Genomic DNA, 56,520 nt, shown 5'->3' on the forward strand with positions numbered 1-56,520 from the left:
GCCATAGCGGAGGGGAAACGCCCGGCTCCATTCCGAACCCGGAAGCTAAGCCCTCCAGCGCCGATGGTACTGCACTCGCGAGGGTGTGGGAGAGTAGGACACCGCCGGACTAAAATTAGATACAGGATGAAGGCCCTTGGGGATCGTGTCGAACACTTCGCAGTGTTCCACCTCCCCAGGGGCCTTCGTCATGTCCAAGTACAGTAATAGCGTGGGTCGCCTCGGAGGCGACGGAAAGCGGGTGCAACGTGGCGGCTGAGTCGAACGGCGACCGCCGGCAGCGTGCGGGGTTCACCAATCCCGCCGACCGGACCGAGCGCAGCAGCGGTGGAGATTCGTCACGTGGCGCAAGCCGGGGTGCGGATCGCGGTGCCGGACGTTCCGACGACCGGCGCGGTGGTGGCGATCGCTCCGGCGGCGGCCAGCGCGGCGGCTACCAGGGACGCACCGGCGGCGACCGACGCTCCGAGGGAGGCCGCGGCGAGCGCCGCGACTTCGGCGGCAATCGCGGCGGGGACTCCCGTGGCGGAGACCGTCGGGACAGCCGTGGCGGGGACTCCCGCGGTGGAGACCGTCGGGACAGCCGTGGCGGGGACTTCCGCGGCGGTGACCGTCGCGACAATCGCGGCGGGGACTTCCGTGGCGGGGACCGTCGGGACAACCGTGGCGGAGATTCCCGTGGTGGCGATCGGCGCGAGTTCGGTGGCCGCCCGTCGGGCGATCGTCGCCCCTCCGGTTCCGGCGATCGTCGGTCCTCCGGCCCGGGCGAGCGCCGCGACTTCGGCGGCAGGCCCTCGGGTGACCGTCGCTCCGGTGGCGGTTCCGCGGACCGTCGGGGCGCAGGTCCCGGCGGCGACCGCCGTTCCGGTGGTGGCTCCTACGGCTCCCGCAACGGCTCGGGTTCGCGTCCCGGTGGCCAGGGCGGACGCTCCGGCGGCTTCCAGCGGGACGAGCGCTCGGACCGCCCGCGGACCCGTGCCGGCGAACCGTCGATCCCGAAGGACGTCGATCCCAAGGAACTCGATCCGGCGATCCGGCGCGATCTGCTGAGCCTCGACAAGAACAACGCCGAGCTCGTCTCCTCGCACCTCGTGCTGGCGGGGCGCCTGCTCGACTCCGATCCCGCCGCGGCGCTGGCCCATGCGCGGGCCGCGCGCGAACGCGCCGGGCGCATCGCCGCGGTGCGCGAGGCGTGCGGTATCGCCGCGTACATGAACGGCGAGTGGTCCGAGGCGCTCAGCGAGCTGCGCGCCGCGAAGCGGATGGGCGGCACCGTCAACCTGCTCCCCATGATCGCCGACAGCGAGCGCGGCCTCGGCCGGCCCGAGAAGGCCATCGAGACCGCCCGCGGCGACGAGGCCGCTCAGCTCACCGGCGACGATCGCACCGAGCTGCGCATGGTCGAGGCCGGCGCCCGCATGGACCTGGGGGAGTACGACAAGGCCGTCGTGACCCTGCAGGCCGAGGACCTCGACCCCGCGCGCCGCGGCTTCCATGCCGCCCGCCTGTTCTACGTCTACGCCGAGGCGCTGCTCGGGGCCGAGCGTCGCGACGACGCGCTGACCTGGTTCCTCAACGCGGCCGCCGCGGACGAGGACGAGGCCACGGACGCCGAGGAGCGTGTCGCCGAGCTGTCCGCGGACGACTCGGCCGAATGACGGCCCCGCTCGCGGCGGCGTACGACCGGCTGCTGGTCGACCTCGACGGGACCGCCTACGCGGGCGCCGTCGCGATCCCCGGCGCCGCCGAGGCGCTCGACGGGCTCCCCGTCACCTACGTCACGAACAACGCCAGCCGCCTACCCGGCGACGTGGCGCAACACCTGCGCGACCTCGGCTTCGCGGCGCCCGACGACACCGTCGTCACCAGCGCCCAGGCCGGCGCCGGACTGCTCGCGTCCCTCGTGCCCGCCGGTACCCCGGTCCTCGTGGTCGGCGCCCCTGCGCTGCGCGCGGAGGTCGAGGCCCGCGGACTGACCCTGGTGGAGAAGGCCGAGGACGCTCGCGCCGTCATCCAGGGGCACAGTCCGGAGACCGGCTGGGCGCGACTGTCCGAGGCCGCTCTCGCGATCCGCGCCGGCGCCGTATGGGTCGCCACCAACACCGACGCGACACTCCCCACCGAGCGCGGGCTGCTCGTCGGCAACGGCTCGATGGTCGCCGCCGTGCGCAACGCCACGGAGCGGGAGCCCCAGGTCGCCGGTAAGCCCTACACTCCGATCTTCGTCGACGCGATGCGCGCGGCCGGGGCCACCACGGCCCTCGTCGTGGGGGACCGCCTCGATACCGACATCGAGGGCGGCAACGCCTTCGGGTCGGACACCTACCTCGTGCTCACCGGCGTCAACGACGTGCAGGACGTCGTCGTCGCGCCGGACCTGCACCAGCCCACGTACGTCGCCGACACGCTCGCGGGCCTACGCCTGCCCCGCGCGGCGACGGTGCCGGGGCCTCGGGACGGGTGGACCGTCACCGTCGACGGCGATGACCTGACCGTGACCGGCGCCTCCGGCGCGGACCCCGCCGACGCGAAGTACGCGGCCATCGCCGCCGCCCGCGAACTCTCCGAGGAGCGCCGGTCGGGCCTGCGGCTGACCATCCGATAGCGTGGACACCGTGGAGCCAGCAGTGTTTCGATCCGGCGATCCCGCCGACGTGCGCACGGCCGTCGAGGACCTGATGCACCGCGTCGACGAGCTCGACGCGGCGCCCGTCGTCGACCCCGGTTCCGTGGCGGGTGTCGGTGAGCTGGCGACGCTCGGACGGCAGGCGGCCCTGTTCGAGCAGGCCCACCAGCTGCTGGTCGGCGCCCTCGACACGGTGGATCGCGCCTGATGGCTCGGAGGGTACGGCTCGACGCCGAGCTGGTCCGCCGCGGCATGGCCCGGTCCCGCGAACACGCCCGGGAGCTCATCGAGGCCGGGCGGGTCACCGTCAACAAGCAGGTCGCGCGCAAGGCCGCCAACCAGATCGACCCGGCGGACCCGGTGCACGTCACGGCCGTCGCGGGCGAGATCGAATGGGCCTCCCGCGGCGCGCACAAGCTGATCGGGGCGCTCGACGCCTTCCCCGACGTCGCGGTCGAGGGCCGACGGTGCCTCGACGCCGGCGCGTCGACGGGCGGCTTCACCGACGTGCTGCTGCACCGCGGCGCCGAGCGCGTGTACGCCGTCGACGTCGGCTACGGCGAACTCATCTGGCGGCTCCGCGACGACGACCGCGTGACGGTCCTCGACCGCACCAACGTGCGCTTCCTCGAGCCGGACGCCGTCGACGGCCCCGTCGACCTCGTCGTCGGCGACCTGTCCTTCATCTCGCTGGGCCTCGTTCTGCCCGCGCTCGCGCGGTGCGCGGCGCCCGGCGCGGACCTGCTGCCCATGGTCAAGCCCCAGTTCGAGGTCGGGAAGGACCGCCTCGGTTCCGGTGGCGTGGTCCGCGAGTCCGCGCTGCGCGCGAGCGCCGTCCGCGGCGTCGCCGAGGCCGCCGCCGCGGTGGGCCTGACGACGCGCGGCGTCACCTTCAGCCCGTTGCCCGGCCCGTCGGGCAACGTCGAGTACTTCCTGTGGCTGCGCAGGGAATCCGACGGGGACGGCCCCGTCGCGCTCCCCGACGAGGTGGACGACATGATCGACACGGCAGTGACGGAGGGACCGCAGTGACCGCACCGCACGACCGCACGTTCCTGGTGGTGGTCCACACGCTCCGCAGCGACGTGGACCGCACCGTCGAGGACATCCGCCGCCGGCTGGACGCCGCGGGCGTCCGGATGAAGCTGCAGAGCGACGTCCGCGAGGCTCCCGACGACGCCGCGGTCGGCTGCGAGGTGGTCGTCGTGCTCGGCGGCGATGGCGGCTTCCTCCGCGGCGCCGAACTCGCTCGCCGCGCCGACGTCCCCATCATCGGCATCAACCTCGGGCACGTCGGCTTCCTCGCCGAGTCCGAGGTCGACACGGTGCCCGACACCATCGACGATCTCGTGCACCGCCGGTACACCGTGCACCCGCGGATGACGCTGGACATCGAGATCCACGACGGCGACAGCCTGGTCTCCCAGGGCTGGGCGCTCAACGAGGTCTCCGTCGAGAACCGTTCCCGCCAGGGCCTTCTCGAGCTGGTCACCGAGGTCGACGGCCGCCCCGTCTCACGGTTCGCCTGCGACGGGCTGCTCGTCGCGACCCCCACCGGCTCCACCGCCTACGCCTTCTCCGCGGGCGGGCCCGTCATGTGGCCCGACCTCGAGGCCCTGCTCATCGTGCCCAGCAACGCCCACGCGCTGTTCGCGCGACCCATGGTCACCAGCCCCCGGTCGGTGATCGCGATCGAGGTCGAGGGCAGCCGACACGAGGCGATCGCCTTCTGCGACGGACGTCGCACGCTGGAGGTGCCCGAGCGCGGGCGCATCGAGATCCGGCGCGGTGAGGAACCGGTGCGGTTCATCAAGCTGGGCGCCGGTCCCTTCACGGATCGCCTGGTCACGAAGTTCCAACTGCCCATCAGCGGCTGGCGCGGCCGCCGCGACGGCGACGGCGTCGCCGACATCAGCACGGGAATCGGGGGATAACGAAGTGCTCGAAGAGATCCACATCTCGTCGCTCGGCGTCATCGAGCAGGCCGCCGCGGAGTTCGCGCCCGGCCTCACGGTCCTCACCGGCGAGACCGGCGCGGGCAAGACGATGGTCGTCACGAGCCTGCACCTGCTCGCGGGCGCGCGCGCCGATCCGGGCCGCATCCGCGCCGGCGCGGACAAGGCCGTGGTCGAGGGGCGGTTCTCGCTGGCAGGCGCCAGCTCGGCGGACCTGGTCCGCGCGACGGTCGACGACGCCGGCGGCGAGCTCGACGAGGACGCCGTGATCGCGGTGCGCAGCGTGGCCGGCGACGGCCGCTCGCGCGCCTACCTCGGCGGGCGCAGCGTGCCCGTCGGGACCCTCTCCGAGTTCGCCGGGCCGCTGCTGACCGTGCACGGGCAGAACGACCAGCTGCGGCTGCTGCGGCCCGAGCGGCAGCGCGACCTGCTCGACGCCTTCGCCGGCTCCCCGGCGACCAAGGCGCTGCGCGCCTACCAGGGCGTCCGCGAGGAGTGGCTCGCCGCGCGGGCCGAGCTCGCCGACCGCACCACCCGCTCCCGCGAGCTCGCCCTCGAACAGGACCATCTGACCGCGTCGCTCGCCGAGATCGACGGCGTCGATCCGGTGTCCGGCGAGGACGTCGACACCGTCGAGAAGATCAAACGACTCTCCGACCTGGACAGCCTGCGCGAGGCCGCGGACACCTCCTACGCCGCGCTCACCGGTGCCGGCTACGGCAGCGACGGGGAGGGCGCCGGCTCCGTGCTGGACCTGCTCGGCACCGTCCGGGCGTCGCTGTCCGGCTCCGACGACGCCGCGCTGCGCGCGCTCGCCGAGCGGATCGAGGAGGCGGCCACCGTCGCGGGCGACGTGGCGACCGAGCTGGGCGCGTATCTCACCGACCTTCCGAGCGATCCGTCGGAGCTGGAGTCGCTGCTCCTGCGCCAGTCCGAGCTCAAGACCCTCACCCGCAAGTACGCGCCCGACATCGACGGCGTCATCGCGTGGGCCGACGAGGCGCGCGCCCGGCTCGAGGGCATCGACACCTCCGCCGAGGGGCTCGCCGCGCTGCAGGCCCGCGTCACGGAGCTGGAAACCGCGCTCGGCGCCGCGGCGTCCGCGCTCACGGCCGCGCGCGTGAAGGCGGCGGGCTCCCTGGGCAAGAAGGTCACCGGCGAGCTGCGCAAGCTCGCGATGGGCGGCGCGTCGATCACGGTCGACGTGGCGCCGGACGCCGTCGCGCCCGACACCGACGGCGTCGCGGTCGACGGTGGGCCGCGCCGCGCGGGCGCGCACGGCACCGACGTGGTCGAGTTCCGGCTCGTCGCGCACGACGGCGCGAACCCGCTGCCCATCGGCAAGTCCGCCTCGGGCGGCGAGCTCTCCCGCGTGATGCTCGCGCTCGAGGTGGTCCTGGCGGCCACCGAGCAGGGACTGACCATGGTCTTCGACGAGGTGGACGCCGGCGTCGGCGGCAAGGCGGCCGTCGAGATCGGCCGGCGGCTCGCGGCGCTCGCGCAGCGGCACCAGGTGATCGTCGTGACGCACCTGCCGCAGGTCGCCGCGTTCGCGGACACGCATCTGACGGTGGGGAAGCAGACCGGCAAGGGCTCGGTCACGTCGACGTTGACCGCACTGTCGCGCGAGGAGCGGATCGCCGAGCTGGCGCGCATGCTCGCCGGCCTGGGCGATTCCGACACCGGCCGCGCGCACGCCGAGGAGCTGCTCGAGGCGGCCGACTCCGACAAGGTCGCGCAGTCGGGAGTGCACGCGAGCAAGTAACCGCTGCGGCCGAAGTAGATCAAAGTTTCCAGTGTTGTCGGCGCGCCTCCCGTGACTTGTGTGACTCACGGGGCAGTATGTGCGGCATGAAGCTCACTGGCCTGCTGTCCCGCAACACGTCGAACCTGCCCGGCGTCACCGGCACCGCCCGGGTCGACAAGGACACCACGCGTCTGCTCGGCCGGATCGGCCGCGGCGACATCGTGGTGTGCGACGAGCTGGACCTCGACCGCACCACCGCCGACCTCATGGTCGAGGCGGGGGTCGCGGCGGTGGTCAACGCGTCGCCGTTCATCTCCGGCCGCTACCCCAACCTCGGACCCGAGGTGCTGGCGGCCGCCGGGATCGAGCTCGTCGACGACGCGGGCAAGGAGGTCTTCTCCCGCGTCAAGGACGGCGCGAAGATCCGCGTCCACGAGGGCGTCGTCTACACCGGCGAGCGCGAGCTGGCCCAGGGCGAGCAGCTCACCGATACCGACGTGACCTCCCGCATGCTGGCCGCGCGCTCCGGCGTCGTCGACCACCTGGAGGCCTTCGCCGGCAACACCGTCGAGTTCATCCGCGTCGAGTCGCCGCTGCTCATCGACGGCGTCGGCATCCCGGACGTCGAGGTCAACCTCAACGACCGGCACGTGCTCGTCGTCTCCGACGGCGCCGACCACGTCGAGGACCTCAAGCGCCTCAAGCCCTTCATCAAGGAGTACGCGCCGGTCCTCATCGGCGTGAACCGCGGCGCCGACGCGCTCGTCAAGGCCGGCTACCGCCCCGACCTCATCGTCGGCGACCCGGAGATGATCACGACCAACACGCTGCGCTCGGGCGCGCAGGTCGTGCTGCCCGCCGCCCCCGACGGCCACGCCCCGGGCCTGGAGCGCATCCAGGACCTCGGCATCGGCGCGATGACCTTCCCGGCCACCGGCTCGGCCGCCGACCTCGCGCTGATCATCGCCGACCACCACGGCGCCTCGCTGATCGTCTCCGTCGGCCACTCCGCCTCGCTGGAGGAGTTCTTCGACGCGGGCCGGCGCGAGTCGAACCCGTCGACCTTCCTCACCCGCCTCAAGGTGGGCACGAAGCTGGTCGACGGCAAGGCCGTCGCCACCCTCTACCGCAGTCGCGGCCACGGCGGCGCGATCGCGCTGTTCATCCTCGCCGCGCTGGTCGCCGTCGTCGCGGCGGTGCTGGTCTCCAACCAGGGCCACGACCTGCTGCAGTGGGTCATCGACCAGTGGAACCGCTTCGCGCTCTGGGTCCAGGGCCAGTTCCGGGCACTCTAGGTGCCCGGCCCGTCGCGCCGCCTCCGCTCGTCCGGCGCCCGGCGGCCCGCGCTGGTCTGGGCAGCCGTGCTGCTGGCCTTCGCCGTCGGCGTCGCGCTGGGCGGGGGAGTCCTCGCCCGGTTCACGACCGACGGTGACCTCAAGGACCTGCGCGCGCAGGTCGAGCGGCTCGAGGGTGCCAATGCCGCACTGACCGACCGCTCCCGCGCTGCGGACGCCTTCGCCGACGCGGCGGCACCGTCGACGCTGGGCCGGAGCCTGGCGGGCATCCCCGTCCTGATGGTCGTCGCGCCGTCGGCCGACCGCGGCGACGCCGGGCAGATCGGCCGCCGGGTCACGCAGGGCGGCGGCACCGTCGCCGGCACGCTGACGCTGACCGACGACCTCTACGCCGAGGACAAGGCCGAGCGCCTGCGCGGCGTCGTCGACAACGCCGTCCCGAACGGCGTCACCCTCGACGCCTCGCTCGTCGACCCCCGCGCCCGTGCCGGCGACCTGCTCGGCGCGGTCCTCCTCTCCGAGGGCGCGGTGAAGCCACCGTCGAACGGCCGGACCGATGCCCTGGCCGCCCTGAAGCAGGCCGGCTTCGTCGATTTCTCCGGCCCGACGGTGCCCGGCGCGCGCGCCGCGGTCATCGTGACGGGCGGAACAGTTCCGGGCGAGCGCGCGGGCGAGGGGCAGGGGATCGGCCGCCTCGCGGCGGCGCTGTCGCGGCACGGCGACGGTTCCGTTCTCGCCGGCCGCACGGGATCGTCGCAGGGTGCGGGCCCGATCGTGGTCGTCCGGCAGGACAAGGGGCTCGCCCCGGGCCTCGCCACCGTCGACGACGCCGACACCGTCGTGGGGCAGGTCTCGGCCGCGCTGGCGCTCGCGCAGGCGACGCGCGGCGACGTCCGCGCGTACGGATCCGGTATCCGCTGACGACTGGTGATAGGCTGAAGTCCCGTAGTAGAAGCAGGTTTGTCCGCTCGAATACGGGAGTCTCGTTGCCCTCTCCTCGCGTTGGCGCGCGTGTCGCCACGAAGCACATCTTCGTCTCCGGAGGCGTTGCATCCTCCCTGGGTAAGGGCCTGACGGCCTCCAGTCTGGGACAGCTCCTCACGGCCCGCGGTCTCCGCGTGACGATGCAGAAGCTCGATCCGTACCTCAACGTGGATCCGGGCACTATGAACCCGTTCCAGCACGGTGAGGTGTTCGTCACCGAGGACGGTGCCGAGACGGACCTCGACGTCGGCCACTACGAGCGGTTCCTCGATCGGGATCTCTCGGGGATCGCCAACGTCACCACCGGCCAGGTGTACTCGACCGTCATCGCCAAGGAACGGCGCGGCGAGTACCTCGGCGACACCGTCCAGGTCATCCCGCACATCACCGACGAGATCAAGGCGCGCATCCTCGCGATGCAGGCGCCCGATTCCGAGGGCATCGTCCCGGACGTCGTGATCACCGAGATCGGCGGCACCGTCGGCGATATCGAGTCGCAGCCCTTCCTCGAGGCCGCCCGCCAGGTGCGCCACGACGTGGGCCGCGACAACGTCTTCTTCCTGCACGTCTCGCTGGTCCCGTACCTCGCCGCGTCCGGTGAGCTCAAGACCAAGCCCACGCAGCACTCCGTCGCCGCGCTGCGCAGCATCGGCATCACGCCCGACGCGCTCATCCTGCGCTGCGACCGCGACGTGCCCGAGGGGCAGCGCAACAAGATCGCGCTCATGTGCGACGTCGACATCGACGGCGTCATCTCCTGCCCCGACGCCGGTTCGATCTACGACGTGCCGAAGGTGCTGCATCGCAACCAGCTCGACGCCTACGTCGTGCGCAAGCTGGGCCTGCCGTTCCGCGACGTCGACTGGTCCGTGTGGGGCGACCTGCTCAAGCGGGTCCACGAGCCCCGCGAGACCGTGAACATCGCGCTGGTCGGCAAGTACATCGACCTGCCCGACGCCTACCTGTCGGTCACCGAGGCGCTGCGCGCCGGTGGCTTCGCCAACTGGGCCAAGGTGCAGATCTCCTGGGTTCCGTCGGACGACTGCGAGACCGAGGCCGGCGCGTCCGCCGCCCTGCGCGACATGGACGGCATCCTGATCCCCGGCGGCTTCGGCATCCGCGGCATCGAGGGCAAGCTCGGCGCCATCCGGTACGCCCGCAAGCGCGGCGTGCCGCTGCTCGGCCTGTGCCTGGGCCTGCAGTGCATCGTCATCGAGGCCGCCCGGTCCGTCGGGCTCGAGGGCGCCAGCTCCACCGAGTTCGACGACGACACGCAGTACCCCGTGATCTCGACCATGGCGGATCAGGAGCAGGCAGTCGCCGGCGAGGCCGACCTGGGCGGCACCATGCGCCTCGGCGCCTACCCGGCCGCGCTGGAGCGCGGCTCGATCGTGGCGAACGCCTACGGCGCGACCGAGGTCTCCGAGCGCCACCGGCACCGCTTCGAGGTCAACAACGCCTACCGCGACAAGATCGCCGAGTCGGGCCTGAAGTTCTCGGGCGTCTCGCCCGACGGCCACCTCGTCGAGTTCGTCGAGTACCCGAAGGAGGCGCACCCGTTCCTCGTCGGCACGCAGGCGCATCCCGAGCTCAAGTCGCGTCCCACGCGCCCGCACCCGCTGTTCGCCGCGTTCGTCGGCGCGGCCCTGAAGTACCGGGCCGAGCTCGAACTCCCGGTCGGCGTCCGCACCGCCGTGGAAGAGGTACCGTCGGAGGATGACCACGCAGATGACTGAGCAGCTCGAATCGCTCGGTTCCGTGCAGACGCACGACTTCCAGGCACTCAGCAGTGAGACGGTGTACGAGGGCCCGATCTTCGCGGTCCGGCGCGACGAGGTGACGATGCCGGGCGGCGGGACCGCCGTCCGGGACGTCGTCGAGCACGACGGTGCCGTGGCCGTGGTCGCGATGAACGCCGACGGTGCCATCGCCATGGTGAACCAGTACCGCCACCCCATGGGCCGGCGGATGCTGGAGATCCCCGCGGGGCTGCTCGACCACACCGGCGAGGAGGAGCCCGTGTGCGCCGCGCAGCGCGAGCTCGCGGAGGAGACGGGGCTCGGCGCGCGCGACTGGCACGTGCTGGTGGACCTCGCCCCGTCGCCCGGCTTCACCGACGAGATGGTGCGCGTCTTCCTCGCCACCGACCTGCGCTACTGCGAGATGGCCGAGCAGGAGGACGAGGAGCTCGACATGACCGTCGAGTGGATCGCCATGCCGGACGCCGTCCGCATGGTGCTCTCCGGCGAGATCGTGAACTCGACCTCGGTCAGCGCCATCCTCGCCGCCACGATGGTCACCGACGACGACACCCCGCTGCGCTGTTCCGACGCGCCGTGGCCGGGCCGCCCGACGGCCCTCGCCGCCCGCAAGGGCCGGCCCGTGGAGGACGGGCGGTAACTGTGTCGGTCGGGGTGGCACTCGACGATCAGCTGCGCGCGTACGTCGACCACCTCACCGTCGAGCGGGGCGCCGCGGCGAACACGCTGAGCAGTTACCGGCGCGATCTCGGCCGGTACCGCGAGTACCTGGCTGCGCTCGGCGTGGGCGATCTCGCCGACGTCACGCAGAACCAGGTCAGCGGCTTCCTCGTCGCCCTGCGCGAGGGCGGTGACGATCATCCGCCGCTCGCGGCGAGTTCCGCGGCGCGGTCGTTGATCGCCGTGCGCGGGCTGCACCGGTTCGCCGCCGCGGAGGGCGTGACCGACGTCGACGTGGCCCGCGAGGTGCGCCCGCCCGCGCCCGCGAAGCGCCTGCCCAAGGCGCTGCCCGTCGAGCAGGTCATCGCGCTGCTCGAGGCGGCCGGGGGAGACTCGGACGCCGACACCCCCTCGCGCCTGCGCGACCGCGCGATGCTCGAGCTCCTGTACTCGTGCGGCGCCCGCATCTCCGAGGTCACGGCGCTCGACGTCGACGACATCGACGCGGAGTCGCGCTCGGTGGTGTTGCTCGGCAAGGGCGGCAAGCAGCGGGTGGTGCCGATCGGCCGGCCCGCGCTCGCGGCCCTGGACGCGTACCTGGTGCGCGGGCGCCCCGCGCTGGTGAAGCGCTCGAATCCGGCGCTGTTCCTCAACGTCCGCGGCGGCCGGCTCTCCCGGCAGTCCGCGTGGCAGGTGCTCGCGGCGGCGGCGGAGCGCGCCGGGATCGACACCGCGACCACGCACGTCTCGCCGCACACCCTGCGGCACTCCTTCGCCACCCACCTGCTCGAGGGCGGCGCCGACGTGCGCGTGGTGCAGGAACTGCTCGGCCACGCCTCCGTCACCACGACGCAGGTGTACACGCTCGTGACGGTGAGCGCGCTGCGCGAGGTGTACGCGCAGGCCCATCCGCGCGCGCTCGGCTGAGTGCGGCGCCGGCCCGGTCCGTAGAATCGGCGGGTCGTGCGTGCCGCTGCGGCGGCACGCGCGTCGCGCGCATTAGGGTGGGTGGGGACTTATCTGGAGGTGGACATTGGCGGCAGCGCCGGACGCGGAGAACCCGGGCCTGGACCTGGGTGAGCTCGCGCACCACCCCGCAGCGCGGGACCCGCACGACGACTCGCTGGACGCCACCGGCCGGCCCCGCGTCGAGTTCCCCGAGCCGACGCCCAAGACCACGCACGGCCCGGCCCGCGTGATCGCGGTGTGCAACCAGAAGGGCGGCGTCGGCAAGACGACGACCACCATCAACCTGGGCGCCTCGCTCGCCTCCTACGGGCGGCGCGTGCTGCTCGTCGACCTGGACCCGCAGGGCGCGCTCTCCGCCGGCCTCGGCGTCGCGCACCACGAGCTCGAGCTCACGGTGCACAACCTGCTCATGGAGTCCCGCATCTCCGCGGACGACGTGCTGCTGCGCACCCGAGTGGACGGCCTGGACCTGCTGCCGTCGAACATCGACCTCTCCGCCGCGGAGATCCAGCTGGTCAACGAGGTGGGCCGCGAGCAGACGCTCGGCCGCGCGCTGTACCCGGTGCTGGATCGCTACGACTACATCCTCATCGACTGCCAGCCCTCCCTGGGCCTGCTGACGGTGAACGCGCTGGCGTGCGCGGATCAGGTGCTGATCCCCATGGAGTGCGAGTACTTCGCGCTGCGCGGCCTGGCCCTGCTGACGGACACCGTCGACAAGGTCAAGGACCGCCTGAACCCCCGGCTGGGCATGGCCGGCATCGTGGTCACGATGTTCGACTCGCGGACGCTGCACTCGCGCGACGTGATGGCCCGCGTGGTCGAGGTCTTCGGCGACGCCGTGTACCACTCGGTGATCTCCCGCACCGTGCGTTTCCCGGAGACCTCCGTCGCGGGCGAGCCGATCACCTCGTGGGCCCCGAAGTCGTCCGGCGCCACCGCCTATCGCGCCCTCGCGCGCGAGGTCATCGCGCAGGAGAAGTGACCGACACCGCAGCGGCCCCCGAGCCGATCGAAGCCGAGGTCCCGCTCGACCCCGCCCCCGAGGCACCGTCGGACGCGGACGCCCCGCAGCCCGGCTTCACGGTCAAGCTCGCCAACTTCGAGGGCCCCTTCGACCTGCTCCTGCAGCTGATCGGCGGCAGGCGTCTCGACGTCACCGAGGTGGCGCTGCACGTGGTGACCGACGAGTTCATCGCCTACACCAAGCAGCTCGGCGCCGAGGCCGACCTCGACCAGACCACCGAATTCCTCGTCGTCGCCGCGACGCTGCTCGACCTCAAGGCCGCGCGGCTCCTGCCCGCGGGCGAGGTAGAGGACGCCGAGGACCTCGCACTGCTCGAGGCCCGCGACCTGCTGTTCGCCCGCCTGCTCCAGTACCGCGCGTACAAGCAGGTGGCCGAGCTGATGGCCCAGCTGGAGGCGAAGGCGAACCGTCGGTACCCCCGGGCGGTGGGCCTGGAGCCCCGGTTCGAGGAGCTCGTCCCCCCGGTCCAGCTGGGCGTCACGCCCGAGCAGTTCGCGCTCGTCGCCGCGTCCGCGTTCACGCCGAAGCCCAAGCCGACGGTCGGCCTCGGGCACCTGCACGTGCCCAAGGTCTCGGTGCCGGAACAGGCCCGGCTCATCGCGGCGCGGCTGCGGGAGCGGCCCGACCACTGGTCCGGGTTCTCCGAGCTCGTCGCCGACTGCGACTCCGGCATCGCCGTGATCGCCCGCTTCCTCGCGCTGCTCGAGCTGTACCGCGAGCGGGCCGTGCTGTTCGACCAGCCCGAGGCGCTCGGCGACCTCAAGGTGCGTTGGTCGGGGGAGAACGAGAACCTGGTCGTGGGCGGCACCCGCGACGAGTACGACGAGACACCCGAGGAGGAATCGTGAGCGAGCAGGCCGAGGACTTCGCCCTCGTCGAGGGGATGGAACCCGACGAGCTGCGGTCGGCGCTGGAGGCGCTGCTGCTGGTGGTGGACGCGCCCGCGACCGCGGAGCAGCTGGGCACCGCCCTGGAGGAGCCGGAGGAGCGGATCACCGCCGACCTGCGCGCCTGGGCCGGGGAGCTCGCCGAGCGGCGGTCGGGCATGGAACTCCGCGAATCCGCGGAGGGCTGGCGGCTCTACAGCCGCGCCGAGTACGCGCCCTACGTCGAACGGCTGCTCCTCGACGGGGTGCGGTCCAAGCTGACCCGCGCCGCGCTCGAGACCCTCGCGGTGATCGCCTACAAGCAGCCGGTGAGCCGGTCCCAGGTCGGGGCGGTGCGCGGCGTCAACGTCGACGGGGTGATGCGCACGCTCGCGGCCCGTGGCCTGATCGCCGAGGCGGGCACCGACGCCGGCGCCACGACCTACGCGACCACCGAGCTCTTCCTCGAGCGGCTCGGCCTGAGCTCGCTCGACGAGCTGCCGCCGCTCGCGCCCCTGCTGCCCGAGATCGACGTCATCGAGGACCTCAGCTCCCACCTCGACGAGGAGCCGCGCTTCGCCAAGCTCGGCCGCAAGAGCGCCGACGTGATCGGATTCGATCCCGATGCCTGACCTCTCCGCCGTCCTCCGCGAGGCCTTCCCGCTCGGCGCCGCCGGCCCGACGGTCCGCCGCTGGTGGCCGCTCGTCCTCACCGGGGCCGTCGCCGCGCTGACCGGGTGGGCCGCGACCGCCACCTGGTTCGGGCTGACCATCGGCCGGGTCGGGGTGCCGTTCGGGTTCACGGGTACGGGACGGATGGTGCTCACCGGCCCTGAGGCGGACGCGGTGGTGACCGGCGGGTTCGGGAGTCCGGACGTGCTGGCCGACGGGGTGCTCCCGTGGGGCTACGCCACCGCCGGCCTCGCGATCGTCGCCCTGATCCTGGTGATCGTCGCCACGATGCGGCCGTCCTTCGCCGCCCGCGGCCGCGCCCTCGCGAGCGGGCTCCTCGGGCTGGCCGCGGTCCTGTCGATCCTCGTGTGGATCTTCCCGGCCATGATGATGAGCGGGCTGGAGGACCTGACCGGCGGCGACGCGGGCGGCGACCCGCTGTTCTTCCCGCCGAAGGGCGGTCTGGTGAGCACGATCGTGGTCACGTCCACCGGGGCGGCGGTGCTGTTCATGGGCCGCCGGAACCGTCCGCTGAGCGCCGCCCGCGCCGCGCCGCGCTGACGAATACCGATTTCGGCCGCGACCTGCGATCATGGAGTGATCATGAACAGACCCGCTCGCCGTGATGGCACACCGGACCGAAGCAGAACCAGCAAGCCGAAACAGGGTGCGAAGCCGCCGCAGAAGCAGGCGGGGCGCCAGGGCGGCGTCCCCCGCCTGTCGAACGCCAAACCCGCACGCACGCAGAACGTCCCCGCGCGCGACGTCGACGATTGGGACGCGCCCGAGAAGACCCCGCATCCCGGCGGCGACAGCGACAAGATCCGCCTGCAGAAGGTGCTGGCCCAGGCCGGCGTCGCATCGCGGCGCGTGGCCGAGGACATGATCGCCGACGGCCGCGTCGAGGTCGACGGCGAGATCGTGACGGAGCAGGGCCGCCGCGTCGACCCGAACGTCGCGGTCGTCCGCGTCGACGGCGTGCGCGTGCTCGTCAACGAGAACCTCGTGCACCTCGCGCTGAACAAGCCCCGCGGCTGGCAGTCGACGATGAGCGACGACATGGGCCGCCCCTGCGTGGGCGACATCGTGGCCGAGCGCGTCGCCGCCGGCCAGCGGCTCTTCCACGTCGGCCGCCTCGACGCCGACACCGAGGGCCTGCTGCTCATCACCAACGACGGCGACCTCGCGCACCGCCTCATGCACCCCTCCTACGAGGTGCCGAAGACCTACCTCGCGTGGGTGCAGGGCGAGGTGCAGCGCCGGCTCGGCAATACGTTGCGCTCCGGCGTCGAGCTCGAGGACGGCCCCGCGAAGGTGGACAAGTTCTCCGTGCTCGAGGCGTCGGAGGGCCGCTCGATGGTCCGCGTCGTGCTGCACGAGGGCCGCAAGCACATCGTCCGGCGGCTGCTGGCGGAGGTCGGGCACCCCGTCGAGCGCCTCGTGCGCACGCACGTGGGGTCGGTGGCCCTGGGCGATCAGCGCCCGGGCTCGCTGCGCGTCCTCGGCCGCGACGAGGTGTCTGCGCTGTACCAGGCGGTGGGACTGTGACCCTCGTGATCGCCATGGACGGCCCCTCGGGGACCGGTAAGTCGACGGTGGCCCGGCGCATCGCCGAGAACCTCGGCGCGCGCTACCTGGACACCGGCGCGATGTACCGCGCCGCCACCGTCTGGGCGCTGGAGCGGGAGGTCGACCTCACCGACCCGGCCGCGATCGCCGCGGCCACGGCGGACCTGCCGCTGGCCATGGGCTGCGATCCGCTCGCCGAGCAGGTGGAGCTGGACGGGATCTCGATCACCCGCCGGATCCGCGAGGACGACGTGACCGCCGCCGTGTCGGCCGTGTCCGCGGTGCCCGAGGTGCGCGAGCAGCTCGTGGAGTACCAGCGGGCCATCGCCGCCGACGACGATTCGCCGATCGTGGTGGAGGGCAGGGACATCGGCACCGTCGTCTTCCCCGACGCGCCGGTGAAGATCTACCTGACGGCCTCGGCGCAGGCGCGCGCGCAGCGCCGCCACGCGCAGAACACCGAGCTGGGGCTGCCCAGCGACTACGACGAGGTGCTGGCGTCCGTGCAGCGCCGCGACGGCCTGGACTCGACGCGGAAGATCTCGCCGCTGCGCCCGGCCGAGGACGCGATCGAGCTGGACTCGTCGGACATGAACCTGGAGGAGACCGTCGCAGCGGTGGCCGAGACGGCCGACCGCGCGCTGAGCGCCTCCCGCGATAAGGAGGTCACGCGATGAGTGACAACGAGTTCGAGTACGCCGGCTCCGATGCCGCGGACGGCACCTGGGACGACGAGGGCGACTTCGCCGAGTACGAGGGCGACTTCGCCGATCTCGAGGCGGAGGCCGCGCAGGAGGCCATGTGCCTGCCGACGGTCGCGATCGTGGGCCGCCCCAACGTGGGCAAGTCGACGCTGGTCAACCGCATCCTCGGTCGCCGCGAGGCCGTCGTCGAGGACATCCCGGGCGTGACCCGCGACCGGATCAGCTACGAGGCCAACTGGGCCGGCCGACGGTTCCTGGTGCAGGACACCGGCGGTTGGGAGCCGGACGCCAAGGGGATGCAGCAGTCCATCGCTGCGCAGGCCGAGGTCGCCATGCGCACGGCGGACGCGATCGTGGTGGTCGTGGACGCGACCGTCGGCGCCACCGCGACCGACGAAGCCGTCGCCCGCGTGCTGCGCCGCTCCAAGACCCCCGTGATCCTGGCGGCCAACAAGGTCGACGACCAGCGCACGGAGGCCGAGGCCGCGACGCTGTGGTCGATGGGCCTCGGTGAGCCGCACACGATCTCGGCCGCACACGGCCGCGGGACGGGTGACCTGCTGGACGTCATCCTGGAGAAGCTGCCGGAAACGCCCCGCGAGGGCACCGGCGGCACCGGTCCGCGCCGCATCGCGCTGATCGGCAAGCCGAACGTCGGCAAGAGCTCGCTGCTCAACAAGCTCACCGGCGAGAACCGGTCGGTCGTCGACAACGTCGCCGGCACCACCGTCGATCCGGTGGACTCGCTCGTCGAGCTCGGCGGCCGGACGTGGAAGTTCATCGACACCGCGGGCCTGCGCAAGAAGGTCAACCAGGCCAGCGGGCACGAGTTCTACGCCTCGCTGCGCACCAAGGGCGCGATCGAGGCCGCGGAGGTCGCGATCGTGCTGATCGACGCCTCGCAGCCGATCACCGAGCAGGACCAGCGGGTGCTGTCGATGGTGGTCGAATCGGGCCGCGCGCTGGTGATCGCCTACAACAAGTGGGACCTCGTCGACGAGGACCGCCGGTACCAGCTGGAGAAGGAGATCGACCGCGAGATGGTCCAGATCCCCTGGGCGATGCGGGTCAACATCTCCGCGCAGACCGGGCGCGCCATGCAGAAGCTGGTGCCCGCGATCGATACCGCGCTCGAGTCGTGGGACAAGCGCATCCCGACGGGCCGCCTCAACAACTGGCTGCGCGACGTGATGGCCGCGACCCCGCCGCCCCTGCGCGGCGGCAAGCTGCCCAAGGTGCTGTTCGCGACCCAGGCAGCGACGCGTCCGCCGACGTTCGTGCTGTTCAGCTCCGGGTTCCTGGAGGCCGGTTACCGGCGGTTCCTCGAGCGCCGGCTCCGCGAGGAGTTCGGCTTCGACGGCTCGCCGGTGCGGGTGAACGTCCGGGTCCGCGAGAAGCGCGCGAAGAAGTAACGCCGTGACGGCGGTGGAGGTCCCGGCCGCGCCCGTACCGCGCCGCCAGGTGGCGGCGTGGTGCGCGTGGGACTGGGGGAGCGCCGCGTTCAACGCGGTGATGACCACGTTCATCTTCACCGTGTACCTGACCGGCGCCGTCGGCGAGGACCTCCCGGGCCCGATCAGTGCCACCAGCTGGCTGTCGTGGGCGATGGCCGCCGCCGGCGTGGTCGTCGCCCTGACCGCGCCGGTCCTCGGCGGTCGCGCCGACGCCGCGGGCCGGCGGAGGTTCTCCCTCGCCGTGTGGAGCGCCGTCGTCACGCTGTGCACCGCCGCGTGCTTCTTCGTGCGCGACGAGTACCAGTTCCTGTGGCTCGGCCTGCTGCTCCTCGCGGTGGGGACCGCCGCCTTCGAGCTGGCGAACGTGCCGTACTACGCGATGCTGCGGCAGGTCTCCACGCCGGAGACGATCGGCCGGGTGTCCGGGATCGGCTGGGCCTGCGGCTACTTCGGCGGGATCGTGCTGCTGCTGATCTGCAACTTCGGCTTCATCGCGGGCGACGGGCCGACCCGCGGATTCCTCGACGTGCCCACCGAGGGCGGGCTGAACATCCGGCTCGTGGCCCTGTTCGCGGCGGCGTGGTTCGCGATCTCCGCGCTGCCGGTGCTCTTCCTCGTGCCGGAGCTCCCCGCGGACCCGAGCGCGGCGCCCCGCCGCGGGATCGCCGGGGCCTACCGCGACCTGTTCGCGACGATCGGCTCGCTCTGGCGCGCGGACCGCAACGTGGTGTGGTTCCTCGTCTCGTCGGCGGTGTTCCGCGACGGGCTCGCGGCGACCTTCACCTTCGGCGCGGTGCTCGCGCACAGCGTATACGGGATGAGCGAGTCGACGGTGCTGCTGTTCGGCGTGGCCGCCAATGTCGTGGCCGCGCTGGGTGCGGTGATCGCCGGGCGGTTCGACGACCGGATCGGCCCGAAGCCGGTGATCGTGACCTGCCTCGTGGGGATGCTGATCGCGGGGACGGTGCTGCTGTTCGTGAGCGGCGAGACCATGTTCTGGGTCTTCGGGCTCATGCTCACGGTGTTCGTGGGCCCGGCCCAGTCATCGGCGCGCAGCATGCTGGCGCGGATGACGGTGCCCGGCCGCGAGGGCCAGATGTTCGGGCTGTACCAGACCACCGGCCGCGCGGCCTCGTTCCTCGGGCCGCTGTTGTTCGGTGTCTTCGTCGCCGTCTTCGGCACCGACCGGGCCGGCATCGGCGGCATCATCGTGGTCCTCGCGCTGGGGCTGGTTCTGCTCCTGCAGGTGCGGCCCGCCCGCGACCGCGCGGTCGCCTGAGCGGTCACGGTTCGGCGGGGCCGAGGGCACGGGTGGTCGACTATCGAACCGGGATGTAGGCCGGATCACTGCGCTCTCGGATTCTGTCCACTATGGACACGCTGCCCGGCGTGGACGGGTCCGAGAGTCGCTCGGTTCGTGTGACGACGAGATCCGGCCGGATATCACCGGTGTACGGCGTCGATCGCCTGCTGGTGCGTGAAGCCCAGTTCCATGGCGGCGGCGAGATAGTTGCGAGCCAGGCGGTGCAGGTCCTCGGTGGGCGGCGCGACGGTGGCGGTGGGCGGCGTGAGCACGTGCGTGCCGCGCCCGCGACGCGACTCCACCCAGCCCTGGGCCTCCAGGTCGCGGTACGCCCGCCCGACGGTGCCGACCGCCACGTCGAGGTCGCGGGCCAACTGCCGCAACGGGGGCAGTCGGTCGCCCGGCTGGAGCCCGCCCGAGGCGATCACGCCCGCGATCTGTCGCCGGATCTGCTCGTACGGCGGTAGTGGATCGTCCGAGCGGACCACGATGGCGGGGCCGGTCACGGCCGGACCTCCCGGAGGCGCACGGCCGCTGCGCCCGTCTGTCGGGTGCGAGTGGGGACGAGGAAGGCCAGGAACGCCCAGATTCCGAGGATGAATCCGTACGTTGCGCCCAGCGGGAATCCGATGCGCCCGATCCACCACATCGTGGAATCGTCCGACGAGTTCGCCACCTGCAGCGCTGCGAGGGTGAGAGACCAGCCCAGGACGACGAGGAGGAACCCGGTGGCCATGGCTGTCGCGGCGATCGTGCGGGTCGTGATCCCCACGCGCAGGGCGATGTCGAGCTCAGCCTGGTCCAGGGCGCCCCACCTCCGGGCGCCGAACATCGTGGACACGGCGAGGATCGTCGACAGCACGATGGCGAGCGCGGCGGGGATGGCGTAGAAGGAGCCGGCGAACGGAGTCGTGATCTCGACGCCGCCGTATTCGCCGGGTGAGGCGAAGGCGCGGGAAAGACCGTCGTCGTCGGGCGAGGCGGTGGCGCAGCCGATCGCGGAGAACGCCAACGCGATCACCACTCCGATCACGGTGGCCGCGAGGAGCTTCCTCGGAGCGGTGACGCCGATCGTGCGCGGCGAGAGCGACGCGATCCGGACCGATTCGCGCGCGCGGACAGTCGAACCGATGATTCCTGTGGCGACTCCGAGCCCGAGCTGGAGGACGATGAGCGCCGCCGGGAAGGCGAGGAGGAGCCCTCGACCGAGGCGGTCGTCGACGATGAGCACGATCGCCGCGGCGAGGGCCAGGACGGCAGCGAGGCCGAGGGCGATCGCGACTGAGCGAGATGCCCGGCGCGCCTCCGGGGTGCGCGGCGCGGCGGCGTCCGTGGTTACCAGGACGTAGATCACGCGAATGATCACGGAGGCGATCGCCAGCGGGATGAGGGGCAGCAGGAAGATCGCTGTGAACATCGGTCACTTCTCCTTGGGGGCGTCGCGCCACTGGGACCGGAGTTCGGCGACGGGGGTCTCCGATGCGAATCGGGCTGTGTCGAATGGGGCGGTGGCGATGCGGATACCATTGTCGCCGTTGATGATCAGGAGGCTGCCGAGCTTATCGCGCAGGCCGTCGGTGCGTGCGAAGGATCGCGCGAGGGTCGTGGCGCCGTCCCGGGTGCCGTCCGGGCCGACGCCGGGGCCGCACATCTCGATCGTGAGCGCGATCCGTCCGTCCGCTGCCTGGTCGGCACTGAAGGCGCCGCTGAAGTTGACGGGCTGGTCGAGCTCGGCGAGTCCTTGCCCCGCACGCTTGATGGCGGGCCCGATGCCCTCGTTGTAGACGATGAAGTCCTCGCCGGCGCACTCCGGCAGGGCGACCATCGAGCCGGAGACGGGGTACTTCGTCACCGTCGAAACGGCGCCGCAGCCGGCGAGGGCGAGGCCCGCGAGGGCGACCGCGGGGGCGGCGATCAGGGAGCGACGCATTTTGACTCCTTGTGTCGTGTGTTTGATACAAGGAGTTGATCACGAGGCCTCGCAATGTGTCAACTGTTTGAAACAATCGGCGAGGGGGCGACGCCGTCGTGCGGCACGATCTCGGATTCTGTCCGGGTCGGACAGCGTGTCCGGAACGGACAGAATTCGAGAGTCGTCCAGCAGCGCGATCGGCCTCCCGGAAGGGGAGCGTCAGCGGGGCGTCGCGGTCGCGGATGCCGAGGCGGCAGCGGGCGTCGAGGACGCGGGCTTCGACGTCGCTCCGGGCTTCGCCGGCGTGCCCGGCTTCGCGGCCGTACCCGGCTTCACTGCGTCGACGCCGGGCGGCAGCACGGCCGCGACGGCCGGGTACTCCACCGACAGACGCAGGTTCAGCACCGGACCGTTCGGAGTGTTCGGCATGGCCTTGCGTACGTTGTCCATCAGCTGCGACAGCTGGATCCCCACGCCGGTCGCGCTGCCGTTCGGGAACGCGGCGAGGATCGGCTGGAGCAGGCTCACCAGCATCGGCGACGCGGTCTTCAGGCCCTCCAGCGCCTGCGGCGTGAGGATCGCCTGCAGCCCGGCGACGAGCCCGGTGCGCTCGTCGTTGAGCCCGTCCTGCACGGCGAGCGTCTTCTTGCTGTCGCCGTTGTGGAGCGGCTTATGGTCGAGGCCCGCCTGGAACGCCGGGATCATCGCGGCGAGCGCGGGATCGGCGGCCTGGAGGGCGGCTACCACCGTCGGGAAGGTCTGAGCGGTGGAGAGGCGCTGCGTGTCCTGCATCGTCTGCGCGACGCTCCCGAGTGCCGTGAGCAGCGGCAGCATCGCCTCCGACGAGGCGTCGAAGTTCATCAGCAGCTCGCTCATGCGCGGCCGCAGGGCGTCGTCGTTCACGTCGCCGAGGGTGGTGATCATGTTCGACACCGTGTTGTCGGTGATCCGCCGCGTCGGGGCGAGCTCGGCGCCGTCCTGCAGTGCGCCGCCGCCCTCGTGCGGGGTGAGGATCACCTCGGAGACGCCGAAGAGGTTGCCCGCGGAGAACGCCGCCTCCACGTTGTTGGTGAGGCTGCGGCCCTGGGGGCCGTCGAGGCGCAGCGTCACGCCCTGCTGCGCATTGCCGAGCGACCGGATCCCGGTCACGGAGCCCACGTCGAGCCCCTGGATCCGCACCTTCGCGCCCTCGACGATCCCGGCCGCCACCGTCGGCGTGCGAAGGGTGAGCGTGAAGACGTCCTGCGGGCGCAGTGCCTGCACGCCCCACACCGCGAGGGCGAGAAGTGCCGCGCACAGGCTGAACGCGACGCCACGTCGCCGGAGCTGGGCGTGCGTCGGGGAGAAGCCGGGCACCGGTGCAAGATCCACAGATAGACAAATTATCCGTAGTTGTCTGAAATCCATGCTCCGGCACGGTGCATTGTGCCGACACTCACGTCGCGCACCAGCCTGTGATGGCCGTCACGACGGGCCTCGCGGTGGCACCGTCGCCTGCTTGGAACGCCCTAGTCGATCTGCCCGACCGGCGTGCGCTTCTCCGCCTGGAAGGCGTCCTCGGCGCGGCCGCGCGCCCAGTAGCCGGAGATCGAGAGGCGCTCGCGCGGCACCGCCAGCTCGCGCAGGACCTTGCGGATCGCCTTGATCGACTCGCGCTCGCCGTGGACGAAGACGTGCGTCGTGGCGCGATCCGCGGGCCAGTCCGCGACGGCCACCTGGCGCGCCAGGAAGTCGACGTCGGTCACGTCGGGGTTGACGGCCCACCGCACGTCCACGCCCGACGGTGCCGTCAGCGCGATCCGGTCGGCATCGCTCTCGACCTCGATGATCGCGGCGCCCCGCGCGTCGGCCGGAAGCGCCTCCAGGGCGGCAGCGATCGCGGGCACCGCCGAGAGATCGCCGGCCAGGAAGTGCCACGCGGCGGCGGGGTCGGGGGAGTACGCGCCGCCCGGCCCCATGATGGTGATCGTGTCGCCCGGTTGCGCGCGCCGCGCCCACGGGCCGGCCAGTCCCTCGTCGCCGTGGACGACGAAGTCGATCGCGATCCGGCGCTCGGCACGGTCGAAGGACCGCACGGTGTAGGTGCGGGTCGCGTCGCCGAAGGCGAGCTTGACGTAGGCGTCCGTGCTGGGCAGGCCGGGGAGTTCGGGGTCGCCGAAGGAGGCGAGACTCTCGCCCTCGGCGATCACGCGGACGAGGTGGGCGCCGATCGTCTCGGTGCGCACGACCGTGACCTCGAAGGTCGGCCGCGCGCGGCGGGCGGGTGCGGGAGCTGTGTCGGTACGCGATTCAGTCATGGCATCCACCGTACGCCTCAAAAATTAGGGTTACCTAATCGACGGATCTCGGCAGGGGTTTGCTATTCAGAACGCTCCGATATGCACGGAGCCGGGACTAGCATCTTCCACCATGAGCGCAGATGCCCCGAACGGCAAGGACCTTCGCAAGCGCGTCTCCCGGTCCGCCCAGGCGGAATTCACTCCGGACGGCCGCGACCCCGTCGACATCATCCGCGAGCAGAACAGCACCCGCATCCAGGAACTGGTGCCGGAGCGGATCTCCCGGATGCTGCACTCGCCGTTCTCCTTCTACCGCGGCGGGGCGGCGCTCATGGCGCACGATCTGGCGGGGGAGGCGAACACCGGGCTCACCGTGATGAGCTGCGGCGACGCGCACATCTCCAACTTCGGTCTGTTCGCCTCGCCGGAGCGGCGGCTCCTGTTCGACGTCAACGACTTCGACGAGGCCGGGATCGCCCCGTGGGAGTGGGACGTGAAGCGGCTCGCCGGCAGCGTCATGATCTCGGCGCGCGAGAACGGCTACACCGAAGACCAGGCGAAGAGCGCCGTCGCCGGTGCCGTCGGGATGTACCGCACCACGCTCGCGGAGCTCGTCCAGCTCAGCGCGCTGGACCGCTACTACGTCTCCGTCGACGTGGACACGCTCACGACGGCCGCGTCGGGCGACGAACCCCTCAAGGCCCTCATCCAGCACACCGCGAAGAAGGCTCGCAAGCGCACCTCGGCCCGCATGGTCGAGAAGATCACTGCGACCCGCGAGGACGGCGAGCTGCACATCGTGGCCGATCCGCCCACCCTGGTTCCGGCTCCGGCGGAGCTGGTGGAGGGCTTCGAGGGCGTCTACGACCGCTATCTCGACACGCTCCGCCCCGATGCGCGCGCACTGCTCGCGCAGTTCCGCGTGCTCGATTGGGCACTGCGGGTCGTCGGCGTCGGCAGCGTCGGTACTCGCTGTTTCATCGTGCTGCTGGGGCGTGAGACCTCCGAAGGCAACACCGAGACGCTGTTCCTCCAGGTCAAGGAGGCGACCCAGTCGGTGCTGCAGACCTACGGCAAGCTCGGCCCGTCGATCATGCCGCCCGGGGCGCCGGCCACCGGCACCCAGGCGTGGCGGGTCATGGCGGGGCAGCAGATCCTGCAGTCGCACGCCGACTCGTTCCTCGGCTTCACCCCGACGTTGCGCGGTCACGACTTCTACTGGCGCCAGTTCCGCGACATGAAGGGCTCCGTGGCGACGGAACTGCTGACCCACGATCAGTTCGAGCGCTACGGCCAATCCTGCGCAGGGGTCCTGGCGCGTGCGCACGCCCAGTCGCCGCAATCCGCCGTGGCATCCGCGTACCTGGGCAAGTCCACCGAGTTCGACGAGGCTGTGGCCACGTTCGCCACCGCCTACGCCGACCAGAACGAAAAGGATTACGCCGCAGTGCAGGCCGCCGTCAAGGCGGGTGTCCTACCCTGCGCCGAAGTGGCGGTCGCGCAGTCTTAGCGCGACCTTGACGGCGCCGGACCTTCCGCCTGCGCCGCGGCCCGAGTAGACCGGTAGACGTGACTCTGATGGAGGTTCTGCCCTCACTCGCCCGCGCCGGCATCGCCCGGTCCTTCGATCCCACGATCTGGCCCGAAGGCACCGCGATGGACGGCGACGAGGTCCTCATAGCAGGCGTCCCGGCGGCCGCCCTGGCCGACGGCGGACCGTCGGCCTACCCCGTGGTGGTGAGCCGGATCAGCCGGCTCGTGCGCTCGGGCCCCGTGGTCCTGTGCGACGTCGCGGGGCAGCTGCCGCCGCACGCGCGTCTCGCCGATGTCGCCTGGCCCGGCGCCCGGCTCGCGGGGGCCCGCATGCGGCAATTGCTGGTGCGCGGGTCCGACGGTGCGCGGCTCGCCGCCCGCGTCGAGGTCCCCGTCGACGTCCCCGTGGACGCCCCGATCGCCCTGGCGCTCGCGCTGCCGCACGGCCTTGCTACCCCCGGTTCCCGGGCCTGGTGGCCCGCCGCGGAGGCGCACCGGAGCCTCGAGCGCCTGGCCTGAGCGACGTCACCGTCGGGCGAGCAGGCCCGGTCGATTAGGCTTCGTGCGTGCACAATTTCCGCGATGCCGCAGGTGCGGACGGCTACCCCGCCGACGGGGGCCGGATGCGCCGGGGCCTGCTCTTCCGGTCCAGCGCCCTCGACGCCGAGGCGATCGATCCCGCCCGCCTCGCGGAGGCCCGCCTGGCGGACGTCTTCGACCTCCGCATGACGGTGGAGGTGACCCCGAAGCCCGACGTCGTGCCCGACGGTGCGCGGTACGTGCGGCTCAACGTGATCGGTGACGACGTCGAGCTCGGCGCGCTGGATCCCAAGTCGCTCAAGGACGCCGCGGGCGCCCGCGAGCTGCTCACCGACGTCTACCGCATGTTCGTCTCCGAGGAGAACGCCCGCGCACAGTTCGCGGCGCTCGTGCGCGCGGTCGCCGACGAGGAGCGCCCGCAGGTCTTCCACTGCACCGCCGGCAAGGACCGCACGGGCTGGGCCGCGGCGGTCGTGCAGCGCATCCTGGGCGTCTCGCCCGACGACGTGATGGCCGACTACCTGCTGACCAACGAGTACTCCGCCGCCGTGATCGACAAGATCGCGGCCGGGGCCGCCGCCGAGCGGGGCGAGGCGATCGGCGAGGCCGCTCGGGTGCTGGCGGGGGTCTTTCCCGAGGCGCTGACCGCGGCCTTCGACGAGGCCGACGCCCGGTACGGCGGCTTCGACGCGTATGTACGCGAGGGCCTCGGGATCGATGACGCCGTCATCGCCCGGCTGCGTGCGAAGCTCGTCGCGTAGCGCGGACTCCTAGCCGAGCTTGCGGCCGCGGGTCGAGAAGCGTCCGTCGTCCTGGGTGAAGCCCGCGGAGTCGACGGAGCACTCCAGGCCGCCGTCGCTCAGCGCGGTGCACGAGGCGCCGTGCACCGACAGCCGGGCGCCCGCGGGCAGTTCGCGGGGGCGCTCCTGGACCGTCAGCGTGTCGAGGTAGCGCCAGCCGCGGTCCGTGACCTCGACGGCCTCGGGCCGGACGGTGCGGTTCTTCACCGTGATCCGGGTGCCCGCCGGCGCGGAGATCCCGCACCGCACCGTGGTGGGGTCCGCTGCGATGGTGCACACGCGCTTGCCGCCGTCGTAGCGGTACAGGAACGCGTACCCGCCCCCGTCGGTGCGGTAGCGGTCGGCGTCGACCGCGGGTTCCGCGGCCGCGGGCACGGCGACCACGAACGCGCCGGCAACCATCGCCGACACCAACAGGGCACGCTTCATGCACGCCACTGTAGCGCGCATGCACCGCGGCTAGCAGGGCTAACGGCCGCGCATGCGCACGATCCGGTCGTCGCCGGGCTTCGGGTCGCCGCGCCCGTCGGTGTTGTTGGTGAGGATCCATGCGGAGCCGTCCGGCGCGCGCACCACGTCGCGCAGGCGGCCGAGGCTCTCGCGGTACTGCTCCGTCGCCGTGGCGGTCGCGGCGAGGGGGATCGTTCGCAGCCGCTCGCCGCGGAGGTTCGCGACGAGCAGATCCGCACCCACGACGGCGATCCCGCTCGGGCTGGCGGACGACGTCGACCACTGTTGCAGCGGGTCCACGAAGCCCTCGCGTCGCCCGATGCCCTCGACCTCCGGCCAGCCGTAGTTCGCGCCCGGGCGGATGAGATTGAGCTCGTCCCAGGTGTTCTGGCCGAACTCGCTGGCGTACAGGGCGCCATCGGGCCCCCAGGCCAGCCCCTGCGCGTTGCGGTGGCCCAGGCTGTAGACGAGGGAATCGGGGAACGGATTGTCGGCGGGCCGCGCCCCGTCGGGCGTCATCCGGAGGATCTTGCCGCCGAGCGCCCGCGGGTCCTGGGCGTCGTCGGGTCGTCCCGCGTCGCCGACGGTGGCGTACAGCATCCCGTCGGGCCCGAAGGCGATGCGGCCGCCGTTGTGGATCGACGCCGCGGGCAGGCCCGTGAGGATCGTGCGCGCCGGCCCGAGGGTGCGCGCGCCCGCCGCGCCCTGCAGCGGCATCCGGACGATCCGGTTGTCCGTCGCGGTGGTGAGGTAGGCGAACAGGTCGCCGTCGCGAACGGCGATCCCGAGCAGGCCGCCTTCGCCGCGCGCCGCGACGCCGTCGATCCGGCCGACCTCGCGCGGCTTGCCGTCGACGATCTCCACGACGCGGCCGCGGTCCCGCTCGCTGACCAGGGGCGCACCGTCGGCGAAGGCGATCGACCAGGGCGCGTCGAGCCCCGTCGCGATCGTGTCGTCGAGCGCGGGCCCGGTGCTCGCGCTCAGCGCCGCGGTCTCCGACGGTGCGCCGCCGCCGCACGCTGCGAGCGAGAGCGTCGCGAGCAGCGCGATCGCAACGCCGCGGTGCCGGATCGGGGTGCGCATGCGTCCACAGTAGGGCGGAACGTCCGATTCCACCGGCGTTGCGACTGCGATCGGTGCTTGACTGGGCGCGTGGACGCGCTGACCGGATTCGCGGGCTGGATCCCCTTCGCCGAGCTGCCCTCGGCCGACGTGCCGCGCGGCCCGGGCGTCTACGTGGTCGTGCGGCCGTCCGACGCGCCGCCCGTCTTCCTGGACGTGTCGCCCGCCGGTCACTGGAAAGGGAAGGATCCGACCGTGCCCGTCGCCGAGCTCGAGCGGCGCTGGGTCGCGGGGGAGCGGGTCGTGTACATCGGCAAGGCGGGTGCCGGCCGTCGCGGGCGTCGCGGGCTGCGCAAACGGCTCGACGAGTACCGCCGTTACGGAGCGGGCGAGCGCGTCGGGCACTCGGGCGGCCGCCGGATCTGGCAGCTCGCAGACCACGGCGACCTGCTCGTCGCGTGGTGCGAGACCGCGGACGACGACGCCGCACCCACCGAGAGCTCCATGCTCGCCGCCTTCGCAGCGCAGCACGGGCGGCTTCCCTTCGCCAACATGCGGCGCTGAGCCCCGCGTGCAGGCGATTTCTCCTCCGCGCGAGGCATGGGGTAATCTCCTACAGCACCGCGAGAGCGGCCACGGGCTGTGGCGCAGCTTGGTAGCGCACTTGACTGGGGGTCAAGTGGTCGCAGGTTCAAATCCTGTCAGCCCGACCAGAAAGTCCCGAGACACACAGTGTCTCGGGACTTTCCTGGTTTCCGGGCAAGCCGCTCCGGTGCCGATGGAATCCCCGAGCGCCGCGCGGGGTTGGCCCTGACATGGCCGACGAACGGGAGAACGCGCACGCACTGTGGGTCTTCGCGCATCCTCGAGGGGATTCCCTGAACGCCACCCTCCGCGACGCGGGGGTGGAACGGCTCCGGGCGGACGGCTGGTCGGTCGACGTGGCCGACCTGTACGCGGAGGGCTTCGACCCGGTCCTGGTCGACGAGGGCGGCGCGGACGTCCGCGCGGAGCAGCGCCGTCTCCTCGCCGCCGATCTCGTGGTGCTGCAGTTCCCGCTGTGGTGGTACGGCCCGCCGGCGATGCTCAAGGGCTGGATCGATCGGGTCTTCGAGCGGGGCTTCGCCTACGACGTCCCGGATCCGGCCACCGGCCGCAACCGCAAGTACGGCGACGGGGGCCTCGCCGGCCGGAGGGCGCTGGCCGTCGTCACCGCCGGCGACCGGGCGAACTCGATCTCGCCGCGCGGGATCAGCGGCGACGTCGAGGACCTGTTCTGGCCGCTCCTGCACGGCACCTTCTGGTACACGGGCATGGAAGCGCTTGCACCGCACCTGATCACGGACGTGCACGGGATCGACGCCGACGGTGTGCGTCGCCTCGCGGACGGTCTCGCCGAGCGGCTCGGCACCGTCGGGACCGAGGAGCCGATCCCGTACCTGCCCATGACGGACGAGTACTACGACCATTCGATCGCCCTGCACCCGCACGTTGCGGCGGGGCTGGCGGGCGGGCCGGCGCACCGGCATCGGTCATAGGCCGTGCAGCGCCGCGAACGGGTCCTGCGTGGAGTCCGTCCGGTAGTCGAGCTCGGCCATGCCCGTCGCCTCCGCGGCCACGTCGTCCCCGTAGAGCGCCCGGATGAGGGCGACCGTCATGTCCATCCCCGCGGCCACGCCCGACGAGGTCCAGCGGTCGCGGTCCTCCACCCAGCGGGCGTGCGGCACCCACTCGACGGTGCTGCCGAAGGTCTCGACCCAGCGGAAGGCGTACTTGTTCGACGTCGCGCGGTAGCCCTCGAGCAGGCCCGCCGCCGCGAGCAGCGCGGAGCCGGTGCAGACGGACGTCACCAGCCGGGCGGCGGTGCCGTGGCCGCGCAGCCAGGCGAGGAAGGCCTCGTCGGTGATGACCTCGCGCGTGGCGAGGCCGCCCGGGACCAGGATGATGTCCGGCGCGGGCGCCGCGGCGTAGGTGTGGTCGGCGTTGACCGTGACGCCCTGAGAGCTGCGCACGGGCGCCTCGCCGGGGGCGAGGAAGGTGACCGCGAAGTGCTCCGGCAGAAGGCCGAACAGCTCGACGGGGCCGAAGACGTCGAGCAGCTCGAAGCCGTCGAACAGGACGATCTGCACGGAGCGCGGGGCCATGCCCCGACCGTACGGGAACCCGCCCGCGGGCGGCCGGGCGCTGCACCATGCATGATGGGCCCATGAGTCTTTCCGACAAGGTCACCGAGCTCGGCGCGTGGGGTCTCGAGAACGGGCACCGCGCCCTGCTCGCGATCACGGGCGGCCGCTTCCCGAAGCGCGTGCTCGGCATGCAGACCCTGGAACTGCACACGATCGGCCGGAAGTCCGGGCAGCGTCGCTCGACGATGCTCACGGCGCCCATCTACGGGCCCGACCGCGTCGTGGTGGTCGCGTCCAAGGGCGGGCACTCGGACAACCCGGACTGGTTCAAGAACCTGGCGGCGAATCCCGACGTGGAGATCACCGTCGACGAGGTCACGAGCCCGTGGACCGCCAAGGCCGCCGACCCGGACGAGAAGTCGCAGCTGTGGCCGCAGATCACCAAGGCCTACAGCGGCTACGACGGCTATCAGAAGCGCACCGACCGGGACATCCCCGTGGTTGTTCTCACTCCGCGCTGACGCGTCCCCGATTCACGCGCACCGATTCGGCGCCCCGGCTACGGTTCCGGACATGACGAATCAGCGTGTGAAGAAGTTCGCCACTGTCCTCGCAGTGCCGGCGGTCGTGGTCCTCGGCGCCACCGGATGCTCGCAGACCACCGGCGGCGACCCCGTGGCGGCGAGCACTTCCGCCACCACGTCCGCAGCGCAGTCCGCCGCCGCGTCCACCACGGCCAAGCCCGGCGACTGCGCGGCGGTCTCGGGTCGGGTGCTGACGCTGCCGAAGAAGGCGGCGGGGGAGCCCGTGCTCGGGCTGCCGCAGCCGGCCGGATGGGAGCGGGAGACCTCCCAGGACTCCGACGTGATCCGCGGCGCCATCGTCAACAAGGACCTGGTGAGCGACGCCTTCGCCGCGAACGCGGTGATCACACTCGAGAACGCCAAGGGCATGACCGCCCAGCAGGCGCTCGACTCCCAGGTGGACTCGCTGCGCCAGGGCCTCAAGGTCACGGGCCTGCAGCCCGTGCCCGGCACCCTCTGCGGCTACCCGAGCACCACTGTCACCTACACGATGCCCGGCAGCACCCCGAACCATAAGTCGACCACCCTCGCGGTCTCCATCCCCGACGGCGTGACCCTCTGGTCGGTCACCATCACCGTGCAGTCCAAGATGCCCGACGATCCGCTCTACCGGCGCGACTCGCAGGCGATCCTGACCGGGCTGCAGATCACGAAGTGAGGACCGGCGGTGGCGCCGAGCGCGGCGCCACCCGCTGTCACCTCCCGAACGCCGGATCCCGCCCGATGAACGCCATCAGCGAGGTCACCTCGTCGGTGCCGGAGGGCACGGGGATCGGCGCGCCGAACTGGCCCGACTCCTGCAGCATCGGCCCCATCGACTCGAGCCCGCCGTGCAGCGCCTTCGCGAACGCGGGATCGAGATCCGGGGTGATGCCGTTCGAGCGGCCCAGATCCCAGGTGTGCATGAAGACGTCCGCGGTGTAGAACTGGTCGACCAGCGCGTCCAGCGGCTTCTCCCCGAACATCTGGGTGGTGAGCACCCGCGACGCGTCCGGCGCGTCGAGCAGGGCCTGCACCGCCTCGGTCAGCTGGCCGAAGGCCGCCGCCGGCTCCGCCGCGTCCGAGGGGGCGCCGGGCAGCTCCACGCCGTTCATGGCGAGGAACCCGGGCAGCCACTCGACGAGATGGCCGACCACCTCGCGGGCCTTCCACTCGGGGACGGGCGTCTGCGCGTCCCAGTCGGTGATCGCGCCGGCGATGCCGGCGAAGGTGGCCGCGGCGGCGCGGTGCCGTTCGGCGGGGGAGAGCGTGCTGAGTTCGGTCATGGCGCCACTCTGGCACGGGCCACCGACAGGCGCGTGGCCTACCGTGAACATCCGTGACCGAACACCTGAGCATCCCCACCGCCGCGGGCTCCTTCGACGCGATCGCCGCCGGCCCCGAGGACGGACGTCCCGTGCTGTTCCTGCACGGCTTCCCCGAGGCCGCGATCGCCTGGCGGCACCAGGTCGCGGTGTTGGGGGAGCGCGGATTCCGCGCGGTCGCGGTCGATCAGCGCGGCTATTCGCCGGGCGTGCGGCCCGAACGGCCCGCCGAGTACGGGATCTCCGAGCTGATCGGCGACGTGGTGGCGATCGCCGACGCCCTCGGTTGGGAGCGGTTCGACCTCGTCGGGCACGACTGGGGCGGCGCGGTGGCCTGGTGGACCGCCACCGACCACCCGGACCGGCTGCGCTCGCTCGCCGTCGTCTCCACGCCCCACCCGGCCGCCCTCGCCGTCGCGCTGAAGACGGACGAGGACCAGGCCAACCGGTCGCGGTACATGACGGAATGGCGCGCCACCCCGGCCACGGAGAACGCCATGCTCGCCGACGACGCCCGCGCGCTGCGGCAGATCTTCGGGCGCGACGTGCCCCGCGACTCGGTCGACGACTACGTCCAGCGCCTGCAGGAGCCGGGCGCCCTCACCGCCGCCCTGAACTGGTACCGCAGCGGCCGCCCGCCGGCTGCCCTCGGCACCGTCGACACCCCGGTCCTGTACGTCTGGCCGACCGAGGATGTGGCCTTCGGCGACGTCGCCGCCCTCGGGACCGCCGCGCACTGCAGCGGGCCGTACCGGTTCGAGATGCTCGAGGACGTCTCGCACTGGGCGCCCGAGCAGGCGCCCGAGGCGATCACCACGATGCTGCTCGAGCACCTCGACGCGACCTGAGTGGGCCCTATCCGGGAGCGATCTCCGGCGCATGCGTCACCGGACAGCTGAGCGACGCCGCGATGTAGCACTGCTCGCCCGCCTCGTGATGCAGCGCCCGTGCCAGCTCGGCGTCGGCGCCCGGGGCGAGGACCACCCGCGGCCGGAGGTCGATGGAGGTGAATCGCCCACCGCCGCCGGGCGTCTCGACCATCGTGCCGACGGCGGCGTCCACGTAGTCGAGCACCACGACGCCCCGCAGCGCGCACAGCGCGAGGTACGAGAGCATGTGGCAGTTCGCCGCCGCCGCGACGAGGAGCTGTTCGGGGTTCCAGAGCGCGGGGTCGCCGCGGAAGTGGGGGTCCGCCGAGGCGGCGATCGACGCCGCCGCTGCGGAGCTGAGCCGGTGTTCCCGCGGGTAGGAGCGGTAGTCGGCCGTGCCCTCGGCCGAGGACCATTCGACTTCGACGGAGTAAGTGTGCTCGTTCACCCCGCAATCGTCCCCCTGTTGTGTATCTAATGGGGAGCATGTTGCACAGGCGAAAGAAGTCCACCACCGTCCGGGTCGTCAGCGCGCTGGCGGCCGTGAGCCTCGTCGCGGCGGGCTGCGGCACGTCGGGCGACGACGCGGCGTCGTCGAGCACGGCCGCCGGGTCCTCGTCGAACGCCGCTCCCAGCAGCGTCGACCGCCCCGCGCCCGCGGGCGGAGCCGATGACGCCGGCGCCACGGAGAAGGCCCGCGCGCTCGCCGACGCGGTCACGCTCGACGGTGCGGTCAAGCACCTGGAGGCGTTCCAGGACATCGCGAACCGCAACGGGGGCAACCGCGCCCTGGGCTCGCCCGGCTACGAGCAGAGCGTCGAGTACGCCGAGAAGGTGCTCCGCGACGCCGGCTACACCCCGCAGCGCCAGGAGTTCTCGACGGCCGTCTGGTCCGCGTCCAAGGTCGACGTGCAGGCCGCCGGCGCGCCCGTGAAGGCCGCGGCCCTCTCGTTCTCGGGCGCCACCGAGGGCACCGTCACCGCCAAGGCCGTCGTCACCGGCACGCAGGGCTGCAGCGACGCCGATCTCGCCAAGGTCACCGCGGGCTCGATCGCGGTGGTGCAGCGCGGTAAGTGCACCTTCGGCGAGAAGTACAAGGCCGCCGCCGCGAAGGGCGCCAAGGCGCTCGTCATCACCAACAACCAGGCCGGCGACTGGAAGGGCGGCACGCTGGGCCTCGACGACGGTGCCTCCATCGCCGTCGTGGGCGTCGCGCAGGACGCGCCGATCGCCGACGGCCAGGACGTCACGCTCACCGTCGACGCGAAGACCCAGAAGGCGAAGACCTGGAACATCCTCGCGGAGACCACCAAGGGCGACGACGCCAACGTGCAGATGGTCGGCGCGCACCTCGACGGCGTCACCGAGGGGCCCGGCATCAACGACAACGGCACCGGCTCCGCCGCGGTCCTGGAGACCGCCGCCAAGCTCGGCGCGGGCGCGGACGTCAAGAACAAGGTCCGGTTCGCGCTGTGGGGCGCCGAGGAGGAGGGCCTCGTCGGCTCGGAGCACTACGTCAAGGAGCTGGGCGAGGAGCAGGCGTCGAAGATCAAGCGCTACCTCAACTTCGACATGCTCGGCTCGCCCAACGGCGGCTACTTCACCTTCGACGGAGACGGCTCGTCCAAGCTCGAGGGTGGTGCAGGCCCGGCCGGATCGGGCGTGATCGAGCAGGTCTTCCGCAACTACTTCGCGTGGCGCAACGTGCCGGTCGAGGCCTCCGCCTTCGACGGCCGCTCGGACTACGGGCCCTTCAAGGACGCCGGCATCGCCGCCGGCGGCATGGACACGGGAGCGGACGGCAAGAAGACCGAGGAGCAGCAGCGGCAGTGGGGCGGCACCGTCGGCGACATCTTCGACCCGAACTACCACAGCCCGCGCGACACGATCGAGAACGTCAACCGCGACATGTACCGCATCGCGCTCGGCTCGGTGGGCTTCTCCACGGCGTACTTCGCGGCACTCTGACGCACCGGTAGTCTCGACTGCGCAAGCGGTCGAGTGATTCACAGTGCGTGATGTAGTGCGGAGGTCCGGTGGGCAGGTTCAGCAACAAGATGTGGAAGGTGCTCGGCGCGCAGAGCACACGGAACCAGACCCGGTCCGTCGCGCTGATCGAGCAGTCCGCCGCATTCGACGAGTGGGCGCAGGGGCTCTCCGACGACGAGTTCCCCGACGCCGCGCTGGCGCTGGACGTCTACGCCGCCAAGTCGGACGATCGCGCGAAGTTCATCGCGATCGCCCGCGAGGGCGCCGACCGCGCACTGGGGCTGCGTCCCTTCGACGTCCAGCTGCAGGGCGCCGACCGGCTGCTCGAGGGCGACGTCATCGAGATGGCCACCGGCGAGGGCAAGACCCTCGCCGGGGCCGTCGCCGCCGCGGGCATGGCCCTCGCCGGCCGCTCCGTGCACGTGATCTCGCCGAACGACTACCTCGCCCGGCGCGACGCGGAGTGGATGAAGCCCTTCTTCGACCTGCTCGACGTCACCGTCGGCTACGTCGCCGAATCGTCCACCCGCGAGGAGCGGCGCGCGGCCTACGCCAAGGACGTCGTCTACGGCTCGGTCAACGAGATCGGCTTTGACGTGCTCCGCGACCAGCTCGCCACCCGTGCCGAGGACCTGCTGTCGCCGAAGCCCGACGTGGCGATCGTCGACGAGGCCGATTCGGTCCTGGTCGACGAGGCGCTCATCCCGCTGGTGCTGGCCGGTTCCGTCAGGGGCGACGTGCCGCAGGCCGCGATCATGGAGGTCGTCGCCCGGCTGCGCGAGGGCAAGCACTACGAGATCGATTCCGACGGCAAGTCCGCGTTCCTCACCGACGACGGCGCGAAGCTGGTCGAGGAGGAGCTCGGCGGCATCGACCTCTACTCCGACGCGCACGTCGCGTCGACGCTCCCGCAGGTCAACATCGCGCTGCACGCCTACTCGCTCGTCGAGCGCGACGTGCACTACATCGTGCGCGACGGCCAGGTGAAGCTCATCAACTCCTCCCGCGGCCGCGTCGCCGAGCTGCAGCGCTGGCCCGACGGCCTGCAGGCGGCCGTCGAGGCCAAGGAGGGGCTCTCGCAGACCGACTCCGGCGAGGTCATCGACACGATCACGGTGCAGGCGCTCCTGCAGCGCTACGCCCTGGTGTGCGGCATGACCGGCACCGCGATCGCCGCCGGCGAGCAGCTGCGCCAGTTCTACGACCTGGGCGTCTCGCAGATCCCGCCGAACACGCCGACCGTCCGCGTCGATCAGCCCATGCGGGTCTACGACAACAAGGGCAACAAGGTCGCGGGCATCGTCGACTACGTGCGCGAGGTGCACGAGACCGGCCAGCCGGTGCTCATCGGCACGCACGACGTGGCCGAGTCCGAGGAGCTCGCGCACATGCTCAAGATCTCGGGCGTGATCGCGACGGTGCTCAACGCCAAGAACGACGCCGACGAGGCGCGGATCATCGCCGATGCCGGCACCAAGGGCGCGGTCACCGTCTCGACGCAGATGGCGGGCCGCGGCACCGACATCAAGCTCGGCGGCCACGACGCCGGCGACGAGAGCGAAGAGCACGACGAGGTGGCCGAGCTGGGCGGCCTCGCCGTCGTGGGCACCGGCCTGCACGACACCGAGCGCCTCGACCAGCAGCTGCGCGGCCGGGCGGGCCGTCAGGGTGACCCGGGCACGTCGGTGATCTTCGCCTCCGTCGAGGACCCGATCGTGGAGCGGCACCTGCCGCGGGGGCGCCCGCCGGGCGGCGCCGACCCCGAGACCGGCGAGTTCCCGCGCGGCAAGGCGGCCGACCTGCTCGATTCGGCGCAGCGCGTCGCCGAGGGCGGGATGCTGGAGACGCACGCCAACACCTGGCGCTACAACCAGCTGGTCAACCAGCAGCGCGATCTCGTGATGGCGCGCCGGCACACCCTGCTCACCACCGACCGGCCGCTCACGGATTTCGCCGAGCTGGAGCCGGAGCGCCTCGCGGAGCTGCGGGAGGCGGGGATCTCCGACGAGGTGCTGGAGCAGGCGGCCCGCGAGGCCTTCCTGTACCACCTCGACCGCACCTGGGCGGAGCACCTCGCGTTCGTCTCCGAGGTGCAGACCACGATCCACCTGCGCGCGCTGGGCCGCCAGTCGCCGCTGGACGAGTTCCACCGGCTCGTGATCGAGGAGTTCCGCAAGCTCCCGGACGAGGCCGTGGGCCGCGCTCGGGAGACGCTGCGGGAGGCCGGAATCACCGACGACGGGATCGACCTCGACGGCGCCGACCTCGGTCGCAACACCCTGACCTGGACCTACATGGTCCACGACAATCCGTTCGCCACGAAGGGCATGGCGAACATGTTCGGAATGATCTGAGTCGACCATGAGCGAACCCGGGCGGTCCGCACCCGAGGCCGACGGCGCACCGTCGGCCCCGGGGAAGCCCCCGAGCCCGCTCAACGTGCCCAACGCCCTGAGCGTGCTCCGGCTGCTCGGCGTGCCGTTGTTCCTGTGGCTGCTCCTCGTGGAGCACGCCGACGCGTGGGCGCTGGTGGTGCTCATGGTGTCCGGGTTCACGGACTGGCTCGACGGCAAGCTCGCGCGGCTGCTGAACCAGCAGACGCGGCTGGGGGAGCTGCTCGACCCCGCGGCGGACCGGCTCTACATGATCGCGGTCCCCATCGCCTTCGGCATCCGGGGGATCCTGCCGTGGTGGGTGATCGGGCTGTTGATCGGCCGCGAGGTGGTGCTCGCCGGGACGGTGCCCTTCCTGCGCAGCCGCGGCATCACCGCGCTGCCGACGCTGTACCTGGGCAAGGCCGCGACCTTCGCCCTCATGTACGCGCTGCCCATGCTGCTGGCCGGCACCTTCGACAACACGCTCGGCGCGATCATGCACCCGCTGGGCTGGGCGTTCCTCATCTGGGGCCTGGGCATGTACTGGTGGACCCTGGTGCTCTACTGGTGGCAGACGGTGCTCGTGGTGCGTGATCTGCCGAAGGTCCGGTGACGGACGCGACGGGCGGCGCTGCTCCGTGGTTCGGAGCGCGCCGCCTGCCACCGGTGTGAGTCACTTCCGGAAGAGCTTCTCCACCACGTCGAGGGTGGCCATCGCCTGGTCGTAGTCGCTGCGCAGCGCCCAGTACGGCAGGTCGTAGGCGCGGCCGGCTCGGAAGGCGGGCAGCGCGTCGTACACCGGGTTCTTGCGAAGCGCCGCGACGTCGGTGGTGTTGGCGTTGAAGCCCATCACGAACACGGACGGCTGCGTGATCTCCTGGCTCACCTGCTCGGTCGAGAGCAGGAACATGTCGCCGCCGGGCGTGTACGGCTTGAACCGGCCCGAGGCGTACAGGGGCGCCGCGGGGATACCGAGCTGTGCGAACACAGTGGGGAGGCCGCGGGCCTCGTCGAGGACGTAGGTGCGGCCCTGCGCGGTGATGGTCAGGAAGACCGACGGGCCGGGCGGCGGCGTGATCCGGGACTTCACCTCGGCGATGCGGCTGGTGTACGCCGCCTCGGCGCGGTCGAAGTCGCCCTTGCGGTCGAAGACCTTCTCCGCCAGGAAGCGGTACTGGTCCTGCCAGGCGTCCATCTTCTCGAGCAGGACGGTCGGCGCGATGGCGGTCAGCTTGTCGTAGACCTTCTGCGCCTGTCCCAGCGGGTAACCGACACCGCCGCCGATGATCAGGTCGGGCTTCGCGGCCAGGATCGCCTCCAGGTCGTAGCCGTCGGCGGTCCAGGGCAACGTCGTGGTGCCCTGCTCCTTCGCCTTCGCGGTCCAGAGGATGTCCGTGCTGTTCTCCTTGAGGTCAGCGTCGCGGGGGACGACGCCCGCCACGGGCAGCCCCATGTCGAACAGGTAGCCCGCGAGGGCGCTGCTGATCACGACGATCCGCTTCGGGGCGGTCGGGACGTGCACGTCGCCCTGGATCGTCGCGACGGTGCGGGTCGCGGAGGTGTCGGCGTCCGCGCCGCCGCCGCAGCCGGCCAGCAGGAGCACGGCGGTCAGGATCGCGGCCAGGTAGGCCACGGGGGATCGGGACGGTAGGGGCACGGTGACTCCTCGGAAGGGATCGGAACACCGGACGGTCCGGCATATCGCCTGAAACTACCCTTAGGCTAGGCTTAGCAAAATAGCCGGGGTGGACGGTGTGACGCGATGCGAGCGGAGGAGTGCGGGATGACGGTGCGCGACCCCGCAGCTCTCGACGCCGTCGCCGATCGGACTGCCCCGCAGACCGTTTCGCGGCGTCGCGTGCCGCTGGGCGCGGCCTGGCTCGGTGCGCTGGCGGTCCTCGGCGCGGTGTGCGTGCTCGGGCTCCTGATCGGCTCGGGCGACGTGCGCCTGTCGGCCGTGTGGCCGGCGCTCACCGCCCCCGACGGTTCGCCGACCCACGCCGCCGTCGACGCGCGCCTGGACCGGGTGCTGCTCGGCGTCGTCGCCGGGGCGGGCTTCGGCGTGGCGGGTGCGCTCATCCAGGCGCTGACCCGCAACCCGCTCGCGGACCCCGGGATCCTCGGCGTGAACGCCGGCGCGAGCTTCGCGGTGGCGGTGGGCGTGCTGGCCTTCGGGATCAGCCGCGTCGATCAGTACCTGCCCTTCGCCTTCGGCGGCGCGGTCGCGGCGACGGTGCTCGTCTACGGCATCGCGTCTCAGGGCCGCACGGTGCCGACGCCGGTGCGGCTGACGCTCGTCGGCGTCGCCCTCGCCGCGGTCCTGGGCGGCCTCACGCAGTCGCTGCGCCTGATCGACACGGAGACCTTCGATCGCATGCGGTTCTGGGGCGTCGGCACGCTCGCCGACCGGCCCGCCGAGTCGCTCGCCGTCGCCGGCCCGTGGATCGCGGCCGGCCTGGTGATCGCCGCGTTCTGCGCGCATCCGCTCAACGCGGTGGCGCTCGGCGAGGACCTGGCGGTCACGGTGGGCGCGAGGGTGGGCCGCACCCGCGTCCTGGTGGTCGTCGCCGTCACCGTGCTCTGCGGCGCGTCCGTCGCGGTGGCGGGCCCGGTCGCCTTCGTCGGCCTGATGGTGCCGCACGCGGTCCGCTGGTGGACCGGCCCCGACCAGCGCTGGATCCTCGCCTTCACCGTCGTGCTCGCGCCTGCGTTGCTCGTCGGGTCGGACGTGCTCGGTCGGGTCATGGCGCCGCACGAGGTCGACGTGGGCGTCGTGACGGCGCTGCTCGGCGCGCCCGTGCTGATCGCCCTCGTGCGCCGTCGCGGGGCGAGCGCGCTGTGACGGCCGGCGAATTGATCCCGGTGCGGGTGGGGCGGGTCAGCATGCTCGTCTCCCGCCGGGCGGTCGCGGTCGACGTGGCCGCCGTCGTGCTCATCGCCGCGCTCGCGCTCTGGGGTCTCACCCGCGGCGCGCAGGGGCTCGGGCTCGGCGACGTCCTCGACGTGGTGCTCGGCCGCGCGGACCGGATCACCACAACGGTGATCGTCGACTGGCGGCTGCCGCGGATCGTCGCCGCCGTGGTCCTCGGCGCCGCACTGGGATTCAGCGGCGCGGTCTTCCAGTCCCTGACGCGCAATCCGCTCGGCAGCCCCGACGTCATCGGCTTCACGCACGGCTCGCTCACCGGGGTGATCGCCGTGATCTTCCTGGGCGGCACCGGATTCGCGGCGGTCTCGGCCGGCGCGCTCGCGGGCGGTCTCGGCGCGGCGCTCCTGGTCTACCTGCTGGCCTTCCGTGACGGCGTGCAGGGCTTCCGCCTCATCATCGTCGGGATCGCGGTCGGGGCCTTCCTGACGGCGCTCAACGGGTGGTTCATGGTGACCGCCGACCTCGACGACGCCTACGCGGCCGCGGTCTGGGGTGCCGGCTCGGTCGCCACCGTCGACTGGCGCGCCGTGGCCTCCGCCGCGGCGGTGCTGGTGCTCGTGGCGCTGTGCGCACCCGTCGCCCAGCGCTGGATGCGGCAGATGGAACTGAGCGACGACGCCGCGGCGGCCACCGGCGTGCCCGTGGAGCGGGTCCGGCTCGCACTCGTGGTGCTCGGCGTCGCCGCGATCGCCGCCGTGACCGCGGTCTCGGGGCCGATCGGCTTCGTCGCGCTCGCCGCCCCGCAGATCGCGCGGCGCCTCACCGGGCGTGGCGCGACCGTCGACCTGGTGGGTTCCGCGATCGTCGGGGCGCTGGTGCTCGTCGCCGCGGATCTTGTGGCGCAGCACGTGATCCCGGGCGTGAGCCTGCCCGTCGGGGCCGTCACGGTGTGCCTTGGCGGTATCTACCTCGTGGTGCTGCTGGCGGTCGAGAGTCGCCGATGAGAAGGGATACTGATGTGACGAGCAGGTTGTCGGCGCGGTCGATCACCCTGGCGTACGGCGACCGCACCGTCGTCGAGGGTCTCGACCTGGAGGTGCCGGACGGGGAGCTCACGGTCATCATCGGTCCGAACGCCTGCGGCAAATCGACTCTCCTGCGCGCCCTCGCGCGCCTGCTGCGGCCGGCGGCCGGCACCGTCGAGCTCGACGGCCGGGACCTGCGCGAGCGCCCGACGCGCGAGCTCGCGCGGGAGGTCGGGCTGCTGCCGCAGAGCCCCGTCGCGCCCGAGGGGATCGGGGTCTTCGAGCTGGTCGCGCGCGGGCGGTACCCGCACCAGCGGCTGTTCGGCAGTTGGTCGCACGACGATCAGCGGGCGGTGGCCGAGGCGATGGAGGCCACGGGTGTGGCGGGGCTGCGCGACCGGCGCGTGGCGGAACTGTCCGGCGGGCAGCGGCAGCGGGTGTGGATCGCGATGGCGCTGGCCCAGGAGACGCCCGTCCTGCTGCTCGACGAGCCCACGACCTACCTGGACATCGCGCACCAGGTCGAGGTGCTCGAGCTGGTCCGGGGTCTGCGCGACGCGGGACGCACCGTGGTCGCGGTGCTGCACGAGATCAACCACGCGGCGCGGTACGCGACGAACGTCGTGGCCATGCGCGACGGGCGCATCGTGCGCCAGGGCGAGCCCGGCCGGATCATCACCGAGGACCTCGTGCGCGAGGTCTTCGACCTGGACGCTCGGGTGATCGCCGACCCGGATACCGGCACCCCGGTGGTGCTGCCGAGGTCGGCGTTGCGGACGGCGCCGACGCGGTAACCCGATGCGGCGCAGGTGACCGCGGGAATCGTGGGGGCCGGTTGCTCGACACCGGTGCGGCACACTAAGTTGAACCTGCTACGCAGCCCGCGTGGCCCTCGCGAAAGGAATTCTCACGTTGAGCGCCAGCTTTCCCGGAGAACTGCTCTACACCCCCGATCACGAGTGGCTGCTGAAGAAGAGCGAGACCGTGGTGCGGATCGGGATCACCGATTTCGCGCAGGATCAGCTGGGTGACGTGGTCTTCGTGCAGCTGCCCGAGGACGACGCCGAGGTCGCCTCCGGCGATTCGTTCGCCGAGGTGGAGTCCACCAAGAGCGTCTCCGACATCTACGCACCGCTGTCGGGCACCGTCGTCGCGATCAACGGCGAGCTGGACTCGAGCCCCGACCTGATCAACTCGGATCCCTACGGCGAGGGCTGGATCGTGGAGATCGAGGCCGCGTCTCCCGAGGACCTGGAGACCGCCCTGGGCGAGCTGCTCGACGCGGATGCGTACAAGGCGCTGACCGCCGAGGCGTGATCGCCTTTCCTTAGAACGGCTTTAGAGCCGACGAATCCGGCCGCCTCCGAGGCGCCGGGCGCGGTACCGTGGACCGTACGTCCATCAGGTGTCGTGAACTACAGACCTGTGCAGTAATCACTGACGAAGGAGCGATGTGAGCGAGAACGACAAGGGCAACGAATCGGCCCCCGTTGAGACCACTTCGGTGTTCCGCGCCGACATCATCCGCGAGATGGACGCCTCCGGCGGACCCGAGAGCGACGCGCCCGTCCAGGGCCTCGACAACCTCCCGGCCGGCGCGGCGCTGCTCGTGGTGAAGCGCGGCCCGAACGCGGGTTCCCGCTTCCTGCTGGACCAGGAGACCACCTCCGCCGGCCGTCACCCCGACAGCGACATCTTCCTCGACGATGTGACCGTGTCGCGTCGCCACGCGGAGTTCCGCTCGGTCGAGGGCGGCTTCACCGTCGTCGACGTGGGCAGCCTCAACGGCACGTACGTCAACCGCGAGCCGGTCGACGCGTCGCCGCTCGCCCACGGCGACGAGGTCCAGATCGGCAAGTTCCGTCTGGTCTTCTTCGTCCCGGCGGCCGGCTGACCCCTGTGACGGCCCCACGCCAGGAACCGGCGGCCCCGAGCGCGATGTCGATCGGGGCCGTCCTCGAACGTCTTCGTGACGAGTTCCCGGACGTGACCATCTCCAAGATCCGATTCCTCGAGTCGGAGGGACTGGTCACGCCCGACCGGTCCCCGTCGGGGTACCGGCGGTTCTCGCCGAAGGATTGTGAGCGGCTCAAGTACGTGCTCACCGCGCAGCGCGACTACTACCTGCCGCTGAAGATCATCAAGGAGCAGCTGGACGCGCACGATCGGGGCGAGGCCGTCGAGGGCCCCGCTCCGCGTGCGCCCCGCGCGCTCGCCGCGGTGTCGTCGAAGACGGCGCCCGCCACCGACTTCTCGGCGCGCCGGCAGACCCGGATCAGCCGCGGCGACCTGCTCGCCCGCTCCGGGGCCGACGAGGCCTTCCTGCGGGAGCTGGAGCGCTCGGCGCTGCTCACCTCCGGCAAGGCCGGCTTCTTCGACGAGGACGCGGTCGCGCTGGTGCAGGCCGCCAAGGCCCTCGCCGAGTACGGCCTCGAGGCGCGGCACCTGCGCGCCTTCAAGACCTCGGCCGACCGCGAGGCCGGCCTCATCGCCCAGATCGCCAACCCCGTCGCCCGCGGCGGCGACGCGGGTGCCGCCGAGCGCGCGGCCGAGCTGGTGCGTGAGCTGGCCGCCCTGTCGGTCACCTTCCACACCCAGTTGGTCAAGGCCGCCGTCAAGGACGCGGTGCGCTGACGCCGTCCCGGGGGGCGGCTCGCTGCGCTCCCGAACCGGGCGTCGGCGCTCGATCCCGCTGCCGCGCCGGTAAGCTGGAACCATGATCGAGATGACCGTCGCGGGCATCCGGATGGACCCGCCGCAGAACGATCCCGTCCTGCTCCTCCGGGAGGTCTCCGGCCCCCGGTACCTGCCCATCTGGATCGGCCAGGGCGAGGCCACCGCGATCGCGATCAAGCTGCAGGGCGTCGAGCCGCGCCGCCCGCTCACGCACGACCTCATCGTCGACCTGCTCGAGACCCTGGGGCGCTCGGTCACCGAGGTGCGCATCACAGGGCTCCAGGAGGGCACGTACTTCGCGGACCTCGTGCTCGACGGTGACCAGACCGTCTCGGCCCGGCCGTCGGACTCCATCGCCATGGCCGTGCGGCTCGAGGTCCCGATCTTCGCGGAGGAGGAGGTGCTCGCCGAGGCGGGCCTCCTGCTCCCGGACGAGGAGATCGCCTCGGAGGCAGACGAATCCGGCGAGGAGCCGCCCGCCGACGAGGAGGTCGAGGCGTTCAAGGAGTTCCTCGATTCGATCTCCGCGGACGACTTCAAGGCGCCGGGCGAGTCCTGAGTCCGGGGTGGATCGGGTCGGGCCGGGAGGTCACGATTCGATCTCGACCTCAACTTCAACTTGAGGGTGTCGGTGTGTCGCGTTGATTCGGCGCTCTCCGGGCCCTAGCGTTCACGCCGAACACCGCGGAAATGGCACCGAGGGAATTACACCGACGGCCTCCACGCGGGAGGCGTACTCTCAGGAGTGCGCACGGACCTCATGAGGGAGACGGCAGTGACCGATCAGGACGGCACCGGGCAGAACACGCCGCAGGCGGATAACGCCGTGGGCACCCAGGGCTCGCTCGACGACATCGCCCCGGGCCTGTTCCCGAACGACACCATCCCGGACGAACTGCTCGGCTACCGCGGCCCCAGCGCCTGCCAGATCGCCGGCATCACCTACCGCCAGCTCGACTACTGGGCCCGCACCTCGCTGGTCGTGCCGTCCATCCGCAGCGCGGGCGGCTCGGGCACCCAGCGCCTGTACTCCTTCAAGGACGTGCTCGTCCTGAAGATCGTCAAACGCCTGCTCGACACGGGCATCTCGCTGCAGAACATCCGCGTCGCCGTCGACCACCTCCGCCAGCGCGGCGTCGAGGACCTGGCGCGCATCACCCTCTTCTCCGACGGCACCACCGTCTACGAGTGCACCAGCGCCGAGGAGGTCGTCGACCTCCTGCAGCACGGCCAGGGCGTCTTCGGCATCGCCGTCTCCGGCGCGATGCGCGAGCTCACCGGCACCATCGCCGACTTCCCCGGCGAGCGCGCCGACGGCGTGGCCGCCGAGGCCGCCCCCGAGGACGAGCTGGCCTCGCGCCGCCGCAACCGCGCCCGCGCCACCGGATAGTCGCCCTCGAGAAAGTCGTTCGCCCCGGCACCGTCCCGGGGCCTAGCGTGTGCGGCATGGCCCACATCGCGATGTTCTCCATCCCCGCCCCGGGCCACGTGCTCCCGTCGCTGGACCTGGTCGCGGAGCTCGTGCGGCGCGGCCACCGGGTGACCTACGCCAACGACCCGTCCATGCGGGCGACGATCGAACCCACCGGCGCCGAGTTCCGCGCCTACGACTCCGTGCTCCCGAAGATCGGCGACGCCGCCGGCACCGACGACGCCGACGCCTACGGCGGCGACGTCATCGACCAGCTCACCCTGTTCGCCGACGAGTACGAGAACCAACTGCCCCGGTGGTTCGCGCTCTACGAGGACGACCGCCCCGACCTGATCCTCTACGACATCGCCGGGGCCATGAGCGTGGTCCTGGCCCGCACGTGGGGGATCCCGACCCTGCAGGTCTCGCCGACCTACGTGGCCTGGGAGGGCTACGAGGAGGACATGGCCGACTTCCACACCCTGCTGCGCACCGACCCCCGCGGCGTCGCCATGCTCGCCCGGCAGGACGCTCTCCTCGCCCGGCACGGGATCCACGAGGACTCGCTGGCCTTCACCGGGAACGTCGAGCACTCGCTCGTCCTGATCGCGCCGTCCATGCAGCCGAACGCAGACCGGGTGGACCGCTCGCGGTACACGTTCACCGGCCCGGCGCGCCGACTGCCGGAGGTGCCCGCGGCACCGTCGGGCGGGACGGGCCGCAGGACGACGCTCCTGGTCTCCTTCGGCTCCGCCTTCACCGACCAGCCCGCGACCTACCGCGCCGCCTGCGACCTCGCCGCGCAGCGGCCCGGCTGGCGCGTGATCCTGCAGGTCGGGGGCCGGACGGATCCGTCGACGGTGACCGCCAGCGACGGGGCCGTGCCGCCGAACGCCGAGGTGTATCCGTGGATCGACCAGGTCGCGGTGCCGCAGGAGACCGACGTCTTCGTCACGCACGCCGGGATGGGCGGGTCGAGCGAGGCGATGCTGACCGGCACACCCGTCGTGACCGCGCCGCAGGCCGCCGACCAGTTCGAGAACGCGACGATGCTCGCGGCGGCCGGCATCGCCGTGCCGATCCCGGAGGAGCTCTCGGGGACGACGCTCGGAGCCGCGTGCGACGCGGCGCTCGCGCTCACGGGCCGGGCGGGGGAGCTCGCGGCGGAGCTGGCGGAGCTGGGCGGACTCGACGCCGCGATGGCGGTCGTGGAGTCCCGGCTCCCGGCGTGACCTCACCGTACGGGCGTCCTGCTGAAATGCGTTAGAATCTTCCTGCGTCGCAACACCGCGTGGGAGAGCCCAGCGGGCACCGTCGAGCACGGGCCCACGGGCGCCGAAGGAGCAACACCTCTCCGTCAATCTCTCAGGCACCAGGACCACGTGGGTTGGGCGCCTCTGGAGCCGCCGGCGACTGAGGGAGAGGGCACCCGGCCCGGAGGTCCCCAGTGTCCGACACCACTCCCGCGAGCAACTTCCCCGCGCGCCACATCGGCCCCGACGCGAGCGAGCTCGAGCAGATCCTGCGCGTCATCGGCGTCGACAGCCTCGACGACCTGGCCCGGGGCGCGGTCCCGTCGGCCATCCTGGACCCGGAGGCCGATAACGGCCTGGGAGCCCTGCCGGCCCCGATCGACGAGCACGACGCCCTCGCCGAGCTGCGCGCCCTCGCGGACCGCAACACCGTGGACCGCACCATGATCGGTCTCGGCTACTACGACACGCTGACCCCGCCGGTGCTGCTGCGCAACATCATCGAGAACCCGGCCTGGTACACGGCGTACACGCCCTACCAGCCCGAGATCAGCCAGGGCCGCCTCGAGGCCCTGCTCAACTTCCAGACCATGGTCTCCGACCTCACCGGCATGGAGATCGCCAACAGCTCCATGCTCGACGAGGCGACCGCCGCCGCCGAGGCCATGACCCTGCTGCGCCGCGCCGGCAAGTCCAAGAGCCCGCGGCTGGTCGTCGACCGCGACGTCTTCCCGCAGACCCTCGCCGTGATCGAGACCCGCGCCGAGCCGCTGGGCATCGAGGTGCTGGTCCACGACGTGACCACCGGCCTGCCCGAGGGCGAGTTCTTCGGCGTCATCCTGCAGACCCCCGGCGCCTCGGGCCGGATCGCCGACGTGCAGTCCGTGATCGACGGTGCCCACGAGCGCGGCGCGCTCGTCGCCGTCGGTGCCGACCTGCTGGCGATGACTCTGCTGACGCCTCCCGGCGAGCAGGGCGCGGACGCCTGCTTCGGCACCACGCAGCGCTTCGGCGTGCCGCTCGGCTTCGGCGGCCCGCACGCCGGCTACCTCGCGGTGCATTCGAAGCACGCGCGCCAGATCCCCGGCCGCCTCGTGGGCGTCTCTGTCGACGCCGACGGCAACCTCGCCTACCGCCTGGCCCTGCAGACCCGTGAGCAGCACATCCGCCGCGAGAAGGCCACGTCGAACATCTGCACCGCGCAGGTGCTGCTGGCCGTGCTCGCCGCGATGTACGCCTCGTACCACGGCCCCGAGGGGCTGCGTGCGATCGCGCTCCGCGTGCATGCCCGCGCCTCGGCGCTGGCCGCCGCGCTCGGCGACGCCGTCGTGCACGCCGACTTCTTCGACACCGTGCTCGTGCAGGTCCCGGGCCGCGCGGACGACGTGCTCGCCGCCGCCAAGGCCGCCGGCTACAACCTGTGGCGCGTGGACGACGACCACGTCTCCGTCTCCTTCGACGAGACGTCGACCGCGGCCGATGTCGCCGCCGTCCTCGCGGCGTTCGATGCGAGCCCGGTTCAGGCGGCACCGTCGGACATCGAGAACCGGACCTCCGAGTTCCTGACGCACCCGGCGTTCCACGCCTACCGCACCGAGACGGCGATGCTGCGCTACCTGCGCAAGCTCTCCGACAAGGACATCGCGCTGGACCGCTCGATGATCCCGCTGGGCTCGTGCACGATGAAGCTCAACGCGACCGCGGAGATGGAGTCCATCACCTGGCCGGAGTTCTCGCGGGTGCACCCGTTCGCGCCCGCCGCGGACACCGAGGGCATCCGCGCGCTGATCGCCCAGCTGGAGGAGTGGCTCGTCGCGATCACCGGCTACGACAGCGTCTCGCTGCAGCCGAACGCCGGCTCGCAGGGCGAGTACGCGGGCCTGCTCGCGATCCGCAACTACCACCTCTCGCGCGGCGACGCGCACCGCACCGTCTGCCTGATCCCCTCCTCGGCGCACGGCACCAACGCGGCGTCGGCCGTAATGGCGGGCCTGCGCGTGGTCGTGGTGGCCTCGCGCGAGTCCGGCGACGTGGACACCGCGGACCTCAAGGAGAAGATCGCCAAGCACGCCGATGAGCTGGCGGCGATCATGATCACCTACCCGTCCACGCACGGCGTGTACGAGCACGAGGTGCGGGAGATCTGCGGCGCGGTCCACGAGGCCGGCGGTCAGGTCTACGTCGACGGTGCCAACATGAACGCGCTGGTCGGGCTCGCGCGGCCCGGCAAGTTCGGCGGCGACGTCTCGCACCTGAACCTGCACAAGACCTTCTGCATCCCGCACGGCGGCGGCGGCCCCGGCGTGGGCCCGATCGGCGTCCGCAGCCACCTCGCGCCCTTCCTGCCCGGGCACCCGCTCGAGCCGTCGCTCGGGAACGGCCCGACGATCTCGGCCGCGCCCTTCGGCAGCGCCTCGATCCTCCCGATCACCTGGGCGTACATCCGGATGATGGGCGCCTCGGGCCTGCGCAACGCGACGCTCACCGCGATCGCCTCCGCGAACTACATCGCGGCGCGCCTGAACGACTCCTTCCCGGTGCTCTACACGGGCGAGAACGGCCGCGTGGCGCACGAGTGCATCCTCGACGTGCGCGGCATCTCCAAGGAGACCGGCGTCTCCATCGACGACGTCGCGAAGCGCCTGGCCGACTACGGCTTCCACGCGCCGACCATGAGCTTCCCCGTCGCGGGCACGCTCATGGTGGAGCCCACGGAGAGCGAGTCGCTCGGCGAGATCGACGAGTTCTGCGACGCGATGATCGCCATCCGCGCGGAGATCTCGCGGGTCGCTTCCGGCGAGTGGCCGGTGGACGACAACCCGCTGCGCGGCGCCCCGCACACCGCGGAGTGCCTCGTGACCGAGTGGGATCACCCCTACTCGCGCGAGGTCGCCGTCTACCCGCAGGGCCTGCCGTCCGGCGGCGCGCGCGCGAAGGTGTGGCCGTCGGTCCGTCGCATCGACGGCGTCTACGGCGACCGCAACCTGATCTGCTCCTGCCCGCCGATCGAGGCCTTCGCGGAGTAGGTTCCCGTCGGCACCGGTGCGTCCGGACGCGGGGCTTGTCGATCCGCGCGCTGACCGAGAACCGTGGTCAGGACCGCCGGCGCGTGGCGGAGGCCAGCTCGGTCGACTCGAGCGCCGCGATCAAGGTGCGCGCGTCGTGCGGGCCGCGGTGCCGGACCCCGTTGAGGAAGAAGGTCGGGGTGCCGCGGGCACCGCTGTCGTGCGCGCTGCGCTGATGGCGCCGGATCAGCTCGGCGAGCTCGGGGTCGGCGACGGCGGCGTCGTACTGGTCCAGGTCCAGGCCGATCTCCTCGGCGTACCGTCGGAGGTCCTCGGCTTCCTGACGGTCCTGGTGCGTGAACAGCATGTCGTGCATGTGCCAGAAGGCGCCCTGCTGGGCGGCCGCCTCGGCCGCGATCGCCGCGCGGAAGGCGTGCGGGTGCACGTCCTCGAGGGGCAGGTGGCGCACCACGTACCGGATGTCGTCTCCGAAGTGCTCCTGAAGGTCCCGGCCCATACCGGTGGCGCGGGCGCAGAAGGGGCACTCGAAGTCGAGGTACTCGACCACGGTGTACGGGGCGTCGGGCTCACCGATCGCGTGGTCGCCGCCGTGCACCGCGGGCTCCAGCGTCACGGGCAGGTCGGCCGAGGTCTCGCCCCACCGCACCCGCGCGATCCGGAACACCGCCCAGCCCAGGAGCAGGGAGAGCACCATCGCGATCAGGACACCGACGGTGGCCGCCTGGGCCTGCCGTTCGTCGTCGAAGGCGAGCGAGATGATCAGCAGGGCCATCGTGAAGCCGATCCCGGACAGTGCCGCGCCGCCGAGGACACTGCCCCGTCCGACACCGTCGGGCAGCTTCCCGAGCCCGAAGCGCACCGAGAGCCACGTGCCCGCCGAGATGCCGACGAACTTGCCCAGCACGAGGCCCGCGACCACGGCCCACGTGATGGGCGAGCGCAGTGCGTCGCCGAGGCCGTCGCCGCGGAGGTCGATGCCCGCGTTGGCGAGGGCGAAGATCGGCACCACGACCAGTGACACCACGCCGCGCAGCGACTCGTGCATCCGTTCGTTGACGGAGATGGAGCGACGCACGCCGCTCGTCACGATCCGCGCCGCGCCGGCGGCGGGAGCCTGCCAGTAGTCGCGGAAGACGTGCTTGGCCGCCACGACGTCCGCCCGGTCCGGGTTCGCCGACGGGATCATGAGTCCGGCGGCCATCCCGATGAGGGAGGGGTGCACGCCGGACTTGATCGTCGCCGCCCAGATGACCACGATCAGCAGGACGTACGGGCCGCTGCGCCACTGCCCGCTGCGCCCGACGAGCCACAGGAGGACGAGGCCCGCGAGCGCGATGCCCAGGGCGGTGAGGTTCAGGTCCTCGGTGTAGACGGTGCCGATGATCGCGACGGCGAGGAAGTCGTCGACGACGGTGAGCGTCAGCAGGAAGACCCGCAGCTGGCTGGACATCCGCGGGCCGAGGATCGCGAGCATGCCGAGGAGGAAGGCGGTGTCGGTGCCCACGACGACGCCCCACCCCGCCGGTGCGGTGCCGCCGGCGATGGCGAGGTAGATCAGCGCGGGGAGCGCGACTCCGGCGAGGCCGGCGATCAGTGGGACCATCGCTCTGCTGCGGTCCTGGAGCGAACCCACGGCGAACTCCTGCCGGACTTCCAGGCCGATGAGGAAGAAGAACACGACCATCAGGCCGTCGTTGATCCAGTGGTGCAGGTTCATGTCGAACCGCAGGTCGCCGATGTCCACGCTGATCGGCGTCTCCCACAGGTGGAAGTAGTCGTCGGAGAGCGGCGAGTTCGCCCACAGGAGCGCGATCAGTGAGACGGCGACCAGCAGCAGGGCGCTTCCGGACTCGGTGCGCAGCTTCTCGACCGCCGTGTCGGCCCACGCACTCAGCCGACGGTCCGGCACATCGGGAGTGGACATGTCGGACACCCTACGGCGGAACCCGTGTCACGGCCCGTCGGTCCCGCGACGCGAGCGTGCCCACCTCCCTCGGGAGGTGGGCACGCGTCGTCGATCGGAGTCAGCCCTGGGGCGGCGTGCCGGGAGTGGCCTCGCCGCCCGCGGGCGGGGTGGTGCCGCCGGCGGGCGGCGTCGTACCGCCGGCGGGCGGATTGGCACCGCCGGTCACGTCCTTGACCTTGTTCACCGCCTGGTCGATCTTGTCCTCGTGGCCGGCGAACTTGCCCTTCGCCGCACTGCCCGCCTTGTCGATCACCTTGTTGACCTGGTCGGGGTTCTTGCCGAGCAGGTCCTTGATCTTGTCGAGAAGCGCCATGATGCAACCTTCCGATGGACTCGTCCGCTGACCGCCGTCGCCTCTGCTTCACCGCGACAGCCGCGGCTGTGTTCCTCGTTCACCGTATCCGAGATCGGGGGTGCCGCCGAGGTCTCGATCGCTCCGATTCCAGACGATGGGGCCCATATGTGGCGAAACCGTGCTCGCGTGCCGGCGTGCTCGGAGACCTCCATGCGGCTTGGTGCCCGCCCGTGGCGGACTCCGGGTGGCGCGCGCGGCGAGCTCGAGCGGCGGTACTGCCGACCGGCCATCCGTTCGAACAAGATTCGAGCAAGTATGGCGTGATCGTTCGAACGAGCGTAGAATCGAAGAATGACGATGCCGGCCGGGTTGAGCACTCTACCTGGGGAAATGATTCCCTCGGGGCTCCTCTGTGCGGGTGGTCAGGAGTGTGCGGTCGCGGAGGTGTTGTTCGAACAACGTCGGTCTGAGAGCATCGCGTACTGCCGGACGATGACGGCCGTGTACGCCCTGCATCGGGTGATGTACGCCGACGACGAGGCGGAATACTTGGCCCGGCCGGGGGACTTCGCGGAGGCGCTGGAGGCCCGACGGAGCCTCACTGCGGCAGGTGTGGCGTTGGAGGCGCAGGTCTCGACGCTGCTGCGGTTGGGGTCGACGGCCGCGCGGATCGCGATCGAGACGGCGATCGGCCTCGTGGAGCGGTTGCCCAAGGTGTTCGCGTTGATCGGGGAGAACGTGATCTCGCCGAAGGCGGGGGAGGCGGCGCTGCATCGGTCCCGGGCGCTCGACGGGGTGCAGGTGCGCCGGTTCGACGAACTTCTCGCCGACCGGCTGACGGTGGACTACGAGGTGCTCTCACTCCCCGCGTTGCGGGAGGCTGCCGACCTGATCGTCGATCAGATCGATGCGGAGGCGGCCGAACGGCGGCGCCGCGCGGCGATCGAGGACCGGAGGGTGAGCTTCCGTCCCGAGCAGGACGGCATGGCCGCGGTGTTCGCCCTCATGCCGGCTGAGGACGTACGCGAGGTGGAGGCGCGGGTCGACCACATCGCGGGCACCGTGTGCGACGCCGATCCGCGGACGCCGGCACAGCGCCGCGCCGACGGCTGGGTCCAGCTCACCCGGGGATACAGCACCCTCGGCTGCGAATGCGAGACGCCCGATTGTCGTTATCGCGAGGCGCGTTTCCACGGCGAGCCGGACGCGGACGGCGTGATCACCCGGTTCGTGACGTTGATCAACGTGGTGATCAACGAGCGTGACCTCTCTGCGCCGGACGGCGATTCCGATCATGGGGCGGCGCTCGTTACCGATGCGCGAGGTGGCTTCGGGTATCTGGTCGGGCACGGTCCGATCACCGGCGACCACGCGCGCGAACTCGCTGCTCGCGAGGACGCGAGGATCCGCCCCTTCGGCCAACGGATCGATGAATCGGCGATCGCGGAGCAACTGCCACCAGGACCGACGGAGCGCGAGCGAACCTCTGTTCCCGCATCGGGCTTCGACGGCCCGCGCGGGACATTGGACTTCGCGGCAGTCTGGGCGGACATCGTCGTTCGGCTCGAAGGTCATTCGGGCCCGGGCGAGGGTGGCGGGGTCTGGTTCGGTGGATGTCCGCCCGACGATCTGCCGCCCGACTGCCCGCCACCGGACGGTCCGCCACCCCCTCCGCGCCGCGATGACGATCCCGATGACGACCCCGATCCACAGGGTGCGCCGCCGGACCCCGGTGTGGGCGTCGACGTCGACGCTCGCGATGCAGGTGGTGCCCGTGCAGTGGCGTCAGCGCGGGGGAGCAGCGGGTATCGGCCGTCGGCGGATCTGCGGCGGTACCTGCGGCTGGTGTTCCCGCGGTGCGTGTTTCCCTACTGCACCCGTCCCGCGACGCGGGCGCAGGTCGACCATCGGCGCGAGTACGACCACCGCGACCCGGAGCTGGGTGGCGCTACCTCGGCGGATCAGCTGCAGCCGCTGTGCACCGCACACCATCAGCTCAAGACCGCGGGTGAGTGGATCGACGCGCGCCTGCCCGACGGCCGGATCCTGTGGACCTCGGCGGACGGGCGTCGCTACATCGTCGATCCGAGTGGCACCGTCCTCGCACTGTTCCCCGACCTAAAGCGGGTGCGCTGGACCCTGCCCGATAGCGCCGAAGAATCGAAACGCCGAGAACAGGCCCCACCGCCGGGAGGACGGACGCGCCTCCAGCGCGAACACGCGCGCCGCGAGCGCCTACGGCAGCGCAACGTCGCCGCGATGGAGGCGGACCTCGCCCTCGCGAACACGCCCGTCAGCACGGTCGAGGAGCACCTCGCCGCCGCGATCGGCGAGCCCACGTCGCCGAGCCGGACCCCGTCGTTCGACGGCCCGCCACCCTTCTGATCTCGCTGCCCGGCTACCGCCGGTTCAGGGTGTCCGCAAGGGAGATGACGGCGACGTTCGACGCGGGGGCGAGGGGCTCGACGGTGCCGAACTCGACCGATGGGGTCTTGGCCGGCGCGGGCTCGCCGACGACCCGGAATCCGGCCTCGGCCAGCGGCTTCGCGTTGCCGCCCTGGGTGAGGAAGGCGACGAAGTCGGCGGCGGCGCGATCGTGCGCGTCGGTCGTGTCCTCGCGGTCGAGAACGGCCGCGGGGTACGTCGCCGAGGCGGTCGGGCCCGACGGGTACACCGCGACCGGGGCGGCGTTGCCGCGACCCCGCGCGAACGCGGCGAGCTGCTGCTCGGTGACCGGCACGGCACGCACCGCATCGCCCGGCTTGGTCAGCGCGTCGAGGGCGGCGCCGGCGGTGGTGGACTTCGGCGCGTCCTTCGCCCACCGGGCGAGCGAGCCGGTGACCACCGGGCTCTTCGCGGCCTCGTCGGACAGAGCGGCGCCCGCGGTGCGGGCGACGGCGGCGGCGACGGACTGCGCGGCGAGGTACGTCCCGTCGGCCTCGGCCCCCGTCGGCAGCGCGATCCGGAGCTGCTCCTGGCGGGCGGAGAGATCGAGCCAGCGGACACCGTCGAAGGCCGAGCGCGCCGACCCGCGCACGGCGAGCACCACCGGCGACGTGGCGATCGACGTGGGCTGCCCGGACAGCTCCGCCGGCTTGGCGGCCGCGAGCCGCGCCGTCCACTGCGTGCTCTCGGGGATCCACAGCGACGGCGCGGGGCCCAGCTTCGGATCCCAGGTTCCCGTCAGCGCGTCCAGCGCCACGGGGGAGTCGATCCCCGACACTTCGATCTTCGGGCAGTAGTCCGCCGAGACGGCGCCGCTCGCGTTGAAGCTCTCCGCGACCCGGCGGAGCGGGCCGACCAGGGCGGGGGCCGCCGCGACCTGGACCGCGAGGTCGCCGCGCACGCACGAGGCCGCCGCGTCGCGGCCCTCCTGCTCCGATCGCCCCGACAGCCACACCATCGCGGCCGCCACGGCGGCGATCACGACGACGACGACCACCGCGGCGATCAGCCAGCGCGCGACGCCACGGGAACCGGTTCCAGAACGATGTGATCCCATCGAGAGCAACCTACCCGAAGAGCCCGCGCGGTGGCATAGGAGACTCCTGTGCGTTCGCGCTGGTGAAAGGCTTCGCCCCGGCGACGAACCGGGCCGCCTCGGCGCCCGCCAGCAGGGTTCCCGGGAACGGATCGCCGGCCAGGCGGCGCCCCAGACCGCGTTCCAGCAGATCCGGCACGGCACCCGCCACCAGTACGAGGTTCCCGAATCGGCGGCCCTTCAGCACCGCCGGCTCGGCCGCGATCGCCACGGAGCCATCGGTAGGCCCGCCGAAGACCTCGGCGACGGTCGCGGTTACGGATCTGGCGAAGGCGAGCGGCGCACCGTCGGCGATGTTGAGCGCGACCACCGCGCCGGGGCCGAGCAAGGGGACGAGCGACGCGAAGAATTCGCGCGTGGTGAGAGCCGCCGGGGTGCGGGCCCCGGCGAAGACGTCCAGGACCAGCAGATCGACGGTGCCGAGCATGCCCGGGGGCAGCGCGGTGGCGGCGACCGCGGCGTCGGCGCAGCGGATCTTGATCTGCTCGCGCTTGGGCAGCGGCGCGGCGGCGCGCACCGCGTCGATCAGCGCGCGATCGTTCTCCAGCACCTGCTGGCGCGAACCGGGGCGGGTGGCGGCGACGTAGCGGGGCAGCGTGAAGCCGCCGCCGCCCAGGTGGACGGCGGTGATGGCCTCGCCGGTCGGGCGCACCAGGTCCACGACGTGCCCGATGCGCCGGACGTACTCGAAGACGAGGTTCGTCGGGTCGCCGGTGTCGATGTAGCTCTGCGGCGTCCCGTCGAGGAGCACCGTGAACGCACCGGGCCGGTCGCGATCGGCTTCGATCACGACCGGCCCAGAGTCCGGCACAGCGTCGGTCTCGGCTGCGCTGCTCAGCTGTTCGCGGCCTTGAACTCGCGGCGACGCGCGTGCAGGATCGGCTCGGTGTAGCCGTTCGGCTGCGTGCCGCCCAGCAGGACCAGGTCCTTCGCCGCCTGGAAGGCGATGTTGGTGTCGAAGTCCGGCGCGAGCGGGCGGTACGTCGGATCGCCGGCGTTCTGCTGGTCGACGACCGGAGCCATGCGCTTGAGCGCCTCGATGAC

The 56,520-nt window shown here is 71.9% G+C and carries 57 protein-coding genes, 1 tRNA gene, 1 rRNA gene and 1 riboswitch (1 of these 60 only partly in view); of the genes, 43 read left to right on the forward strand and 16 right to left on the reverse strand.

Annotation, left to right across the window (positions count from 1 at the left end):
- The 20 genes from rrf to LB823_RS13835 all read left to right on the forward strand — a co-directional run.
- Positions 1-110: ribosomal RNA gene (rrf, locus tag LB823_RS13740) — 5S ribosomal RNA — on the forward strand; the annotation flags it as partial.
- A gap of 138 nt (positions 111-248) precedes the next feature.
- On the forward strand, positions 249-1,658 hold the full coding sequence (locus LB823_RS24090; RefSeq protein WP_308011454.1) for a hypothetical protein: 1,410 nt from the start codon (positions 249-251) through the stop codon (positions 1,656-1,658).
- A complete protein-coding gene (locus LB823_RS13750) occupies positions 1,655-2,605 on the forward strand; it encodes an HAD-IIA family hydrolase (RefSeq protein WP_224647797.1) in 951 nt (316 codons plus the stop codon). Before LB823_RS24090 ends, LB823_RS13750 begins: the two co-directional genes overlap by 4 nt.
- Before the next feature lie 10 nt (positions 2,606-2,615).
- Complete coding sequence (locus LB823_RS13755; protein ID WP_224647798.1) at positions 2,616-2,834, forward strand: hypothetical protein; 219 nt, start codon at positions 2,616-2,618, stop codon at positions 2,832-2,834.
- The gene (locus LB823_RS13760) at positions 2,834-3,658 is read left to right on the forward strand and encodes a TlyA family RNA methyltransferase (protein WP_224647799.1); all 825 of its coding nucleotides are present in this window, start codon (positions 2,834-2,836) and stop codon (positions 3,656-3,658) included. Before LB823_RS13755 ends, LB823_RS13760 begins: the two co-directional genes overlap by 1 nt.
- Positions 3,655-4,560 carry an NAD kinase gene (locus LB823_RS13765; RefSeq protein WP_224647800.1) on the forward strand — a complete coding sequence of 302 codons (906 nt, stop codon included), beginning with the start codon at positions 3,655-3,657 and terminating at the stop codon, positions 4,558-4,560. The genes LB823_RS13760 and LB823_RS13765 overlap by 4 nt, the downstream gene beginning before the upstream one ends.
- 4 nt (positions 4,561-4,564) lie before the next feature.
- A complete protein-coding gene (gene recN, locus LB823_RS13770) occupies positions 4,565-6,346 on the forward strand; it encodes a DNA repair protein RecN (RefSeq protein WP_224647801.1) in 1,782 nt (593 codons plus the stop codon).
- 86 nt (positions 6,347-6,432) lie between these two features.
- On the forward strand, positions 6,433-7,623 hold the full coding sequence (gene steA / locus LB823_RS13775) for a putative cytokinetic ring protein SteA (protein WP_224647802.1): 1,191 nt from the start codon (positions 6,433-6,435) through the stop codon (positions 7,621-7,623).
- On the forward strand, positions 7,624-8,544 hold the full coding sequence (locus tag LB823_RS13780; RefSeq protein WP_224647803.1) for a copper transporter: 921 nt from the start codon (positions 7,624-7,626) through the stop codon (positions 8,542-8,544).
- A gap of 65 nt (positions 8,545-8,609) precedes the next feature.
- Entirely contained in the window at positions 8,610-10,343 is a 1,734-nt protein-coding gene (locus LB823_RS13785) for a CTP synthase (RefSeq protein ID WP_224647804.1), read from the forward strand.
- A complete protein-coding gene (locus LB823_RS13790) occupies positions 10,324-11,007 on the forward strand; it encodes an NUDIX hydrolase (RefSeq protein WP_224647805.1) in 684 nt (227 codons plus the stop codon). The genes LB823_RS13785 and LB823_RS13790 overlap by 20 nt, the downstream gene beginning before the upstream one ends.
- 2 nt (positions 11,008-11,009) lie before the next feature.
- Complete coding sequence (xerD, locus tag LB823_RS13795; RefSeq protein ID WP_224647806.1) at positions 11,010-11,954, forward strand: site-specific tyrosine recombinase XerD; 945 nt, start codon at positions 11,010-11,012, stop codon at positions 11,952-11,954.
- A gap of 139 nt (positions 11,955-12,093) precedes the next feature.
- A complete protein-coding gene (locus LB823_RS13800; protein WP_374201328.1) occupies positions 12,094-12,981 on the forward strand; it encodes a ParA family protein in 888 nt (295 codons plus the stop codon).
- On the forward strand, positions 12,978-13,871 hold the full coding sequence (locus tag LB823_RS13805) for a ScpA family protein (RefSeq protein WP_374201327.1): 894 nt from the start codon (positions 12,978-12,980) through the stop codon (positions 13,869-13,871). The genes LB823_RS13800 and LB823_RS13805 overlap by 4 nt, the downstream gene beginning before the upstream one ends.
- Entirely contained in the window at positions 13,865-14,521 is a 657-nt protein-coding gene (scpB, locus tag LB823_RS13810) for an SMC-Scp complex subunit ScpB (RefSeq protein ID WP_224647851.1), read from the forward strand. Before LB823_RS13805 ends, scpB begins: the two co-directional genes overlap by 7 nt.
- On the forward strand, positions 14,514-15,122 hold the full coding sequence (locus LB823_RS13815; RefSeq protein ID WP_224647807.1) for a hypothetical protein: 609 nt from the start codon (positions 14,514-14,516) through the stop codon (positions 15,120-15,122). The genes scpB and LB823_RS13815 overlap by 8 nt, the downstream gene beginning before the upstream one ends.
- Before the next feature lie 42 nt (positions 15,123-15,164).
- On the forward strand, positions 15,165-16,109 hold the full coding sequence (locus LB823_RS13820) for a pseudouridine synthase (RefSeq protein ID WP_224647808.1): 945 nt from the start codon (positions 15,165-15,167) through the stop codon (positions 16,107-16,109).
- Between the two features lie 5 nt (positions 16,110-16,114).
- Complete coding sequence (gene cmk, locus LB823_RS13825; RefSeq protein ID WP_224647852.1) at positions 16,115-16,807, forward strand: (d)CMP kinase; 693 nt, start codon at positions 16,115-16,117, stop codon at positions 16,805-16,807.
- A complete protein-coding gene (der, locus tag LB823_RS13830; RefSeq protein ID WP_224647809.1) occupies positions 16,804-18,246 on the forward strand; it encodes a ribosome biogenesis GTPase Der in 1,443 nt (480 codons plus the stop codon). The genes cmk and der overlap by 4 nt, the downstream gene beginning before the upstream one ends.
- Before the next feature lie 4 nt (positions 18,247-18,250).
- Positions 18,251-19,567 (forward strand): MFS transporter, encoded by a 1,317-nt coding sequence (locus tag LB823_RS13835; protein WP_224647810.1) that lies wholly within the window; start codon positions 18,251-18,253, stop codon positions 19,565-19,567.
- 164 nt (positions 19,568-19,731) lie between these two features.
- Here the strand turns inward: LB823_RS13835 and LB823_RS13840 are convergent, their stop codons facing one another.
- From LB823_RS13840 to LB823_RS13860, 5 genes are all read right to left on the reverse strand, one after another.
- Entirely contained in the window at positions 19,732-20,097 is a 366-nt protein-coding gene (locus tag LB823_RS13840; RefSeq protein ID WP_224647811.1) for a GntR family transcriptional regulator, read from the reverse strand.
- A complete protein-coding gene (locus LB823_RS13845; protein WP_224647812.1) occupies positions 20,094-21,008 on the reverse strand; it encodes a hypothetical protein in 915 nt (304 codons plus the stop codon). The genes LB823_RS13840 and LB823_RS13845 overlap by 4 nt, the downstream gene beginning before the upstream one ends.
- 3 nt (positions 21,009-21,011) lie before the next feature.
- A complete protein-coding gene (locus LB823_RS13850) occupies positions 21,012-21,521 on the reverse strand; it encodes a hypothetical protein (protein WP_224647813.1) in 510 nt (169 codons plus the stop codon).
- A gap of 201 nt (positions 21,522-21,722) precedes the next feature.
- Positions 21,723-22,874: an MlaD family protein gene (locus LB823_RS13855; RefSeq protein WP_224647814.1), complete on the reverse strand. Its 1,152-nt coding sequence runs from the start codon at positions 22,872-22,874 to the stop codon at positions 21,723-21,725.
- 137 nt (positions 22,875-23,011) lie between these two features.
- Complete coding sequence (locus LB823_RS13860) at positions 23,012-23,800, reverse strand: siderophore-interacting protein (protein ID WP_224647815.1); 789 nt, start codon at positions 23,798-23,800, stop codon at positions 23,012-23,014.
- A 112-nt stretch (positions 23,801-23,912) separates the two neighbouring features.
- On the opposite strand from LB823_RS13860, the gene LB823_RS13865 reads away from it, so the two are divergent.
- The 3 genes from LB823_RS13865 to LB823_RS13875 are packed head-to-tail and all read left to right on the forward strand — an operon-like array spanning position 23,913 to position 26,616.
- Positions 23,913-25,292, forward strand: coding sequence for a DUF2252 domain-containing protein (locus LB823_RS13865; RefSeq protein WP_224647816.1), 1,380 nt, complete (start codon positions 23,913-23,915; stop codon positions 25,290-25,292).
- Positions 25,293-25,351: 59 nt separating this feature from the next.
- The gene (locus tag LB823_RS13870) at positions 25,352-25,834 is read left to right on the forward strand and encodes a hypothetical protein (RefSeq protein WP_224647817.1); all 483 of its coding nucleotides are present in this window, start codon (positions 25,352-25,354) and stop codon (positions 25,832-25,834) included.
- Positions 25,835-25,881: 47 nt separating this feature from the next.
- Positions 25,882-26,616 carry a tyrosine-protein phosphatase gene (locus tag LB823_RS13875; RefSeq protein WP_224647818.1) on the forward strand — a complete coding sequence of 245 codons (735 nt, stop codon included), beginning with the start codon at positions 25,882-25,884 and terminating at the stop codon, positions 26,614-26,616.
- A gap of 9 nt (positions 26,617-26,625) precedes the next feature.
- On the opposite strand, the gene LB823_RS13880 is transcribed toward LB823_RS13875, so the two are convergent.
- A complete protein-coding gene (locus tag LB823_RS13880) occupies positions 26,626-27,084 on the reverse strand; it encodes a hypothetical protein (RefSeq protein WP_224647819.1) in 459 nt (152 codons plus the stop codon).
- A gap of 39 nt (positions 27,085-27,123) precedes the next feature.
- Positions 27,124-28,188: a sorbosone dehydrogenase family protein gene (locus LB823_RS13885; protein ID WP_224647820.1), complete on the reverse strand. Its 1,065-nt coding sequence runs from the start codon at positions 28,186-28,188 to the stop codon at positions 27,124-27,126.
- A 69-nt stretch (positions 28,189-28,257) separates the two neighbouring features.
- On the opposite strand from LB823_RS13885, the gene LB823_RS13890 reads away from it, so the two are divergent.
- From LB823_RS13890 to LB823_RS13900, 3 genes are all read left to right on the forward strand, one after another.
- Entirely contained in the window at positions 28,258-28,731 is a 474-nt protein-coding gene (locus LB823_RS13890; protein WP_224647821.1) for a hypothetical protein, read from the forward strand.
- Between the two features lie 72 nt (positions 28,732-28,803).
- Positions 28,804-28,880 (forward strand) — tRNA-Pro (locus LB823_RS13895).
- A gap of 102 nt (positions 28,881-28,982) precedes the next feature.
- Positions 28,983-29,705, forward strand: a complete 723-nt coding sequence (locus LB823_RS13900; RefSeq protein WP_224647822.1) for an NAD(P)H-dependent oxidoreductase — start codon at positions 28,983-28,985, stop codon at positions 29,703-29,705.
- On the opposite strand, the gene LB823_RS13905 is transcribed toward LB823_RS13900, so the two are convergent.
- Positions 29,700-30,311 carry a DJ-1/PfpI family protein gene (locus tag LB823_RS13905; RefSeq protein ID WP_224647823.1) on the reverse strand — a complete coding sequence of 204 codons (612 nt, stop codon included), beginning with the start codon at positions 30,309-30,311 and terminating at the stop codon, positions 29,700-29,702. The genes LB823_RS13900 and LB823_RS13905 overlap by 6 nt on opposite strands.
- A 62-nt stretch (positions 30,312-30,373) precedes the next feature.
- Here LB823_RS13905 and LB823_RS13910 point away from each other — a divergent pair, with 62 nt between their 5' ends.
- Together LB823_RS13910 and LB823_RS13915 are read left to right on the forward strand one after the other, a co-directional pair.
- Positions 30,374-30,814, forward strand: a complete 441-nt coding sequence (locus tag LB823_RS13910) for a nitroreductase/quinone reductase family protein (RefSeq protein ID WP_224647824.1) — start codon at positions 30,374-30,376, stop codon at positions 30,812-30,814.
- A gap of 52 nt (positions 30,815-30,866) precedes the next feature.
- A complete protein-coding gene (locus tag LB823_RS13915) occupies positions 30,867-31,535 on the forward strand; it encodes a hypothetical protein (RefSeq protein WP_224647825.1) in 669 nt (222 codons plus the stop codon).
- 37 nt (positions 31,536-31,572) lie between these two features.
- Here LB823_RS13915 and LB823_RS13920 read toward each other — a convergent pair whose 3' ends face one another.
- The gene (locus LB823_RS13920; RefSeq protein WP_224647826.1) at positions 31,573-32,142 is read right to left on the reverse strand and encodes a maleylpyruvate isomerase N-terminal domain-containing protein; all 570 of its coding nucleotides are present in this window, start codon (positions 32,140-32,142) and stop codon (positions 31,573-31,575) included.
- 53 nt (positions 32,143-32,195) lie between these two features.
- Between LB823_RS13920 and LB823_RS13925 the strand changes: the two genes are divergently transcribed.
- On the forward strand, positions 32,196-33,029 hold the full coding sequence (locus LB823_RS13925) for an alpha/beta fold hydrolase (RefSeq protein WP_224647827.1): 834 nt from the start codon (positions 32,196-32,198) through the stop codon (positions 33,027-33,029).
- Positions 33,030-33,036: 7 nt separating this feature from the next.
- Here the strand turns inward: LB823_RS13925 and LB823_RS13930 are convergent, their stop codons facing one another.
- Positions 33,037-33,498, reverse strand: coding sequence for an OsmC family protein (locus LB823_RS13930; RefSeq protein WP_224647828.1), 462 nt, complete (start codon positions 33,496-33,498; stop codon positions 33,037-33,039).
- A 38-nt stretch (positions 33,499-33,536) separates the two neighbouring features.
- Between LB823_RS13930 and LB823_RS13935 the strand changes: the two genes are divergently transcribed.
- The 3 genes from LB823_RS13935 to LB823_RS13945 all read left to right on the forward strand — a co-directional run bounded on the left by LB823_RS13935 (position 33,537) and on the right by LB823_RS13945 (position 38,027).
- Positions 33,537-35,018 carry a M28 family peptidase gene (locus LB823_RS13935; protein WP_224647829.1) on the forward strand — a complete coding sequence of 494 codons (1,482 nt, stop codon included), beginning with the start codon at positions 33,537-33,539 and terminating at the stop codon, positions 35,016-35,018.
- A gap of 68 nt (positions 35,019-35,086) precedes the next feature.
- The gene (secA2, locus tag LB823_RS13940; protein ID WP_224647830.1) at positions 35,087-37,393 is read left to right on the forward strand and encodes an accessory Sec system translocase SecA2; all 2,307 of its coding nucleotides are present in this window, start codon (positions 35,087-35,089) and stop codon (positions 37,391-37,393) included.
- Positions 37,394-37,400: 7 nt separating this feature from the next.
- Positions 37,401-38,027, forward strand: coding sequence for a CDP-alcohol phosphatidyltransferase family protein (locus LB823_RS13945; RefSeq protein ID WP_224647831.1), 627 nt, complete (start codon positions 37,401-37,403; stop codon positions 38,025-38,027).
- A gap of 60 nt (positions 38,028-38,087) precedes the next feature.
- Here LB823_RS13945 and LB823_RS13950 read toward each other — a convergent pair whose 3' ends face one another.
- Positions 38,088-39,071: an ABC transporter substrate-binding protein gene (locus tag LB823_RS13950; RefSeq protein ID WP_224647832.1), complete on the reverse strand. Its 984-nt coding sequence runs from the start codon at positions 39,069-39,071 to the stop codon at positions 38,088-38,090.
- 126 nt (positions 39,072-39,197) lie between these two features.
- On the opposite strand from LB823_RS13950, the gene LB823_RS13955 reads away from it, so the two are divergent.
- The 10 genes from LB823_RS13955 (at position 39,198) to gcvP (ending at position 49,674) form a co-directional block, all read left to right on the forward strand.
- Positions 39,198-40,256, forward strand: a complete 1,059-nt coding sequence (locus tag LB823_RS13955) for an iron chelate uptake ABC transporter family permease subunit (RefSeq protein ID WP_224647833.1) — start codon at positions 39,198-39,200, stop codon at positions 40,254-40,256.
- Positions 40,253-41,287 carry an iron chelate uptake ABC transporter family permease subunit gene (locus LB823_RS13960; protein WP_224647834.1) on the forward strand — a complete coding sequence of 345 codons (1,035 nt, stop codon included), beginning with the start codon at positions 40,253-40,255 and terminating at the stop codon, positions 41,285-41,287. Before LB823_RS13955 ends, LB823_RS13960 begins: the two co-directional genes overlap by 4 nt.
- Positions 41,284-42,102 (forward strand): ABC transporter ATP-binding protein, encoded by an 819-nt coding sequence (locus LB823_RS13965; protein ID WP_224647835.1) that lies wholly within the window; start codon positions 41,284-41,286, stop codon positions 42,100-42,102. The genes LB823_RS13960 and LB823_RS13965 overlap by 4 nt, the downstream gene beginning before the upstream one ends.
- A 118-nt stretch (positions 42,103-42,220) precedes the next feature.
- Positions 42,221-42,625, forward strand: coding sequence for a glycine cleavage system protein GcvH (gcvH, locus tag LB823_RS13970; protein WP_224647836.1), 405 nt, complete (start codon positions 42,221-42,223; stop codon positions 42,623-42,625).
- 136 nt (positions 42,626-42,761) lie between these two features.
- The gene (locus LB823_RS13975; protein ID WP_224647837.1) at positions 42,762-43,202 is read left to right on the forward strand and encodes an FHA domain-containing protein; all 441 of its coding nucleotides are present in this window, start codon (positions 42,762-42,764) and stop codon (positions 43,200-43,202) included.
- Between the two features lie 44 nt (positions 43,203-43,246).
- The gene (locus LB823_RS13980) at positions 43,247-43,942 is read left to right on the forward strand and encodes a MerR family transcriptional regulator (protein WP_224647853.1); all 696 of its coding nucleotides are present in this window, start codon (positions 43,247-43,249) and stop codon (positions 43,940-43,942) included.
- A gap of 82 nt (positions 43,943-44,024) precedes the next feature.
- Positions 44,025-44,543, forward strand: coding sequence for a bifunctional nuclease family protein (locus LB823_RS13985; RefSeq protein ID WP_224647838.1), 519 nt, complete (start codon positions 44,025-44,027; stop codon positions 44,541-44,543).
- Between the two features lie 201 nt (positions 44,544-44,744).
- Positions 44,745-45,374, forward strand: a complete 630-nt coding sequence (locus LB823_RS13990; protein WP_224647839.1) for a MerR family transcriptional regulator — start codon at positions 44,745-44,747, stop codon at positions 45,372-45,374.
- A 56-nt stretch (positions 45,375-45,430) separates the two neighbouring features.
- Entirely contained in the window at positions 45,431-46,627 is a 1,197-nt protein-coding gene (locus LB823_RS13995; RefSeq protein ID WP_224647840.1) for a glycosyltransferase, read from the forward strand.
- A 50-nt stretch (positions 46,628-46,677) separates the two neighbouring features.
- Positions 46,678-46,786: riboswitch (glycine riboswitch) on the forward strand.
- 56 nt (positions 46,787-46,842) lie between these two features.
- The gene (gcvP, locus tag LB823_RS14000) at positions 46,843-49,674 is read left to right on the forward strand and encodes an aminomethyl-transferring glycine dehydrogenase (RefSeq protein ID WP_224647841.1); all 2,832 of its coding nucleotides are present in this window, start codon (positions 46,843-46,845) and stop codon (positions 49,672-49,674) included.
- A gap of 67 nt (positions 49,675-49,741) precedes the next feature.
- On the opposite strand, the gene nhaA is transcribed toward gcvP, so the two are convergent.
- Complete coding sequence (nhaA, locus tag LB823_RS14005; RefSeq protein ID WP_224647842.1) at positions 49,742-51,598, reverse strand: Na+/H+ antiporter NhaA; 1,857 nt, start codon at positions 51,596-51,598, stop codon at positions 49,742-49,744.
- A gap of 100 nt (positions 51,599-51,698) precedes the next feature.
- Complete coding sequence (locus tag LB823_RS14010) at positions 51,699-51,953, reverse strand: antitoxin (protein ID WP_224647843.1); 255 nt, start codon at positions 51,951-51,953, stop codon at positions 51,699-51,701.
- 333 nt (positions 51,954-52,286) lie between these two features.
- Between LB823_RS14010 and LB823_RS14015 the strand changes: the two genes are divergently transcribed.
- Positions 52,287-54,320 carry an HNH endonuclease signature motif containing protein gene (locus LB823_RS14015; RefSeq protein WP_224647844.1) on the forward strand — a complete coding sequence of 678 codons (2,034 nt, stop codon included), beginning with the start codon at positions 52,287-52,289 and terminating at the stop codon, positions 54,318-54,320.
- A 13-nt stretch (positions 54,321-54,333) separates the two neighbouring features.
- Here LB823_RS14015 and LB823_RS14020 read toward each other — a convergent pair whose 3' ends face one another.
- The 3 genes in view from LB823_RS14020 to LB823_RS14030 are tightly spaced (at most 44 nt apart) and all read right to left on the reverse strand, a layout consistent with a single transcriptional unit that may run on beyond the window.
- Entirely contained in the window at positions 54,334-55,437 is a 1,104-nt protein-coding gene (locus tag LB823_RS14020; protein ID WP_224647845.1) for a substrate-binding domain-containing protein, read from the reverse strand.
- A 10-nt stretch (positions 55,438-55,447) separates the two neighbouring features.
- Positions 55,448-56,266, reverse strand: coding sequence for a spermidine synthase (locus LB823_RS14025; protein ID WP_224647846.1), 819 nt, complete (start codon positions 56,264-56,266; stop codon positions 55,448-55,450).
- A 44-nt stretch (positions 56,267-56,310) separates the two neighbouring features.
- Positions 56,311-56,520, reverse strand: the final stretch of a protein-coding gene (locus LB823_RS14030; RefSeq protein WP_224647847.1) for a malate synthase G. Its footprint extends 1,992 nt past the window's final position; only the last 210 of its 2,202 coding nucleotides appear in the window; its start codon lies beyond the right edge, outside the window; it ends in the stop codon at positions 56,311-56,313.

Source organism: Tsukamurella sp. M9C, from assembly GCF_020169415.1.
Taxonomy (GTDB): Bacteria; Actinomycetota; Actinomycetes; order Mycobacteriales; family Mycobacteriaceae; genus Tsukamurella.

What these genes read in the sequence shown, in the direction of transcription:
- LB823_RS14015 (WP_224647844.1), top strand. Translation starts at nt 52,287, where the DNA reads ATGACGATGCCGGCCGGGTTGAGCACTCTACCTGGGGAAATGATTCCC.
- LB823_RS14020 (WP_224647845.1), bottom strand. Translation starts at nt 55,437, where the DNA reads ATGGGATCACATCGTTCTGGAACCGGTTCCCGTGGCGTCGCGCGCTGG.
- der (WP_224647809.1), top strand. Translation starts at nt 16,804, where the DNA reads ATGAGTGACAACGAGTTCGAGTACGCCGGCTCCGATGCCGCGGACGGC.
- LB823_RS13935 (WP_224647829.1), top strand. Translation starts at nt 33,537, where the DNA reads ATGTTGCACAGGCGAAAGAAGTCCACCACCGTCCGGGTCGTCAGCGCG.
- LB823_RS13760 (WP_224647799.1), top strand. Translation starts at nt 2,834, where the DNA reads ATGGCTCGGAGGGTACGGCTCGACGCCGAGCTGGTCCGCCGCGGCATG.
- LB823_RS13955 (WP_224647833.1), top strand. Translation starts at nt 39,198, where the DNA reads ATGACGGTGCGCGACCCCGCAGCTCTCGACGCCGTCGCCGATCGGACT.
- LB823_RS13910 (WP_224647824.1), top strand. Translation starts at nt 30,374, where the DNA reads ATGAGTCTTTCCGACAAGGTCACCGAGCTCGGCGCGTGGGGTCTCGAG.
- LB823_RS13990 (WP_224647839.1), top strand. Translation starts at nt 44,745, where the DNA reads ATGAGGGAGACGGCAGTGACCGATCAGGACGGCACCGGGCAGAACACG.
- LB823_RS13850 (WP_224647813.1), bottom strand. Translation starts at nt 21,521, where the DNA reads ATGCGTCGCTCCCTGATCGCCGCCCCCGCGGTCGCCCTCGCGGGCCTC.
- steA (WP_224647802.1), top strand. Translation starts at nt 6,433, where the DNA reads ATGAAGCTCACTGGCCTGCTGTCCCGCAACACGTCGAACCTGCCCGGC.
- LB823_RS13980 (WP_224647853.1), top strand. Translation starts at nt 43,247, where the DNA reads ATGTCGATCGGGGCCGTCCTCGAACGTCTTCGTGACGAGTTCCCGGAC.
- LB823_RS13815 (WP_224647807.1), top strand. Translation starts at nt 14,514, where the DNA reads ATGCCTGACCTCTCCGCCGTCCTCCGCGAGGCCTTCCCGCTCGGCGCC.
- LB823_RS13920 (WP_224647826.1), bottom strand. Translation starts at nt 32,142, where the DNA reads ATGACCGAACTCAGCACGCTCTCCCCCGCCGAACGGCACCGCGCCGCC.
- LB823_RS13880 (WP_224647819.1), bottom strand. Translation starts at nt 27,084, where the DNA reads ATGAAGCGTGCCCTGTTGGTGTCGGCGATGGTTGCCGGCGCGTTCGTG.
- LB823_RS13865 (WP_224647816.1), top strand. Translation starts at nt 23,913, where the DNA reads ATGAGCGCAGATGCCCCGAACGGCAAGGACCTTCGCAAGCGCGTCTCC.
- LB823_RS13820 (WP_224647808.1), top strand. Translation starts at nt 15,165, where the DNA reads ATGAACAGACCCGCTCGCCGTGATGGCACACCGGACCGAAGCAGAACC.
- LB823_RS13750 (WP_224647797.1), top strand. Translation starts at nt 1,655, where the DNA reads ATGACGGCCCCGCTCGCGGCGGCGTACGACCGGCTGCTGGTCGACCTC.
- LB823_RS13845 (WP_224647812.1), bottom strand. Translation starts at nt 21,008, where the DNA reads ATGTTCACAGCGATCTTCCTGCTGCCCCTCATCCCGCTGGCGATCGCC.
- nhaA (WP_224647842.1), bottom strand. Translation starts at nt 51,598, where the DNA reads ATGTCCACTCCCGATGTGCCGGACCGTCGGCTGAGTGCGTGGGCCGAC.
- LB823_RS13995 (WP_224647840.1), top strand. Translation starts at nt 45,431, where the DNA reads ATGGCCCACATCGCGATGTTCTCCATCCCCGCCCCGGGCCACGTGCTC.
- LB823_RS13905 (WP_224647823.1), bottom strand. Translation starts at nt 30,311, where the DNA reads ATGGCCCCGCGCTCCGTGCAGATCGTCCTGTTCGACGGCTTCGAGCTG.
- LB823_RS13915 (WP_224647825.1), top strand. Translation starts at nt 30,867, where the DNA reads ATGACGAATCAGCGTGTGAAGAAGTTCGCCACTGTCCTCGCAGTGCCG.
- LB823_RS13790 (WP_224647805.1), top strand. Translation starts at nt 10,324, where the DNA reads ATGACCACGCAGATGACTGAGCAGCTCGAATCGCTCGGTTCCGTGCAG.
- LB823_RS14010 (WP_224647843.1), bottom strand. Translation starts at nt 51,953, where the DNA reads ATGGCGCTTCTCGACAAGATCAAGGACCTGCTCGGCAAGAACCCCGAC.
- LB823_RS13965 (WP_224647835.1), top strand. Translation starts at nt 41,284, where the DNA reads ATGAGAAGGGATACTGATGTGACGAGCAGGTTGTCGGCGCGGTCGATC.
- LB823_RS13945 (WP_224647831.1), top strand. Translation starts at nt 37,401, where the DNA reads ATGAGCGAACCCGGGCGGTCCGCACCCGAGGCCGACGGCGCACCGTCG.
- LB823_RS13985 (WP_224647838.1), top strand. Translation starts at nt 44,025, where the DNA reads ATGATCGAGATGACCGTCGCGGGCATCCGGATGGACCCGCCGCAGAAC.
- LB823_RS13860 (WP_224647815.1), bottom strand. Translation starts at nt 23,800, where the DNA reads ATGACTGAATCGCGTACCGACACAGCTCCCGCACCCGCCCGCCGCGCG.
- LB823_RS13900 (WP_224647822.1), top strand. Translation starts at nt 28,983, where the DNA reads ATGGCCGACGAACGGGAGAACGCGCACGCACTGTGGGTCTTCGCGCAT.
- LB823_RS13885 (WP_224647820.1), bottom strand. Translation starts at nt 28,188, where the DNA reads ATGCGCACCCCGATCCGGCACCGCGGCGTTGCGATCGCGCTGCTCGCG.